At 68.8% G+C, this 51,782-nt stretch carries 49 protein-coding genes; 29 read left to right on the forward strand and 20 right to left on the reverse strand.

Annotated elements, in window-relative coordinates; genetic code table 11:
* The first annotated feature begins 257 nt into the window (after positions 1–257).
* Complete coding sequence (locus QZ294_RS08980) at positions 258–767, forward strand: nitroreductase family protein (protein WP_297049168.1); 510 nt, start codon at positions 258–260, stop codon at positions 765–767.
* 53 nt (positions 768–820) lie between these two features.
* Here QZ294_RS08980 and ybaK read toward each other — a convergent pair whose 3' ends face one another.
* The 5 genes from ybaK to rimI all read right to left on the reverse strand — a co-directional run bounded on the left by ybaK (position 821) and on the right by rimI (position 4,315).
* Complete coding sequence (ybaK, locus tag QZ294_RS08985; protein ID WP_297049171.1) at positions 821–1,309, reverse strand: Cys-tRNA(Pro) deacylase; 489 nt, start codon at positions 1,307–1,309, stop codon at positions 821–823.
* A 113-nt stretch (positions 1,310–1,422) separates the two neighbouring features.
* The gene (locus tag QZ294_RS08990; RefSeq protein WP_297049174.1) at positions 1,423–2,370 is read right to left on the reverse strand and encodes a Smr/MutS family protein; all 948 of its coding nucleotides are present in this window, start codon (positions 2,368–2,370) and stop codon (positions 1,423–1,425) included.
* A gap of 69 nt (positions 2,371–2,439) precedes the next feature.
* On the reverse strand, positions 2,440–2,874 hold the full coding sequence (gene secG, locus QZ294_RS08995) for a preprotein translocase subunit SecG (RefSeq protein WP_297049176.1): 435 nt from the start codon (positions 2,872–2,874) through the stop codon (positions 2,440–2,442).
* Positions 2,875–2,958: 84 nt separating this feature from the next.
* On the reverse strand, positions 2,959–3,723 hold the full coding sequence (gene tpiA / locus QZ294_RS09000; RefSeq protein ID WP_297049178.1) for a triose-phosphate isomerase: 765 nt from the start codon (positions 3,721–3,723) through the stop codon (positions 2,959–2,961).
* Between the two features lie 37 nt (positions 3,724–3,760).
* Positions 3,761–4,315, reverse strand: coding sequence for a ribosomal protein S18-alanine N-acetyltransferase (gene rimI, locus QZ294_RS09005; protein WP_297049180.1), 555 nt, complete (start codon positions 4,313–4,315; stop codon positions 3,761–3,763).
* Between rimI and QZ294_RS09010 the strand changes: the two genes are divergently transcribed.
* Positions 4,308–4,850, forward strand: a complete 543-nt coding sequence (locus QZ294_RS09010) for an NUDIX hydrolase (protein ID WP_297049182.1) — start codon at positions 4,308–4,310, stop codon at positions 4,848–4,850. The genes rimI and QZ294_RS09010 overlap by 8 nt on opposite strands.
* 366 nt (positions 4,851–5,216) lie before the next feature.
* Here QZ294_RS09010 and QZ294_RS09015 read toward each other — a convergent pair whose 3' ends face one another.
* From QZ294_RS09015 to QZ294_RS09025, 3 genes are read right to left on the reverse strand one after another with little or no spacing between them, the layout of a single operon-like run.
* The gene (locus QZ294_RS09015; RefSeq protein WP_297049184.1) at positions 5,217–6,041 is read right to left on the reverse strand and encodes an inositol monophosphatase family protein; all 825 of its coding nucleotides are present in this window, start codon (positions 6,039–6,041) and stop codon (positions 5,217–5,219) included.
* 31 nt (positions 6,042–6,072) lie between these two features.
* A complete protein-coding gene (locus tag QZ294_RS09020; protein WP_297049186.1) occupies positions 6,073–7,098 on the reverse strand; it encodes a rod shape-determining protein in 1,026 nt (341 codons plus the stop codon).
* A gap of 2 nt (positions 7,099–7,100) precedes the next feature.
* On the reverse strand, positions 7,101–8,138 hold the full coding sequence (locus QZ294_RS09025) for a GAF domain-containing protein (protein ID WP_297049188.1): 1,038 nt from the start codon (positions 8,136–8,138) through the stop codon (positions 7,101–7,103).
* A 204-nt stretch (positions 8,139–8,342) separates the two neighbouring features.
* Here QZ294_RS09025 and QZ294_RS09030 point away from each other — a divergent pair, with 204 nt between their 5' ends.
* The 7 genes from QZ294_RS09030 to QZ294_RS09060 are packed head-to-tail and all read left to right on the forward strand — an operon-like array spanning position 8,343 to position 15,730.
* Positions 8,343–10,076, forward strand: a complete 1,734-nt coding sequence (locus tag QZ294_RS09030) for a hypothetical protein (RefSeq protein ID WP_297049190.1) — start codon at positions 8,343–8,345, stop codon at positions 10,074–10,076.
* A complete protein-coding gene (locus tag QZ294_RS09035) occupies positions 10,073–10,936 on the forward strand; it encodes a 16S rRNA (uracil(1498)-N(3))-methyltransferase (protein WP_297049193.1) in 864 nt (287 codons plus the stop codon). The genes QZ294_RS09030 and QZ294_RS09035 overlap by 4 nt, the downstream gene beginning before the upstream one ends.
* Entirely contained in the window at positions 10,933–12,162 is a 1,230-nt protein-coding gene (locus QZ294_RS09040; protein WP_297049194.1) for a replication-associated recombination protein A, read from the forward strand. The genes QZ294_RS09035 and QZ294_RS09040 overlap by 4 nt, the downstream gene beginning before the upstream one ends.
* Positions 12,159–13,049 carry a lysophospholipid acyltransferase family protein gene (locus QZ294_RS09045; protein ID WP_297049195.1) on the forward strand — a complete coding sequence of 297 codons (891 nt, stop codon included), beginning with the start codon at positions 12,159–12,161 and terminating at the stop codon, positions 13,047–13,049. The genes QZ294_RS09040 and QZ294_RS09045 overlap by 4 nt, the downstream gene beginning before the upstream one ends.
* Positions 13,019–14,011, forward strand: a complete 993-nt coding sequence (locus tag QZ294_RS09050) for a metal ABC transporter substrate-binding protein (protein WP_297049196.1) — start codon at positions 13,019–13,021, stop codon at positions 14,009–14,011. Before QZ294_RS09045 ends, QZ294_RS09050 begins: the two co-directional genes overlap by 31 nt.
* Positions 14,001–14,867 (forward strand): metal ABC transporter ATP-binding protein, encoded by an 867-nt coding sequence (locus QZ294_RS09055; RefSeq protein WP_297049198.1) that lies wholly within the window; start codon positions 14,001–14,003, stop codon positions 14,865–14,867. Before QZ294_RS09050 ends, QZ294_RS09055 begins: the two co-directional genes overlap by 11 nt.
* Positions 14,864–15,730 carry a metal ABC transporter permease gene (locus QZ294_RS09060; protein ID WP_297049200.1) on the forward strand — a complete coding sequence of 289 codons (867 nt, stop codon included), beginning with the start codon at positions 14,864–14,866 and terminating at the stop codon, positions 15,728–15,730. Before QZ294_RS09055 ends, QZ294_RS09060 begins: the two co-directional genes overlap by 4 nt.
* A gap of 340 nt (positions 15,731–16,070) precedes the next feature.
* Here QZ294_RS09060 and QZ294_RS09065 read toward each other — a convergent pair whose 3' ends face one another.
* The 7 genes from QZ294_RS09065 to QZ294_RS09095 all read right to left on the reverse strand — a co-directional run bounded on the left by QZ294_RS09065 (position 16,071) and on the right by QZ294_RS09095 (position 24,789).
* On the reverse strand, positions 16,071–17,081 hold the full coding sequence (locus tag QZ294_RS09065) for a glucokinase (protein ID WP_297049202.1): 1,011 nt from the start codon (positions 17,079–17,081) through the stop codon (positions 16,071–16,073).
* Positions 17,074–18,555: a D-glycero-beta-D-manno-heptose 1-phosphate adenylyltransferase gene (rfaE2, locus tag QZ294_RS09070; RefSeq protein ID WP_297049204.1), complete on the reverse strand. Its 1,482-nt coding sequence runs from the start codon at positions 18,553–18,555 to the stop codon at positions 17,074–17,076. The genes QZ294_RS09065 and rfaE2 overlap by 8 nt, the downstream gene beginning before the upstream one ends.
* An 18-nt stretch (positions 18,556–18,573) precedes the next feature.
* Complete coding sequence (locus QZ294_RS09075) at positions 18,574–20,667, reverse strand: glycosyltransferase (RefSeq protein ID WP_297049206.1); 2,094 nt, start codon at positions 20,665–20,667, stop codon at positions 18,574–18,576.
* An 11-nt stretch (positions 20,668–20,678) separates the two neighbouring features.
* Positions 20,679–21,869 (reverse strand): ABC transporter permease, encoded by a 1,191-nt coding sequence (locus QZ294_RS09080; protein ID WP_297049208.1) that lies wholly within the window; start codon positions 21,867–21,869, stop codon positions 20,679–20,681.
* Positions 21,870–22,010: 141 nt separating this feature from the next.
* The gene (locus tag QZ294_RS09085) at positions 22,011–23,189 is read right to left on the reverse strand and encodes a glycosyltransferase family 2 protein (RefSeq protein ID WP_297049210.1); all 1,179 of its coding nucleotides are present in this window, start codon (positions 23,187–23,189) and stop codon (positions 22,011–22,013) included.
* A gap of 53 nt (positions 23,190–23,242) precedes the next feature.
* Positions 23,243–23,686, reverse strand: coding sequence for a hypothetical protein (locus tag QZ294_RS09090; RefSeq protein ID WP_297049212.1), 444 nt, complete (start codon positions 23,684–23,686; stop codon positions 23,243–23,245).
* Complete coding sequence (locus tag QZ294_RS09095; protein WP_297049214.1) at positions 23,683–24,789, reverse strand: glycosyltransferase; 1,107 nt, start codon at positions 24,787–24,789, stop codon at positions 23,683–23,685. Before QZ294_RS09095 ends, QZ294_RS09090 begins: the two co-directional genes overlap by 4 nt.
* Before the next feature lie 115 nt (positions 24,790–24,904).
* On the opposite strand from QZ294_RS09095, the gene QZ294_RS09100 reads away from it, so the two are divergent.
* Both QZ294_RS09100 and QZ294_RS09105 read left to right on the forward strand, forming a co-directional pair.
* Entirely contained in the window at positions 24,905–25,930 is a 1,026-nt protein-coding gene (locus QZ294_RS09100) for a hypothetical protein (protein ID WP_297049217.1), read from the forward strand.
* Positions 25,927–26,697, forward strand: a complete 771-nt coding sequence (locus QZ294_RS09105) for an alkaline phosphatase family protein (RefSeq protein WP_297049219.1) — start codon at positions 25,927–25,929, stop codon at positions 26,695–26,697. Before QZ294_RS09100 ends, QZ294_RS09105 begins: the two co-directional genes overlap by 4 nt.
* A gap of 26 nt (positions 26,698–26,723) precedes the next feature.
* On the opposite strand, the gene QZ294_RS09110 is transcribed toward QZ294_RS09105, so the two are convergent.
* On the reverse strand, positions 26,724–27,281 hold the full coding sequence (locus QZ294_RS09110) for a GNAT family N-acetyltransferase (RefSeq protein WP_297049222.1): 558 nt from the start codon (positions 27,279–27,281) through the stop codon (positions 26,724–26,726).
* Positions 27,282–27,455: 174 nt separating this feature from the next.
* Here QZ294_RS09110 and QZ294_RS09115 point away from each other — a divergent pair, with 174 nt between their 5' ends.
* From QZ294_RS09115 to QZ294_RS09165, 11 genes are all read left to right on the forward strand, one after another.
* Complete coding sequence (locus tag QZ294_RS09115) at positions 27,456–27,662, forward strand: hypothetical protein (protein ID WP_297049225.1); 207 nt, start codon at positions 27,456–27,458, stop codon at positions 27,660–27,662.
* 120 nt (positions 27,663–27,782) lie between these two features.
* On the forward strand, positions 27,783–29,405 hold the full coding sequence (locus tag QZ294_RS09120) for an MBL fold metallo-hydrolase (RefSeq protein WP_297049228.1): 1,623 nt from the start codon (positions 27,783–27,785) through the stop codon (positions 29,403–29,405).
* A gap of 3 nt (positions 29,406–29,408) precedes the next feature.
* Complete coding sequence (gene rsmD / locus QZ294_RS09125; protein ID WP_297049233.1) at positions 29,409–30,005, forward strand: 16S rRNA (guanine(966)-N(2))-methyltransferase RsmD; 597 nt, start codon at positions 29,409–29,411, stop codon at positions 30,003–30,005.
* Positions 30,002–30,559: a pantetheine-phosphate adenylyltransferase gene (gene coaD, locus QZ294_RS09130; RefSeq protein WP_297049237.1), complete on the forward strand. Its 558-nt coding sequence runs from the start codon at positions 30,002–30,004 to the stop codon at positions 30,557–30,559. The genes rsmD and coaD overlap by 4 nt, the downstream gene beginning before the upstream one ends.
* Positions 30,560–30,561: 2 nt before the next feature.
* Complete coding sequence (gene miaA, locus QZ294_RS09135) at positions 30,562–31,599, forward strand: tRNA (adenosine(37)-N6)-dimethylallyltransferase MiaA (RefSeq protein ID WP_297049292.1); 1,038 nt, start codon at positions 30,562–30,564, stop codon at positions 31,597–31,599.
* A gap of 111 nt (positions 31,600–31,710) precedes the next feature.
* A complete protein-coding gene (locus tag QZ294_RS09140; RefSeq protein ID WP_297049240.1) occupies positions 31,711–32,709 on the forward strand; it encodes a cytochrome c3 family protein in 999 nt (332 codons plus the stop codon).
* A gap of 8 nt (positions 32,710–32,717) precedes the next feature.
* Complete coding sequence (gene hmcB, locus QZ294_RS09145) at positions 32,718–33,827, forward strand: sulfate respiration complex iron-sulfur protein HmcB (protein WP_297049242.1); 1,110 nt, start codon at positions 32,718–32,720, stop codon at positions 33,825–33,827.
* Entirely contained in the window at positions 33,828–35,045 is a 1,218-nt protein-coding gene (hmcC, locus tag QZ294_RS09150) for a sulfate respiration complex protein HmcC (RefSeq protein ID WP_297049245.1), read from the forward strand. It begins immediately after the preceding gene.
* A 21-nt stretch (positions 35,046–35,066) separates the two neighbouring features.
* Positions 35,067–35,213, forward strand: a complete 147-nt coding sequence (locus QZ294_RS09155; RefSeq protein WP_297049248.1) for a hypothetical protein — start codon at positions 35,067–35,069, stop codon at positions 35,211–35,213.
* Positions 35,214–35,322: 109 nt separating this feature from the next.
* Positions 35,323–35,574 carry a HypC/HybG/HupF family hydrogenase formation chaperone gene (locus QZ294_RS09160; RefSeq protein WP_297049251.1) on the forward strand — a complete coding sequence of 84 codons (252 nt, stop codon included), beginning with the start codon at positions 35,323–35,325 and terminating at the stop codon, positions 35,572–35,574.
* 24 nt (positions 35,575–35,598) lie between these two features.
* On the forward strand, positions 35,599–36,267 hold the full coding sequence (locus QZ294_RS09165) for a nucleotidyltransferase domain-containing protein (RefSeq protein WP_297049254.1): 669 nt from the start codon (positions 35,599–35,601) through the stop codon (positions 36,265–36,267).
* Positions 36,268–36,588: 321 nt separating this feature from the next.
* Here the strand turns inward: QZ294_RS09165 and QZ294_RS09170 are convergent, their stop codons facing one another.
* The 4 genes from QZ294_RS09170 to QZ294_RS09185 are packed head-to-tail and all read right to left on the reverse strand — an operon-like array spanning position 36,589 to position 40,203.
* Positions 36,589–37,563: a glycosyltransferase gene (locus QZ294_RS09170; protein ID WP_297049257.1), complete on the reverse strand. Its 975-nt coding sequence runs from the start codon at positions 37,561–37,563 to the stop codon at positions 36,589–36,591.
* 25 nt (positions 37,564–37,588) lie between these two features.
* Positions 37,589–38,020: a GtrA family protein gene (locus QZ294_RS09175; protein ID WP_297049263.1), complete on the reverse strand. Its 432-nt coding sequence runs from the start codon at positions 38,018–38,020 to the stop codon at positions 37,589–37,591.
* A 45-nt stretch (positions 38,021–38,065) separates the two neighbouring features.
* A complete protein-coding gene (locus tag QZ294_RS09180; RefSeq protein WP_297049265.1) occupies positions 38,066–39,049 on the reverse strand; it encodes a glycosyltransferase family 2 protein in 984 nt (327 codons plus the stop codon).
* Positions 39,046–40,203, reverse strand: coding sequence for a DegT/DnrJ/EryC1/StrS aminotransferase family protein (locus QZ294_RS09185; protein WP_297049268.1), 1,158 nt, complete (start codon positions 40,201–40,203; stop codon positions 39,046–39,048). The genes QZ294_RS09180 and QZ294_RS09185 overlap by 4 nt, the downstream gene beginning before the upstream one ends.
* 232 nt (positions 40,204–40,435) lie before the next feature.
* Between QZ294_RS09185 and QZ294_RS09190 the strand changes: the two genes are divergently transcribed.
* The 7 genes from QZ294_RS09190 (at position 40,436) to QZ294_RS09220 (ending at position 51,680) form a co-directional block, all read left to right on the forward strand.
* A complete protein-coding gene (locus tag QZ294_RS09190) occupies positions 40,436–41,245 on the forward strand; it encodes a hypothetical protein (protein WP_297049272.1) in 810 nt (269 codons plus the stop codon).
* A gap of 63 nt (positions 41,246–41,308) precedes the next feature.
* Positions 41,309–42,316, forward strand: a complete 1,008-nt coding sequence (locus QZ294_RS09195; protein WP_297049274.1) for a serine protease — start codon at positions 41,309–41,311, stop codon at positions 42,314–42,316.
* The gene (locus QZ294_RS09200) at positions 42,313–43,497 is read left to right on the forward strand and encodes a hypothetical protein (protein ID WP_297049277.1); all 1,185 of its coding nucleotides are present in this window, start codon (positions 42,313–42,315) and stop codon (positions 43,495–43,497) included. The genes QZ294_RS09195 and QZ294_RS09200 overlap by 4 nt, the downstream gene beginning before the upstream one ends.
* A 47-nt stretch (positions 43,498–43,544) precedes the next feature.
* Positions 43,545–44,663, forward strand: a complete 1,119-nt coding sequence (locus QZ294_RS09205; RefSeq protein WP_297049280.1) for a hypothetical protein — start codon at positions 43,545–43,547, stop codon at positions 44,661–44,663.
* 12 nt (positions 44,664–44,675) lie between these two features.
* Positions 44,676–47,801 carry a virulence factor SrfB gene (locus tag QZ294_RS09210; RefSeq protein ID WP_297049282.1) on the forward strand — a complete coding sequence of 1,042 codons (3,126 nt, stop codon included), beginning with the start codon at positions 44,676–44,678 and terminating at the stop codon, positions 47,799–47,801.
* Positions 47,802–47,866: 65 nt separating this feature from the next.
* Positions 47,867–50,605, forward strand: coding sequence for a virulence factor SrfC family protein (locus QZ294_RS09215; RefSeq protein ID WP_297049286.1), 2,739 nt, complete (start codon positions 47,867–47,869; stop codon positions 50,603–50,605).
* Positions 50,606–50,612: 7 nt separating this feature from the next.
* The gene (locus QZ294_RS09220) at positions 50,613–51,680 is read left to right on the forward strand and encodes a hypothetical protein (RefSeq protein ID WP_297049289.1); all 1,068 of its coding nucleotides are present in this window, start codon (positions 50,613–50,615) and stop codon (positions 51,678–51,680) included.
* The last annotated feature ends 102 nt before the right edge of the window (positions 51,681–51,782 follow it).

Below are 51,782 nucleotides of genomic sequence, written 5' to 3' on the forward strand. Positions count from 1 at the left end.
GCCCAGTGACGCCGCCAGCGCAAAAAGGGCTGTTTTTGACGGATGATTGTGGCATTGCACAGGCTGCCACATCCCAAGCCAGCGGTCACATTAATAGGTCCAGACCCTAGCATCCCCGCTTCCGGCGCGCAAGCGCGGGCCGGACCGTCCCGCGCCGCTTTACAACCCCGGGCAAGCGCGCATACTCTGCAACGACGGGATGCGTGCGGGATGCGGCCGCTTTCCGGCGGCATCCGCGCCCCTGAAGGAGAACTGCCATGGATGTTTTCGAAGCCCTCTTTACGCGCCGCAGTATCCGCAAATACAGTGACGAAGACGTGAGCGACGCGGATGTGGAACTCCTGCTCAAGGCCGCCATGCTCGCCCCCAGCGCCATGAACGAACGCCCGTGGCACTTTGTGGTGGTGCGCGAGGCCGCCGTGCGCGCGGCTCTTTCCGAAGCCACGCCCTATGTCAAAATGGCCGCGCACGCCCCGGTGGTGTTCGTGGTCTGTGGCGACCTGGACGACGACAAGGCCGGTGGCCGCTGGGTCCAGGACTGTTCCGCCGCCATCGAGAACCTGCTCATCGCGGCGCGCGGCAGGAACATCGGCACGGTCTGGTGCGCGCTCCATCCCGATGCCGAACGCGTGGCAAATGTGCGCCGCATTCTGGGCATCCCCGAGCGGGTCGTGCCACTGGCGCTCGTCTGCGCCGGGCATCCCGCGCAGCCCTTTGCCGAGGCGGACAGATTCATGCCGGAGCGCATCCACCGCGAGCGCTGGTAGCCGGCAGCGCCGCGTCGTCCCAAACGGCGCAGGCCCAGGCTGAGCTGCTGGTCTCAGTCGCGCGCCAGCTTCGCGAAAACCGCGCCGCAGGCGGTAGCGGCATCCCGGGGGGACAGCTCCAGCTGGACGCCGCGCAGCCCCGCGCTGAGGAAAATGCGTTCCCGCATGAGGGCGCTCTCATCAATGAGGACGGGATAGGCCTTTTTGGCCGCCAGCGGTGAACAGCCGCCGCGCATATAGCCTGTCAGCGGCCGCACCTCCGCCAGAGGGACCAGCGCCGCGTGGCGGCTCCCGCAGGCGGCCGCCAGCGCCCGGGGGTCCAGCTCGGCGCAGGCCGGGATGCAGGCCATGATGACGCCCGCGCGGTCAGCGCGGGCCACCAGGGTCTTGAAGACCATGGCAGGGTCCACCCCCAGACGGGCCGCCACGGTCAGGGCAGAAAGGTCACTTTCGTCCACCGCGACCCGATGCAGGACATAGGGGATGCCCTGTCGGTCAAGCAGGCGGGCGGCATTGGTCTTGGCGATCTTTTCGTGCGGCATCGGCGATCCTGAAGGCTTTGGTATGCGTTTGGCTGATGACGCCTGTGCTGTGGAGGGAATGCCGGAATCCTCCGTCAAAGACAGCCCTGCGATGCCCGCGCCAGGGGCAGGCGTTACACGAGGTCCGCATCCATGGGCAGGCGTTCCCAGCAGATGCGTCCCTTTTTCCGGAACTTGCGGAGCAGGACATAGACGCTGCCCGGGCCGCCGTCATGCGGCCGGGCCGTGCAGAACGCCAGCACCACGCGCTTGAACGGCTCCTGCGTGAGCCAGAGCTGGAGTTTTTCGCGCAGGACGGCCTGCCCCTGCGGAGAATTGCGCCCGCGCCCCGGCACGATCAGCACCACGCGCAGGCTCCTGTACCAGGCGCCGCGCATGAAATCCCGCAGCGCCCCGAACGCCTGGACCGCATTCAGCCCGTGCAGGTCAAGATGGGCCTCGGGACTCAGGGCGCCGGAGCGCAGCCGCCCCATGATGAGCGGGTCCAGCCCGACCACATGGCCCTCCAGATACTCATCGGAAAAGGAGACCGCAAATTCCAGGGTCCCTTCCATGAGTTCCCGGAAGCTGAGTTCGCTCCCCGGCGGGGGCGTCGCCGTTTCCGCCACGGGCGCCACCTCGCGTCCCCTGCCCGCCAGGGGACGGGCATCGCCCATGGCCCGCAAAAAGGCCGCGCTTTCGGCATCCGGCTCAGGCTCCGGCACGGGCGGCTCCACCTCCGCCTTCGCGCCTGTTCCAGGGGTGGCGGCTTCCTCCGTCCCCGCGCCGCGTCCCGCGGCTCCCCGGCCGTGCCGCCGTTTCTTCCGGCTTGCGACGCTGTCCAGCGGGCAGGAGTCGGAAAGGGGAAAACCGCCTGTCTTCCGTGGACCCGCGGGAACGACGCGCCGCATGGCCGCCAGGAAGAGTTCGGCCTCCCCGGCGTCCGCCGCGTCGGCCGCGCGCGGGGGGACCGAAGGCCGCGCCGCGGGCACGTCTCCCTTCCCGGAGCGGCGTCCCGCGGGAAAGCGCTTCGCGTCCAGCTGCCGGAAGGGATTGTCGGAAAAGGCGTCGGGTTCGGACATCATGCCTCCATGCCGCCATGAAAAAAGCCGCGGCACTGCCACGGCTTGCAAAAGGCGGAAAGGTCGGGCCTAGGGATTTTGCGGGGCCTGGGGCGTCGGCGCGCCGCCGGCGGGCGCCGGAGCGGGCGTGGCCGTGGCACCGGACGCGGGCGCGTCCGCGGGAGCCGCTTTCTGGGCCGGGGCGTTTTCCGGGGCCGGAGCGGCACTCTGTGCCGGGGCTTTGGCCGGGACCTGCGGCTCTTCGATCTTCACATTGAGGATGGTGGACTCGCTGCTGGGGCGCGAACTCGTCACATAGGTATAGCTCAGGGACGTGATGACGAAGATGACGGCCATGAGCGTCGTGAGCTTGGCGAGGATGCCGCCCGCCCCGCTGCTGCCGAAGACCGAGGTGTTGCCGCCGCCGAAAATGACGCCCATGCCCTCCTTGCCCGACTGGAGCAGGATAAGGATGACAAGCAGGACGCAGACGATGATATGGAGTGTGAGAATGAGGCTCTGCACAAAATCCTCCCGGCCTCCGGCATGCCCGCGCTCCGCGGGGGCCATGCCGCGGGGCGTCGTTTTTCCCCGCGCGCTCCGCGCGGATCACGCGCCCAGGATCTGGAGAAAGCTCTTGGCTTCCAAAGAAGCGCCTCCTACCAGAAGACCATCCACGTTGTCAAGGTCCACAAGGGCGCCGGCATTGTCCGGCTTGACGCTGCCGCCGTAAAGGATGGGCAGTTCCCGGGCTGTGGCGCCCAGGATCTCCGCAAGGATGCCCCGGGTGACCGCGTGCGCGTCGAGCACTTCCGCGGGTCCGGCCACCCTGCCCGTGCCGATGGCCCACACAGGCTCATAGGCAATGGCGAAGTTCCCCGCAAGCTGCGCGCGCGCATCGGCGGCGAGCGGCTCAAGGGCGCTCCTGAGCTGGCGGCCGAGCACCTCGCCGAGGCGCCCCGCCTCACGCTCTTCCAGGGTCTCGCCCACGCAGAGCATGACCTTGAAGCCCTTTTCCAGGCCATAGGCCGTCTTGCGGGCCACCAGGGCGTCCGTCTCGCCAAAGACGTGCCGGCGCTCGGAATGCCCGGTGAGCAGCCATTGCGCCCCGGCGTCGCGCAGCATCGCCGGCGAGATCTCGCCGGTGAAGGCCCCCTGTTCCTCGGGGTAGAAATTCTGGCCGCCCACGGCCAGACCGTCCACGCCGGCCACCGCGTCGGCCACCACGGCAATATCGGTGAACGGGGCAAAAACCACGGCCAGCCGGCCCTTCGGCGTGCCCGTCCGCAGGGCGAGCGCCAGCTCGGCTGCGGTCTGCGCCGCTTGCGGGCGGGTCTTGAACATCTTCCAGTTGGCGGCGATGATCTTCTGCATGGGACTCTCCTTTGTGACCGGGTGCGGCACCCGCGCCTCAGCGGGGGGAGCGGGCCGGCAGCCCCGCAAGTGGACACTCGAGGACAAGGGCATCCTCGCCCGTATCGGCATAATACCGGCGGCGGCGTCCCACCTGGACGAAACCGCTGCCCGCATAGAGGGCAATGGCCGCGCCGTTGCCCTCGCGTACTTCGAGAATCGCTTTTTGCATACCCATTTTGCGCCCGGCTTGCAAGGCCAGTAGCAGCAGACGGCGCCCGCAGCCCTGGCGGCGCGCGGCCGGTTCCACCGCCAGGTTGAGTATTTCCAGTTCCCCGCAAGGAGCGTAGGATGCCCCCGCCGGCGCCCCCGCATGGTAGAGGGAGATATAGGCCACCAGCCGCGCGGCGCCGTACAGCCCGAAGGCCGCGAAGGCCGGCTGCGCGAAGGCCGCGCGGCACTGTTCCTCGTTCCAGGGCATGGAGAAGCAGCGGCGCTCCAAGGCCCACACGTCATGGGCGCATTCCGCGTCCAGGCGCCGCGCCGCAAGCCCGGCGGCCGAAGCCGGGGCGCGCGCGTCCTTTTCATCCGGTGCAGGAGGCACGATGCCCATACCTTCCCCTAACCTCCATGCCGCGCCCCCCGGGGAGATCTCCGGGACGCTCAGAGAAGTGGTGGACGAATCCGACAGGCCCTTCTGCCTCATGCCCGAGGCGCTTGTCCTGCGTCAGGGGCTGCGCCACCGCGCCGTGGCCCTGCTCCTGCGCGACCCGGCGGGGCACGCGCTCCTGCGGACGCATCCCCGGAACGGCTGGGGCTTTTCCTCCCTGGCGCTGCCCCGCGCCAGGGAGTCCGCCGAGGACTGCTGCCGCAGACTCCTCGTGACGGACTGGGACCTCGGCACGGCGACGCCGCGCCTCCTGCGCCGCGCGGATGCCTGCGCGGAGACCGGCATGGCCTTCCTGACGCTCTTCGAGGCGCGCGTTTCCGCCGCCACCGCGCGGATGCTCGCCGCCCCCGGCGCCATCATGCCCGAGGGCCTGCCGCTGCCGGACGCCATCGAACTGGCGGGACTGGCGCGTCAGGAGGAGCCTCTCCTCTCGCCGCTGCTGCGTCACGCCGTGCGTTCCGGCTGGCTGGAACGATGAACCCCGGGGCCTCCCGCCCCCCCGCGCCGGTCGCGCGCCCGGGAGGATACGCCGCAACGGACCGGCCAGACCCAGACCTCATGAGAAAATACGGTTTTTGTTTTTGACGGTAAAAAGGGAGATTTTTCCGCTCGCCGCCCTTGGCTCCGCTTCGGGCGGGGCTGTCGCCACAAGAATCCTAAAAAATAAGATTTTTTTGCGCCAGCAAGGAAATGGGCGATTTTGGGAGGGAGTGTACTCATGTACATGACCGACAAAAATCGCACAGTGACACAGCTGGCGCAAAAAAGGCTGTTTTTGACGGATAATTGTGGCAGAACACAACCAGCAATCCCCCTAACCAACGGCGCATAATAGGGCCTTACTTTAGGCTCCGCCGGCGGTCGGACCCAGCAGCTCCGTCATGGCCGGATGGAGCCTGCCGTTGGTGGCGAGCAGGGCATCGCCGAAGCGGAACGGCGCGCCGTCAAGCCCGCTGACCCTGCCGCCCGCCTCTTCCACCAGGAGCCAGCCGGCGGCAAGATCCCAGGGCTTGAGCCACTCCTCGTAAAAGACATCCAGCCTGCCGCAGGCCACAAAGGCAAGGTCCAGAGCGGCCGAACCCAGGCGCCGCATGCCCTGCGTGGCGGGCAGCACACGCCGCAGCCGTTCCAGGATCACGGGCAGCCTCCCCTCCAGTTCATAGGGAAACCCCGTACACGCCAGCGCATCCTGGAGCGCGGCCGCGCCGGACACGGTCACGCGCCGCCCGTTGAGAAAGGCGCCGCTCCCCCGCGCCGCCCAGAAACATTCGCCGTCCGAGCCGAGCATGGGCGCGTTGACCACGCCCAGCCGGACCTCTCCGGCGGCCCACAGGGCCACCGAGGTGCTCACCTGCGGAATGCGGTGGACAAAGTTGGTGGTGCCATCTACGGGGTCAATGATCCAGCACGGGCCGTCCCCCGCGCCGGGCATGGCCGCGCCGCCGCTTTCCTCGGCAAGAAAGGCGGCGCCGGGCAGAAGCGGCGCGAGACGTTCCTTGAGGAACGCCTCCACCGCAAGGTCCGTTTCCGTGACCAGATCCACGGCGCCCTTGTGCCGCACATGGCTCGGGGCGTCCCAGTGCCGCCGCACGATGGCGCCGCTCTCGCGCACCACCCGCACGCAGGACTCAAGCAGCGCGGCCGCGTCCCGGCCGTCAGGTCCTTCCATGCCGTCTCCCGTCGGTTTCACGTCGATCACGTCAGTTGATAAAGATGGAATGGCAGGCCCTGCGGTCATTCATGGCCCTGGCGGTGCCGCGCAGGACGGTGGTGAGAGGGTCGGCATCCACAAAGACGCGCAGCCGCGTCTCGCGGGCGAGATACTGGTCCAGCCCCTTGAGGAGCGCCCCGCCCCCGGCCAGGAGCATGCCGTTACGGCCCACATCGGCGGCGAGTTCCGGCGGCGTGGTTTCCAGCGCGCGCAGCACCGCGTCGCGGATGGCCTGGAGCGGCTCGGCCAGCGCCTCGCGGATATGGCCCTCGCTCACGGTGACGGTCCTGGGCCGGCCGAGCACAAGGTCCTTGCCCGAGACTTCCAGAGCCGGAGCGTCCGGCTGCGGCCACGCCGAACCGAGGAGCATCTTGACGTTCTCGGCGGTGTTCTCGCCGACCTCCAGACGGAAAACCTCGCGCAGGTAGCGCTGCACCGCGTGGGTCATGGCATCGCCGGCCACGCGCACGGACTGCGCCGCCGCCACGCCGCCCAGGGAAATGACCGCCACCTCGCTGGTGCCGCCGCCGATATCGAGCACCATGTTGCCCACAGGCTCCCGGATGGGCAGGTCCGCGCCCAGGGCCGCCGCCATGGGTTCCTCCACCAGGGCGATGTCCTCCGCGCCCGCCATCTGCGCCGCGTCGATGACGGCGCGCTTCTCCACCTGGGTGACGCCCGAGGGCACGCAGATGACCATGGAGGGCCTGAGCAGCCGCCGGCCCTCAATGGCCTTGCGGACAAAATGGGAAATCATGGCGCGGGTCACGTCGAAATCCGCAATGACGCCGTTCTTCATGGGCCGCACGACGCGGATGGCCGCGGGCGCGCGCCCCAGGTAGCCGCGCGCCTGCGTCCCCACGGCAAGGGGGGCGCCGCTGCGCGCATCCACGGCCACCACCGAAGGCTCGTTGACGACGATGCCGTGTTTCCTGGTCTGGAGCAGGGTATTGGCCGTGCCCAGGTCCATGGCGATGTCCGTGGCGAACAGCCGCAAAAGACGGCGCGGGAGCATGGTCAGCGTTCTTCGCGGGGCGCCGTGGGCGCAAGATCGGGATCGAAGACGCGCGCGCCGTCGCTTTCCACCGTGGCCTTGGGCAGGATGGCCCGCAGCCGGGTGCGGAGATAGAGATTTTCCAGAAAGAGCGCCAGATGGTCCACCGCCTGGCGCACGAAGCTTCGCAGGCCCTCGTCGATGCGCGCGGCGCGCGTGCGCGCGAGGCAGAGCACGCCGCGCGCGCTCTTGTTGACCATGACGGGCAGGCAGATGGACGTCTGGAACTCCGGCATGCCCTCCACCTTGCCGAACAGCGCGGACGCGGGCGTGGCCGCGTCGTTCTCGGCAAAGACGGGCTGCTCGTTGCGGAGGACCCAGCCCACGATGCCGCTGCCCAGGGGGCGCCAGCCGGAGGACCCTTCCGCAAGGAGCAGGGGCGAGGATTCGGCCTCCACGCAATACCGCTCCCCGGCGGGATCGATGGAGGCAAAGGCGCAGTACTCGAAGCCCGTGGCGTCACGCATGGTGAGCAGGTAGTTTTCGAGGAACAGCGGCCAGCGCCGGTAGCGGAAGCGAAGATCCTGGATGACGCCCAGCTCGGCGAAATAGCGGGGGATGTCCCCGGCCATGTCCTGCCCCCCCAGGCTCGTCTGCAGGCGCGAGATCAGCTCGGCAAACAGCTGGAGCAGCTTGTAGTCCTTGTCGGAGAAGGAATACTGGCGCTTGCTGTCCACGCAGAGCACGCCGCCCGTGGGCACCGGGCAGCCCATGAAGGCCTTGATGCCGGTCTCCGCGCCGTCGGCGTAATAGCCGAGGTTGCTCTGGTGCTGGTCGAAATTGGGCACCAGGAGCGGCTCGCGGTTGCGGATGATCCAGCCGACCAGCCCCGCGCCGGGCCGGATGACGGCCTCGGGAGAGATCGTTTCCCCCAGGCTGAAGGCCGCCGCGAGGTGGCAGGCGTCGTCATCCTCTTCCGGCAGGAAGAGCACGGCGGAATGCGCGTCAAAAACGCTGCAGATGATGCTGAGGACATGCTGTTCAAGAGATGTGGCGTTCATGGCGCGGCAGGGTTGAGGTGCGGACGGCGCGCCGCCGGAACGCCGGCCGCGCTGCGTCTTTTTGTACCAAAGCGGCCGCCGCGCCGCAACAGCTTTCCCCGGTGCCGGGTCCGCTTGCGCCGGGCGGCCGCCGGCGGCCGCTCCGCACTGGAAGTTTTTTTAAAAAAGTGTTAGAAATGCTAAAAAAACAACGGATACCGCGTCATGATTCGCTGGCAAGATGTTTTCAGCAAGGACGGCCACCCCTGGCGCGACGCCTGCGCCCTCTCCGACCCTCTGGCCGTGCGCGATCTTGCCGCGCTCAAGCGCTTCCTCGACGCCGTCCACATCCGCCACTGCCTGGTGCGCCCCTACCAGGAGGTGAAGGGCTACCCCCTGGTGGAAGGCCGGGAGCTGCTCCCCTCGTTCGACAACGACATGTTCGAATACAAGGATCTGCCCGGTTTCGCCCTGGTGGCCTTCGCGCGCCAGCTCGACTATTTCTCCGAGATCTTCCAGTTCGACAAGCTCCATCCCGTCGTCATGGGCGAAGGGGGGGCTTCCTGCCCGCTGGAAAATCAGGTCATGGAGCAGAATATCCAGACGCTCTCCACCCGCCTGCCCCGGGCCTGCCAGGATGCCTTCCGGCAGGAGTTCCGCTCCATGGACACGACCCTGCTCGACTGCTACCCCTCCCTGCTCCCCTATCTGCTCCTCATGGACAGGGCGCAGGTCTTCGCCTGGGACGCGGACAGGCTCTTCCATCTGGCCGGGGTCTTCGCCTCCTTTCCCTCGGACATCGACAGCGAACTCAAGCGGTTCGGCATCCGCATCGGCAAGTTCGTCTATGGCGACAGCCAGATGTACGAGCGCAACCGGATGTTCGTCTACCAGTTCCTCATGGAGCTGTACGGGTTCCCCATCGTTTCCGAGCGGCGCACTTCAAGCGCCCTCTTCGCCCGCAAGCTGCACAAGATGGGCGAACGGTTCCTCCTGCGGGTCATGGGCCAGAGCGACCGCACCCTCACCACCTATCTCTCCGACGGCGAGAACCGGCGCTACCCCCAGGTGGAAAAGATCGCCCTGGTCAGCGTCGACGAGGACCAGGAAGAAGCCCTCGGCATCATCGGCCGCGACGGCTTTTTCCTTGACGCGGCGCGGCGCGTGGTCATCCTGCGGGTCATCTACCGCCAGCACCGCTTCGACTCCAGCAACGTGCGCCAGGACAGGGCGCTCTCCGTGGCGGCCCAGGAAGTGCTCCACCCCCTCACGGGCGAGGCGCTGCGCGGGCTGAACATCATCAAGGACACGAGCAACATGTTCCTCAGGCTCAACGACATCGTGCGCGGCGAATACACGGGCCGCATCATCTACAAGCGCACGGAGGTCGTGGAAAATACCGATACCCATGAGAAGCGCCTCAAGTTCCTCTACAGCTGGCTGAGCAAGCACCAGCGCAGGATGATCAGCTACAGCGACGACTTTTTCGCCAATGTGGGCAAGGTGCTCGCAGGCTACCTCTACGATCCGAAGAATGTGGAAATCTTCGACAACATGCGCGAACTCCATCAGGAGGTCTGCACACGCTTCAGCTACATCCAGCAGGCGCGGCGCGTGCGCATCCTGGAAGACATCAGCCACAGGAGCTACAAGGGCGAGCGCCTCTCCTACCGCCAGATGACCCGCGAGGCGCTGGCCCTGCTGAACGAACTCCAGTTCGAGATCGTCAACTTCTTCCCGGCCCTGGTGGACGACATCATCACCTGCATGGAGACGATCCTTCATGACAGGTACCTCCAGCGCAACTATATCGAGGCGCCCGAAGGCTCCCTCACGCGCGCGGGGCAGGAGATCCGCAAGAATTACGGCAGGATCGTCTCCCTGCTTGACGGCTTCCGGGCCGTACGCAAGTCGCGCCTCGCCGGAGAGGCGCGCCAGATGAAGGAGGCCGTGGCATGAGCGGCCGCGGCGCCCCGCGCGCCTGTGCCGTCGCCGGCGGCGCCATGGCCGGCCTGCCGCGGTTCTACCTGGCGCCCGACTGCTGGCCGGACCCCGCCCCGGAAGGCGATGCGGGTCCCCATGCGGAAGTGCGCCTTGAGGGGCAGGAGGCCGCCCATTGCCGCGTGTTGCGCCTGGACCCCGGTGACGGCGCCCTCCTTCTGGACGGCCGGGGCAGGATCGGACGCTGCCGCGTTCGTGCCGTGGGCCGCAAGGACGCGCGCCTGGAACTCCTCGGCTGGAGCTTCCGGCCGCAGCCCTCCGCGCGGGCGGTCATGGCGCTTGCCCTGAGCAAGGCCGTGCGCCGGGGCTTTTTCATGGAAAAGGCCGTGGAACTCGGCGCTGCGGGGATCTGGCTCTGGCAGGGCGACCACAGTCAGGGAAAGCTCCCGGGCGACGCGGCCCAAAGCTGCCGGGGACAGATGATCGCGGGCGCCAAGCAGTGCGGCAATCCGTGGCTTCCCGAAGTGCGCGCCTGCTCGGGCATCGACGGGGTCATCGCCCTGGCCGCCGGCGCGGACCGGCGCATCCTGCCGTGGGAGATGCAGGAGGGCGTGCCCATGCTGGAGCCGTCCATGGCCGGGCGCCCGGGCCTCACCGTCTACGTCATCGGGCCTGAAGGGGGCTTTTCGGAACGGGAACTGGCCGCGCTCCGGGCGGCGGCGTTCACGCCCGTGAGCCTGGGCGGCCGCATCCTGCGCTGCGAGACCGCGGCCACGCTCTGCCTGGGGCTGCACTGGTGGGCCTCGCAGTTGCCGGGCGGCCCGGATTTCCGGGGTCCCGACGAAAACGGCGCAACCCAGGCAGGCCCGCTGCCATGAGTGTGGAACAGCCGCTTCCCGAGCGCCTGCGCCCTGAGGACATGGCGCAGTTCCTCGGCCAGAGCCACCTTGCCGGGCGCCTGCGCTCGCTCATGCAGGCGCGGCGCCTGCCCAGCCTGCTGTTTTTCGGGCCACCCGGCTGCGGCAAGTCCACCCTTGCCCTCCTGCTCGCCAGGTCAACGGGCAAAAAATACCTGCGCCTCTCCGCGCCCGAGGCCGGACTCCAGCACCTGCGCCGCTCCCTTGCCGGGGTGGAGATCCTCATTCTTGACGAACTGCACCGCTTTTCCAAGGCCCAGCAGGATTTTTTCCTGCCACTGGTGGAATCCGGCGAGCTTACCCTGCTGGCTACCACCACGGAAAATCCCTCGTTCAGCGTCACGCGCCAGCTGCTTTCCCGGCTGCATGTGCTGCGCCTGCGGCCCCTGGGCCGCAACGAACTGCGGGATCTTGCGCGGCGCGGCGCGCTCTCGCTCTCGCTCACCCTGGGCGAGGATGTCCTCGACCTTCTGGCAGGCTCGGCCAACGGCGATGCCCGCACCCTGCTCAATCTGGTGGAATATGTGGCCGCCCTGCCGGAGGAACAGCGCGACGCGGAATCCGTGCGCGCGGCCCTGCCGGAAATGCTGGTCCGCCATGACAAGGACGGCGACAGCCACTACGAATTCGCCTCGGCGCTCATCAAGTCCATCCGCGGCAGCGATGTGGACGCGGCCCTCTACTACCTCGCCTGCCTGCTCGAAGGCGGGGAGGACCCGCGCTTCATCTGCCGCCGCCTCATCCTGTCCGCATCCGAGGATGTGGGCCTTGCCGACCCGGCGGCCCTGCCCCTGGCCGTGGCCTGCCAGCAGGCCGTGGAATTCACCGGCATGCCCGAAGGCTTCATCCCCCTGGCCGAGACGACCGTGTACCTGGCGCTGGCGCGCAAGAGCAATTCCTCCTATGCCGCCTATCTCAATGCCGCGCGCGAGGTGCGCCAAAGCGGGCCGCTGCCGGTGCCGCTCCATCTGCGCAACGCCACCACGCCGCTGCAGAAGGAATGGGGCTACGGCAAGGAATACAGATATCCGCACAACTATGCCGACTCCTGGGTACGGCAGGACTACCTGCCCCCGGAACTGGCGGACCGGCGCTTCTACCAGCCGCGCGACAATGGCGCGGAACCGCGCCTGGCCCAGTGGTGGCGCCAGATCCACAATCGCAAAAAACCGGACGGTCCCGCATGACACCCTCCCCAGATCCCGCGCAGCCCGCGGGCGCTGCCGCCTTTCCCGTGGCGCCCGCGCCCTTTCCGCCCTTTGCCGAGGGCATCATCGCCGACAAGTACGGCCGGGGAAACAGCTACCGCGGCCCGCGCGTCCCGGCCGGCGCCCTGACGCGCCTTGCCCCCTCCCCCTGTTTTTATGCGCGCCTCTTCCTCGGGCCGGTGCGCTGGCTCTGCCGCCGGGCGGCCCGGGGGCGCTGCGACGACGCGGCCTGGGTCCATGCCAGCGACTGGTGCGCCGACCTCGTGGAGCGCATGGGCTGCCCCGTGGATGTGGACGGCATGGACGCCATCAGCGCCACGGAGGAACCCTGCATCTTCGTTGCCAACCACATGAGCACCCTGGAGACCTTCATGCTGCCCGGCATCATCCGCCCGCGGCGGCCGGTGACCTTCGTGGTCAAGGAAAGCCTCGTGCGGATGCCCTTTTTCGGGGCGGTCATGCGTTCCCGCGATCCCATCGTCGTGGGCAGGACCAACCCTCGCGAGGATCTCGCGGCGGTCCTCGAGGGCGGCGCGGAACGCCTGGGCAGGGGCATCTCGCTCATCATTTTTCCGCAGAGCACCCGCTCCCTCGTGTTCGACGAACACCGGTTCAACAGCATCGCGGTCAAGCTCGCGCGCAAGTCCGGGGCGCCCCTGGTGCCCCTGGCCCTCAAGACCGACGCCTGGGGCCAGGGCAGAAAGATCAAGGAGCTTGGGCCGGTCAGGCCCGGCATGCCCGTGCGCTACAGGTTCGGCGCGCCTCTGCGCGTGAACGGCAATGGCAGGGAGGAGCACGCCGCCATCTGCGCCTTCATCGCGGGGACGCTCGGGGAATGGCAGGCAAAGGACGGCATGAACGCATGACCGCGCGCCGCTGTTCCGCCCTGGCGGCGCTTGCCTGCCTGCTGATATGCGCCCTGGCCTGCCCGCCCCGCGCCGCCCGCGCGGCGTCCACGCCTTCGTCTTCCGCGGGAGCGGACGGCCGCTTCACCGTGCTGGCGACCACCTTTCCGGTCTGGCTCTTCACGCGCAATGTCTGCCGCGACGTGCCCGGCGTGCGCGTGGAGCTTTTCGTGCCCGCGCAGACGGGCTGCCCGCACGAATTCGCGCCAAGCCCGGCGGATCTCCGCAAGCTGGCCGGGGCGGATGCCCTCGTCGTCAACGGACTCGGGCTGGAGGCGTTCCTCGCCCGGCCCGTGCGCGCCCTCGACCGCGAGCACATGGTCATCGACGCCAGCCGCGGCGCCACGCCCCTGCCCGCGCCGGTGGGAGCCGCCGGCGACGACGGGCACGGCGCGCCGGGCGTCAACCCCCACATTTTTGCCGCTCCCGCCCAGGCCGCCCGCATGGCGCGCGCCATCGGCGAGGGTCTGGCGCGGCGCGACCCGGCGCACGCTCCGGCCTACCGCGCCAACGCCTCGGCCTATGCGGAACGTCTGGAAACGCTGGCGGCCGACCTTGCCGCCATCGGCAAAAACGCCCCGCGCACGGGCATCGTCCTCCAGCATGACGACCTCGCCTACCTGGCCCATGACGCCGGCCTGAAAACGCTGGCCGTGCTGCGGACAGGCGATGAGGCAGGCACGCTTTCCGCCGCGCGCCTCAACTCCCTGGCGCGCCGTCTCGCAACGGAGCGCCCGGTCCTCATCGCCGGGGAGCCTCCCGCTCCCGGCCACGGCGTGGAACTGCTCGCGCGTGAGAGCGGCATCCCCTGGGCGCTCCTCGATCCCGTGGCCTCGGGTCCGGAAAACGCGCCTCTGGACTATTACGAACGCGCCATGCGCGCCAATGCCCAGACCCTGCGCCGGTATTTCGATGTTCCCTGAACGCGGGCGACACAGCGCTTCTCCCGGTGCGCCTTGCGTCCGCTTCGAGCATGTGCGCGTGGAGGCGGCGGGGCGCGCCATCCTGGAGGATGTGAACGCCATGGCCCCGGCGGGGGGCGCCACGGTGCTCATGGGTCCCAACGGCGCGGGCAAGACCACCCTTCTCCATTGTCTTCTGGGCGAAACGGCCCATGGCGGACGCATCGTCCTTGAGGGGGGCGGCCGCCGGATCGCCCATGTGCCGCAGCAACTGGTGGTGGAGCGCGGGCTGCCCCTGAGCGTGCGGGAATTTCTTGCCCTGGGCGCGCAGCGCCGGCCGCTCTGGCTCGGCGTTTCCGCCGCCGCCCGCCGGACCGGACGCCGCCTGCTGGAGGCGGTGGACGCCGCGGAACTGGAGCAGCGGCGCCTGGGGGAACTTTCCGGCGGCGAACTGCGCCGGGTGCTCCTGGCCGAAGCCCTCGGCCATGATCCCGACCTGCTCGTTCTCGACGAGGCCGAGGCGGGCGTCGACGTCCACGGCGAACGCCTGTTCTGGGAGGTGCTCGACGCCGCGCGCCGCGAGCGCGGCTTCACCCTCATCATGGTCAGCCACAACCTGCCGCTGGCCGCCCATTACGCCACCCACGTCATCTGCCTGGACAGGCGCGTGCTGGCCGAGGGCGCGCCGCGCGAAACGCTCACCGCGCCGCTCCTGCTCACGCTCTTCGGGGTGCCCATCCACCTCTATCCCGACCAGTGCGGCCTGGCGGGTCCGTCCTGCCCGCAGTGCGGGGCGCTCTCCACACCGGACCATATCGCCGCCGGGGCGCCGGGCGCCCCGGGATGCTGCCCCCTGCGCGACCGGAGGCATCCATGACCTCCCTGCTCGCTGCCGCGTGCGACGTCCTGGGCCTGCTCCCCCTGGACTGCCTCGAGCCGCGCTTCATGCGCCAGGCGCTCCTGGCCCTGCTCCTGCTCACGCCCATGACCTCCATGCTCGGCGTCCAGGTGACGCTCTACCGCATGGCTTTTTTTTCGGATGCGGTGGGCCATTCGGCCTTTGCGGGCGTGGCGCTGGGGCTGCTCCTCGGCGCGCCGCCGGATGCGGCCATGCTCGTTTTTGGCGTTCTCGTGGGCCTTGCCGTCATGGCTGTCCAGCGCACGAGCGGACTCTCGGCGGACACGGCCATCGGCATCATCTTTTCGGCCGTCGTGGCCTTCGGCCTTGCCGTGGTCAGCCGCGCCAGCGGACTCGGCCGGCAGATGGGGCAATTCCTTTACGGCGACATCCTCACCGTGGGCGACGGCGAAATCGCGGCCCTCGCCTGCCTGCTGCTGCTTTTGCTGCTCTTCGAAATCGCGGGCTGGAACCGCCTGCTCGCCATGGCCCTCAGCCCGGTGACGGCGCGTGTCCAGGGCATCCATACGGCGTTCTGGCACTACCTCTTCGCCGGGCTGCTCGCTCTGGTGGTCATGTTTTCCGTGCGGGCCGTGGGCGTGCTGCTCATGACGGCCCTGCTTGTGGTGCCGGCCGCCACGGCGCGCAATCTCGCCCGCAGCGCGGGCGGCATGTTCTGGTGGTCGCTCGCCGTGGGCGTCAGTTCCGGCGCGGCCGGGCTGCTGCTCTCCGCCCAGGACTGGCTGGCAACGGCCAGCGGCGCGACGGTCGTCCTCGTGGCGTGCGCGTGGTTTGCCGTGAGCTGTTGCGTGCGGGCGCGGCGGGGCGCCCGGCGAGGGTAGGGGCAGAGTTCCTTAAAAATCCGCTATGATTTTTGTTTACCGTGAAAAAGGGAAATTTTTCCGCTCGCCGCCCGGAGCGGAACGAAGGGCGGGGGCTGTCGCCGCAAGAATCCTAAAAAATAAGAATTTTTTGCGCCGGCAAGGAAGTGGGCGATTTTGGGAGGGAGTGTACTTAAGTACATGACCGACCAAAATCGTCCAGTAACGCAGCCGGCGCGAAAAAGGCTGTTTTTGACGGATAATTGTGGCAATACACAAACCCGCCACATCCCAAACCAGAGCGCATTATCAACAGGGTCGACTAGGTTTACCGAAACGAGAAGCCCCGGCGTCCGGCCGCTCAGGCGACTCCGCCCCGCTGTTCCAGCAGCATGCGGCCATACCGGGCCGCGCCCCAGAGTCCGCTCTCCGCGTCTTCCAGCAGACGCACAGGGACGGTCCGGAGCCACTCGGCAAAGGCCGGGGCGGCGTGGAGTTCGGCAAAAAACTCCTCGCAGTCCACGCAGCGCGGATTGCGCGCGGCGATGCCCCCGGCGATCCAGAGGCCGCCGGAGCAAAGGGTGGCAAGCATGACGTCGCGGCAGGCGCGCCCGTAGAACCGGGCGTACCAGCGCAGGGTGGGCGTGGGGCCGCCGAGCGCGCGGCGCCCCACCTCGCCGGGAGCAAGCCGCTCCCCGGCAAGAAATTCGTGCAAAAGCGCCAGTCCCCGGCCGGAAAGCACATCGTCCCCCCGCGCATAGGGAAGCCGCAGCGCCTGGCGCAGGAACGCATGGAAGGCATTCTCCTCCTCCCCCACAAAGGGGAAGGCCGCGTGGCCGCCTTCGGAGGGCGCCACCAGCCAGCCCCCGGCGCCCGGGGCGGCCATGTCCAGCGGAAAAAGCGCCGCCACGCCGAGACCGGTCCCGGCGCCAAGCACAGCGCGCGGCGCGCGCACGGGAACAGCCGGTCGCGCCGGAGAAGTCCCGGGGGGGCAGAGCGGGCGGGCCTGTTCCCCCATGTCCGTCAGGCAGGCGCAGGCCTGGGCCACAAAATCATTGATGACGCGGACAGGCGGCCCGGCGGCCAGCGGCCGGACGTCAAGCTCCAGACAGCCATTGGTCAGGCGCCCGCAAACGCCGCCGCTCACCGGTCCGGCCACGGCAAGCACCGTGGCGTCCGCCTGGGAAGGAGGGAGCGCCAGTTCCCGTTCCAGCGCGGCCAGCAGGTGCTCCGTCGTTCGCAGCAGGGCGCTCTCGAGCCAGACCGAGCCTTCCCGGGCGAGCCGCCCTTCCCGCGAGAGGGAAAAGCGCGCCAGCCGGCAGTTGGTGCCGCCGATGTCGGCGGCAAGGATATGGCGCGGGCGCTCACTCATGGGGCGGAGCGGCTGGCTCCTTCCGTTGCGGCGCGGGCTGCATCCGGCGGACCAGGCCCGTGGTGCTGCACCCGTCCACCAGGTCCACCAGATGGACCTCGCCGCCGCGGCCAAGCACAAAATCCGCGCCCACCACATTCTCCACGCGGTAGTCGCTGCCCTTCACCAGCACATCCGGGCAGACCGCATGGACGAGGCGCTCCGGCGTGTCCTCGCCGAAAAGCACCACGGCGTCCACATCCTGGAGCGCGGCCAGAAGGAGGGCGCGGCTCATCTCGTTCTGGATGGGGCGGGTCGGACCCTTGAGCCGGCGCACCGACGCGTCCGCATTAAGCCCGACCACCAGCCTGTCCCCCAGGGCCGCCGCCTGGCGCAGCAGGGAAACATGCCCCGGGTGGAGCAGGTCGAAGCAGCCGTTGGTGAAAACGATGCGCTCGCCGCCGCGCCGCCATTCCTCCAGCTTGTCCCGCAGGGCCGGCAGGGAGTAGAGCTTGGGATTGTCCATGCCCTGGCGCAGGGCCTCGTTCAGTTCAGCCATGGAGACCGGCGCCGTGCCCGCCTTGCCCACGGCCACCCCGGCGGCGGCATTGGCTACCACCGCGCTTTCGGACCATGCAAGGCCGCCGGCGACGCAGGCCGCCAGCGCGGCAATGACCGTATCCCCGGCGCCGGAGACATCCGCCACTTCGCGCACGGCCGCGCGGATGCGCTGCGGCTCCTCGCCCGGAACGTAGAGGATCATGCCCCTGGGACCGCGCGTCAGGAGCAGCCGCGCAAAGCCGAATTTCCGGCACAGCCCCTCGGCAAGGGCGCGCCGGCTCCCGGCATCGGGCCGCGCCCCCGAAGGCAGCCCGCACGCCTGGCGGAACTCCGCCATATTGGGCGTCACGCAGGCGGCGCCCCTGTACCGCGACCAGTCCTCCCCCTTGGGGTCCACAAGGACGGGGATGCCGGCCTCCCGCGCCATGGCGATCACCTCGGCGCACAGGTCGGTCCCGTCTTCGCCGCGCCGGAAAACGCCCTTGTCGTAATCCGAAATGATGACCGCGCCGCAGCCGGGCAGAAGACGCGCGATATTCTCCCGCAGGGGGGGAAGCTCCTCCCCCGAGAGCGGCGCCACATGCTCCTCGTCCAGACGCAGCAGCTGCTGGCCCTGGCCCAGCACGCGCGTCTTGCTGGTGGTGGCGCGGTCGCGCGAGAGCGTCAGGCCGTCACGAATGCCCTCGCCGCTGACCGCCTCGCGCAGGGCGCGGCCTTCGGCATCGTCGCCCACCAGGCCCGCAAGCCGCGCGTCAACGCCCAGCCGCGAGAGATTGCGGGCCACATTGCCCGCGCCGCCGGGCACGCTCCAGCGCCGGGCAAGGCGCACCACGGGCACGGGAGCTTCCGGCGAGATCCGCGCCACCTCCCCGGCAAGATAGCGGTCAAGCATGACATCGCCGATCACCAGAATGGCCGTTCCGGAAAAATCCATCGTCCACCAGCTTTGGTTTCAGGCGCCAGCGTTGGTTTCAGGGCTGCCCTTCCCGGCATCCCGGCCACCGGCCTCCGCCCGGGGCGTTGCAGACGCCGGGCCAGGGTCCGCCGGCGCCCCCGCGTCCCCTGTTCTTCCCCGCGCGGCCGAACGCGCGGCCGCGATGAAGAGTTCCTTGAGCTTCTCCTCGTTGGCCTGTTCGTCCAGCAGCGCGTGGATCCGCTGCCGCGCCGCCGCGCCCAGGCGCCGGCGCTCCTGCGGGTCCCCGGCAAGGCGTTCCAAGGCCCCGGCCAGGGCCGCCACGTCGTTCTGGGGCACCACAAGGCCGCTCACGCCGTTTTCCACCGCCTCCACAAGGCCGGGCAGGTCGCTCACCACGACCGCGAGGCCAAAGGCCATGGCCTCGGCCAGGGCCGAGGGGAGTCCGTCCATGTCGCCCTTGCGCGTCCTGCGGCCGGGCGCCACGAAGATATCCGCGCTCCTGAACGTTTCCGCCATGTTCTCATGGGCGACCTGCCCGGCAAAACGCACCAGCCGCCGCAGGCCGAGCCGCCAGGCGAGCCAGCGCAGGCGCGGGCGCTCCGGTCCCTGCCCCACCACGGTCAGGCGAAACTCCACGCCGGCCTGCCGCAGCCGGGCGCAGGCGCGCAGGAGCAGGTCATAGCCCTTGCGCGGCGCGATGGTGCCCACGGCCAGCAGCTCCAGCGGCTTCACGGGTTCGCCGGGTTTTCCGGCCGGGACGGGGATGGCGTCCGCCTCTTCCTCGGGCGGGGTGAGGGTCAGCGGATCGCGGAGCAGCACGATTTTGTCCGGCGCCAGATCCGGCAGCCGTTCGCGCAGGGCGCGGACCACGGCTTCCGTGTCGCAGCGCACAAAGACCGCCTCCCTGGCCTTGACCGCCCAGTCCGCGCCGTTCAGCGCAAGGTCCTGGGCGCGGACGGAAAAGGCGAAGGGCAGGCGCAGCAGCCGGGCCGCCACCAGGGCGGCCGTGGCCTGGGTGCCCGCGCCCGAGGCATAGAGAAATTCGATGCGCTCCTGAAGTCCCCAGCGGGCAAGCAGCGTGCCGCAGGCAAAGGCCCATATCCGGGCCAGCAGCCCCCTGCCCCAGCGCGAATGCGGCATGAGGCGCCACAAGGACCAGAGCGACTGGGAGGCCCGCGCGCGGCGCGCCAGCGCCCCAAGGGCAGACAGGGCATGCCAGCAGCCGATGCGGCGCACGGCCAGCGGCAGGGCATAGCCGGAAGGATTGCCGAGCACGCCGCTGCCCCGGATGGCATAGATGCGCGAAAGCAGGCCCGCCGCATGCAGGCGGTGCGCGATCATCATCAGGCACTGGCCCGATGGCTCGGGAAAGCGTTCGGCCACCAGCGCGCCGCGGACCACAGGCTCGGGCAGGGCAAGCAGGCTGCGCGCGGCCACGCCCGAAAGCGCGGCGAGTTCGCGCTTGCGGCAGTGGAGGATGCCGTCCTCCAGGGTATAGATGCTGTCGCAGAATTCGGCCATCTTGGGGTCATGCGTGACCATGACCATGGAAACGCCGCCGGAATGGCACAGGGCGCGGAAGTTGTCCATGATCAGCCGGCTGGTGCGGGCATCAAGCGCGCCCGTCGGCTCGTCGGCAAGGAGGATGCGCGGGTTGTTGACCATGGCCCGCGCGATAGCCACGCGCTGCTGTTCGCCGCCGGAAAGCCGGTTGCTGCGGTAATGCACCCGGGCGGAAAGGCGCACCAGCTCCAGCGCCCTGATGACGCGTTCCCAGCGTTCCTGGGGCGGCACGTTTTCATAGATGAGCGGAAACTCCACGTTCTCGAAGACCGTGGAATGCTCAAACAGATTGCTCGACTGCATGACAAAGCCCATGTTCCCGCGGCGGAAGGCGGCCGTCTGCTCGCGGTTGAGCCTGAGCACGTCAGTGCCGAGAATCTCCAGCGTGCCCGCGTCCGGCGCGTGCAGCATGCCAAGGATATGGAGCATGGTGGATTTGCCGCAGCCGGAAGGACCCATGATAGCCACCAGCTCCCCGGCCTCCACCTCGATGCTCACGCCGCGGAGCACGGGCGCGAAGCCCGCGTAACACTTGTACAGATCCTTGGCGACGATGACTGGTGCCATGCTTCACCTTTTCATTCAAAGCGCAGGGCCGAGACCACATCCATGCGGCTGGCCTGGATGGCGGGGTAAAGACCGCCGGCGACGCCGATCAGGGCGGAGAACGCGATACTCCCCACGCTGCTCGCCAGAAGCAGGGAATAGGAGACCCCCGTGCCCAGGGACCAGGAGCCAAGCTCCACCAGCAGCACGCCCATGACGATGCCCAGCACGCCGCCCGCCAGCGATTTGCACAGGGCCTCGGCAAGGAACTGGGCCAGGATGTCGGCGTCCGAACCGCCCATGGCCTTTTTCAGGCCCACTTCGCGGGTGCGCGCGCGCACTGCGGCGAAGGTGCCGTACCAGATGCCGAAGCCGCCCAGCATGAGCGAAGCGACGATGCCGAGCCAGAGCAGCACCTCCACCCACATGAAGGTGGTCTGGATGCGCGCCAGTTGCTCGTCCTGCGTGCGGATCACCAGGTAGGGCGCCGCCTGGTGCTCGCGCACCACCTCGGGGATGCGCCGGACGATGGGCGCCACGTCCTCCCAGCCGATGGCCCGCACAAAGAGCCTGTCAACCCTGCCGCTGCTCCAGTTGCGGTCGATCATGGTGGTATAGGGCAAAAAGCCGCCGCGGCCCCAGCCGCCGAGCATGACGCCGCTGACCACGCCCACCACCTCGAAAACGTCCTGGCCGAGGATGAGCAGCTTGCCCACGGCGTCGTCGGGCTTGTCGTACAGCATCTGCGCGGCTTCGCGGCCGAGCATGGCTACGCGGCGCCTGCGCTCAATGTCCGAGGCGTCGAAGAGCCGCCCCGCCAGGAGCGTCAGGGAATAGACCTCGGCGAAATACTGGTCGATGCCGATAAAATCCATGTTGATGGTGCGTTCGCCGCTGGTCCGCAGCCCGAACACCTTGCCGCCATGCAGATTGAGGCTCACCATGCCCACGCCCGGCAGCGCCCGCAGGGCCTTGATCGTCTCGGGATAAAACTCGCGCTGGGGCTGGCCCGGATATGCCCCGTCGTCCATGAAGACCTGGATGACGTTGACGCCGCCCATGAGCACCATGTCCTGCCCGACCTTGTAGCGGATCTCGCGCCCCAGCACGGCCAGCACGATAAAGGCCGTGATGCCCAGAGCGATGGAGAGGATGACCCCGAAACCGCGCTGGCGCACAACCTGCCTGAGGCTGACGCGAAACAGGTCTGACATGGCGATCATACGAAAACTCCCGATCCTCCGTTCGGCCGGCGGCTGCAGGGCAGGCGCGCATCCTCTCCGGGCGGCCGCAGGCGCCGCCACCGGAGCATTCAATGTACGGTCTTGAAAGACCGCTGTCAAAGCCGCCGGCAGGCGAAGGCGTCAGCCCCGGCGCCGCATGCCGAGGAGCACCCCGCCCCTGCCCACGCGATAGACCATGTGCCGCCAGGCGATGGTTTTCGCGGGAATGGTCGCCGCATAGACCCAGGCGAACAGCCCGGACGCGCAGAAAAACGCGCCCAGCCAGCGCCCCAGGGGAACGCCCGTCGGCAGCAGGCGCCGCCAGCCCGACAGCGTGGCCGCCAGAAGCACGAGCCAGCACAGGGCGAGAAACGGCGCCATGCCCCCGCCCAGCCCCAGGAGGCCGCCCCCAAGGGCGACGCAGGCCCACACCGGCGGCGCCGCCATGAGCACGGCCAGCACGCCGAGCAGGAGCCACTGCCCCGGCATGCAGAATTTGAGGAAAAGCACCTGCCGCTCCATCCACGCGCGCCACACCCCGAAGGCATGCCCCGCGGCCGTGGTGCGGAGCAGGGCCGCCGCGCACAGCCGCACATGGACGCCCCGGGCCTGGAGCATGGCGCCGAGCGAGCAGTCGTCCACCACGTTGGAGGCCCAGAGCCGGGCCACGCCGTAGCGCTCGAAGGCGGCGCGGGTCATGCCCATGGCGCCGCCCCAGGGCTGGGTGAAGGCGGCCACGCCCTGCAAAAGCCGCATGAGCAGGACGCTCAGAGCATAGGCCAGGGTCACGGGTCCATGGTCGCGCGGCTCCACTTCATGATAGCCGGTGCTGAACTCGGCCTCATGACGCGCCAGCGGACCCGCGAGGCAACGCGCGAACTCCGGCCCGGCCATATGGGTGCTGTCGCAAAAAAGGTAGATGTCCGCCGCGTCGCCCACGGCGGCCACGCCCGCCAGGCTGTTCCGGTTTTTCTGGCCGCAGTCGCGCGCTTCGCCGGCGATCACATGCCGCAGTGCGGGAAAGTCCTCCCGCAGACGCCGGATGACGCCCACCGCCGGGTCATCCTCGCCCGAGGTGACGATGACGGGCAAAAAATCGGGATAATCCTGCTGCAACAGGCTGCGGAGGGCCGCCTCCATGCGCGGGTCGTTGCCGGCGGCGGGGATGATCATGGCCGCGCGGGGCCAGCCGCCATGCGGCGCATAGCGGGCCTCCTCCCGCTCCCGCCGCGCCGCGCGCGCCAGCCGCGCGCCGCAGCGCATCAGGACGAACAGCAGGGCGCACTGGACAAGCCCCAGGACAAAGAAAACAACGGTCATGCATCCTCCCGGACAGGGCCGGCGCCGCGTTGCTGCGCCGGCGGGCCAAGTGGTCAGCGGGGCAGGGGCGCGCAGTCCTCCGCCAGAAGCGGCACATCGGGGGTGCGCTCGCCCTCGAGGCTGAGGCGCAGGCCGTTTTTCAGCCTGACGCGGCCCTCCATGCTGCGCGGGCCGGTGAGGCGCCCCGTGAAGGAATGCCCGGACGAATGCGAGAGGTCAAAGGCATTGGCCCGGATGCTCCCGGAAAGGTGATAGGTGTCCTCCTGCCCGTTGGCATGCCTGAGCAGCAGGACGCCCCGGGCCTTGCCGTCCGCGCTGAAGCACATGCCCGCGCGAAAGGTGGCCGTGAGCACCCTGCCCGTCCAGAGTTCCGTCACTTCACCGGGACCGCTGGTGATGGTCCGCGGGGCGGACGGCTCCCCGGCAAAAACGGGCGCGGCCAGAGCGGCGAACAGCGCGCTGAGCGCCGCCCTGCGGAGGATGCGCGCGGGACTCATGCGGGATCTTCCTCCCGCTGGCCGCGCCGCCGCGCATGCAGCCGCGCAAACAGCTCCTCATGGGCCGTCACCATGGCGGCAAACGAAAAGTCCCGTTCCACGCGGGCGCGCCCGGCCTGCCCGAAGGCGTCGCCCATGGCCGGGTCCGCCAGCAGGCGCAGCAGGGAGGCCGCCAGGGCCTCGGCAAATCCGGCGGGCGAAAGCAGCCCGGAAACGCCGTTTTCCACCAGGTTGGGGATGCCGCCCACCGCCGTGGCGCAGACCGGAAGCCCGCAGCTCATGGCTTCGAGGATGACATTGGGCTGCCCCTCGCGCACCGAGGCCAGGGCAAAGACCCGCGCCGCCGCATAGTGCTCGCGCACATCGGGTTCGCCGGGGACGAATTCCACGCGGTCCTCCAGCCCGAAGGTGGCGACCAGCATGCGCAGCTGCGCCTCCTGCGGACCGTCGCCCACGATACGCAGGCGCGCCTCGGGCACATGGCGCGCCACGATGGCGAAGGCGCGCAGCAGGGTCAGGTGCCCCTTGTCCTGCGCGAGCCGCGCCACGCAGAGGATGAGCGGCGCCCGTTCGGAAGGGGGGAGTTCCGCCGGCCGGAAGCGCTCCGTATCCACCCCGTTGGGGATATAGCTGATGCGCCTGGAGGGTTCGCCGAGACGGCGCAGGCCTTCCGCCAGGGCTTCGGAATTGCAGACATGATGATCCGCCAGCCGCCAGAGCAGCCATTCATGCTGGCGCTTGAGCGCGCCGCCGCCCCGGCAGGTGCCCACGATGGCCGGCACCCCGAGCAGACGCCCCCAGATGCGCCCCCAGATATTGGGCAATGCCGTGCAGGGCACGAGGATATCCGGCGCATGACGCCGCAGGGCCGGTCCCAGCGAGAGAAAAAAAAGCCCCGGCACGGCGCGGCCGGTGCCGAGGTACGAGAGCGGGACGTCCGCCCCGACGGCGACCGCGTCCAGATCGGTAGGCCCGGTGAGCACGAGCATGGACGGCGCGAAACGGTCGCGGTCAAGGCGCCGCGCCAGTTCCAGGGTCTGGCGCTGCGTCCCGCCGAAGCAAAGGTCTTCCATGAGGAACAGGATCGAACAGGGTCGTGACATGCGTTCTCCGGCTGCCGGTCGTCCGCGGCAGTGCCTGCCCATAGTACGCTATCCGGCCCCGCTTGCAAAGCGGGAGGGCATTGCCTTGACGGACGCGGCGGGCTAGTCTCCGGGCATGGAACTCTCCGGCCTGTCCGTTTCCCGCGCGTCCGGCGCCCGTCCCCCCCTGCGTGTGGTCATCAGCCTCGATGTGGAAGAAGAGGGGCTGTTCTCCGGCAGGTATGCGGCCACGGGCTGCGGCGTACGCAATGTGGAGCTGCTCCCCCGGCTCGCGCCGCTCTGCCGCGACCTGGGCTTTCCGCTCACGCTTTTCTGCGCCTACACGGTCTTTGCCTCGGCACCCGGCCGCGCCGTGCTGGCGCGGATGCGCGATGACTACGGCGCGGAGATCGGCGCCCATCTCCACCACTGGAGCACCCCCCCCCTGGAGGCCGCGCAGGCGCCCGGCGAACCCACGCGCACCCATCTGCTACCGCGCGACCTGCTGCGCCGCCGCCTGCGTACCCTGCTCGACGCCGGGCGGGACTTCCAGTCCGCGCCGCTGACGAGCTTCCGCATGGGGCGCTGGGATCTCAAGGCGGAAGTTCGCCCCCTGCTGGCGGAGGAAGGCATCCTGGTGGACAGCTCCGTCTGCCCCCTGCGCGCCTTCGGAAACGGGCCTGACCATTTTCTCGCGCCGCCCGATCCGTACTGGGTGGACGGCGCGCCGGGCAGGTCCCTGCTCGAAGCGCCCATTACCCAGATCCCCCTTGTGCCCGGCATGGAACGGATGTGGTACAGACTCACGCGCTCCTCCGCGCCGTTGCTCGACCGTTTCCACTTTTTCGGCGCGCTGAGCGCCAATCCCTTCTGGCACGGGGCGCGGGCCATGCGCCTCGCCACCCGCCTCCATGTGCGCCGGGGCGGCAGGGTGCTCAGCCTGTTCTGGCATTCCTCGGAAATGCTCCCCGGCGGCTCCCCCCATGTGCCGGACGAGGCGGCCGCCGATGCGGCCCTGAACAAGATCCTCACCTTCTGCGTCTGGCTGCGCGAGCACTTCGCGGTGGAAGGCGTCACGGCCACACGACTGCGCGCGCTCGCGCCCGGGCTGGGCTTTGCCCGGCGGGACACGGCGCCAGCCGCCGGGGGGGGCGACTGGTGAACCGCTGCATCCTCGTCCTGCTGGACGGCCTTGGCGCCGCCACGGCGCGCAGGCACATGGGCTTCCTCGCCGCGCTCACGCACGGGGGCATGACGCGCCATACGGAACTCACGGCCGAACTGCCCCCGCTCTCGCGGCCCATCTATGCCACGCTCGTCACCGGGCTTCCGCCCCTTGAGACCGGCATCCTCCGCAACGAGGACGCCCGCACCTGCCCGGGTCCGACCCTCTTTTCCCGCGCCCGCGCCGCCGGGCTGACCACCGCCGCGGCGGCCTATCACTGGATGAGCGAACTCTGCAACCGCGCGCCCTTTGTGCCGGAACGCGACCGGCTCTGCGACGATGCGCGCCTTCCCATCAGCCACGGACTCTTCTACAGCCAGGACGCCTATCCCGACGACGAGCTTTTCCGCGATGCCGAAGCCCTGCGCCTGCGGCACGCGCCGCACCTGCTCCTTGTCCACAGCATGGGAATCGACCACGCGGGGCACCGCGCGGGCGCGGACTCGCGCGCCTACCGCGACGCGGCGCGCGCCACCGACGCCCTGCTGGCGGCCTATCTGCCGCGCTGGCTGGAGGCCGGGTACCCCGTGCTCATCACCAGCGATCACGGCATGGACGCGGACGGCAGCCACACTGATCCCACTCCGGCCGCGCGGCGCGTGCCCCTCTGGCTGGCCGGCGCGCCCGGCGATACGAAGCTGCCCACGCGCCAGACCGGCATAGCGCCCCTGGCCGCCCGGCTGCTCGGCCTGACATGGCCGTGATCCGCCGGGTCCCTCTCAGGCTCGGATCATTGCAGCATATCAGGAGGTCCGTCCTCCTTCACCGGCTCCACCGCATGCCAGTAGAGGCAAATATCCACATAGCCGCCGTCCGGCCGCCGGAAGCCCCCGGGGATGACGCCCAGCGGCGTGAAGCCCAGCTTTTCGTACAGATGCCGCGCGGCGGCGTTGTCCACGGCCACGGCATTGAACTGGAGGATACGGAAACCGAGAAGCCCGGCCTCGCGCAGGCTGCGCCGCACCAGCGCGGCGCCGACGCCCCGGCCGCGCGCCGCGCCCGAGACCGCGTAGCTCGCATTGGCGATATGTCCGCAACGGCCCACATTGTTGGGATGCAGCACAAAAAGGCCGAGCACGCGGCCCGCCGCGTCCTGCGCCACGCAAGAGCGGCTTTGCCCGGCGAAAAAGGCGGCCGCCTCCCCGGCCGACAGCGGTTCCTCCTGCGGGAACGCCTGCCCCGCCGCCACCACCTCATTCCAGATCTCGCGCATGGCGGGAAGATCGGCCGTCACATACGGCCGCACCTCCACAGTGCCGCCGACAGTTGCGTTCCGGGCGTTCCCCATGCCGTCCTCCTTTCCTTCCGGCGCGAAATGCGGTACAGATTCTCACGAGGTCCATCGTTCAAGGCCCGGCCGCCGCGGCCGGCACGTCGCCCCGGGAAGGGACGGCCGCATCCGCGCCGGAAAACGTTGCCGTTCCCCCTGCCGCCGACGCGCGGCAGGCTCCCGGAGGCCGCGATGGTTACGCCCATAGAGGTGGTCTGTCTACAGATGGCGAGCGCCGCGCGCGGTCCGGACGAGGCGCATTATCACCTCGCCGATCCGCAGCGCGCCAGGCCCCGCCCCATGACCGAGGCCGCCAACTTCCATATCGTGGACCGGACCATCACCCTCGCCCAGATCGGCTTCGACTATTACGACAATATCGTGACCTACCGCGTCTGATCTTTCGCCTCCCTCCCGTCCGGCTTCATCCTTTCCTGCCGCGGCCCTTGATTTCGGCCGTTTCCGCGGGTAGATTTCCACGCGGCGCACTCGTGGCGCACTCAGTCAGCGGGAGGCATGATGAAGATCCAGTTTCTCGGCGCCGCGCGCACCGTCACCGGCTCCTGCCACATGATCGAGACCGGCGCCGCGCGCTTCTGCATCGACTGCGGCATGCATCAGGGCAACAGGGCCATCGAGGAGCGCAACCGCGACCTCACGCCCTACCGGCCAAAGGCCGTGGATTTCGTCATCCTCACCCATGCCCACATGGACCATGCGGGCCTGCTCCCGGCGCTCGCGGCCAACGGTTTCTCCGGGCCTGTCTATTGCACGTCGGCCACGGCGGACCTCCTCGGCGTCATGCTGGAGGACAGCGCCCACATCCAGGAGGTCGAGTCCGAGCGCCAGGCGAAAAAATTCAAACGCCGGGGCCTCAGGCATCCGCCCGCCCCGCTCTACACCATGGAGGACGCGCGCGCCGCGGTCGCCCTGCTCCGCCCCGTGGACTACCATGTGCCCTTCGAGCCCGCGCCGGGCGTGCGCGCCGTCATGCACGACGCCGGGCATATCCTCGGTTCGGGCAGCCTGCGCCTGGAGATCGACGAGGGCGGCGCCACCACGAGCCTCATCTTTTCCGGCGACATCGGCCGCCCGGACTCGCTCATCGTGCGCAACCCGGAAACGCCGCCGCCCGCCGACTATGTGTTCATGGAATCCACCTACGGCGACCGCGACCACAAAAACGAGGGCGAAAGCGAGGCGGAGCTGGCCTCGGCCATCGCCTGGAGCCACTCGCACGGCGAAAAGGTCATCATCCCCGCCTTTGCCGTGGAACGCTCGCAGGAGGTGCTCTACTGCCTGCTCAATGTCTGGCGCCAGGGTGGGCTGCCGGACGACATGCCCATCTTTCTGGACAGCCCCCTCGCCATCCGCGCCACCGAGATCTTCAGCCGCCACGGCGAGCTTTTCGACGAAGCCGCCAGCGCGCTCTTCGACGACGCGGACGCGGCGGCCTTCATGGAGCGGGTCAACTATACCCTCAGCGCCGCCGAATCCATGCGTATCAACGACCTTGGCGGGCCGGCCATCGTCATCTCCGCCAGCGGCATGTGCAATGCGGGCCGCATCCGCCATCACCTGCGCCACAACCTCTGGCGCAGCGGAGCCAGCGTGGTGTTCGTGGGCTATCAGGCCCTGGGCACGCCGGGCCGCCGGCTGGTGGAAAAGGCCGCGAGCCTGCGCCTTTTCGGCGAGGACGTGAACGTCGCCGCCCGCATCTTCACCATCAACGGGTTTTCCGGCCATGCGGGACAGAGCCAGCTGCTCCACTGGCTGGCGCCGCTGGCCGCGGACGGGGGCGGCAAGCGCCCGCAGGTGGTCCTCGTCCACGGCGAGCCACAGGCCCAGGAGGCGCTGGGCGCCCTCATCCGCGAGCGCTTCGGACTCACCCCCCTTGTGCCGGATTATCTTGAGGAAATGACGCTTGAGGGCAGCCATGTGGCCGGCGTGGAACTGCACGAGGAAGCGGCGCGCCCGCGCGTGGACTGGAACTTCCTCACCGGCGAGCTGGAACGCAAGTGGGGCATGCTCAAGGAAAGGATCGCCGCCACGGAGGACCGCCCCTGGGCCGAGCAGACCGAACTGCGCGACGCGCTCGCCCGCATGGAATACGACATGACGCGCCTGCTCTCGCGGATGTAGCCCATGCGCGTCATTGCCGGGACTTTTGGCGGCCGCCGCCTCGTCACGCCCGCTGGCGAGGGTTGCCGCCCGGCCATGGGCCGCACGCGCGAGGCGCTGTTTTCCATGCTCGAAGCGCGCGGCGCGGACATGGCCGCCGCCCGCGTCCTCGACATTTTCGCGGGCAGCGGCAGCCTTGCCTTCGAGGCCCTGAGCCGGGGCGCGCCCGAGGCGTGGCTCGTGGAAAACGCCCAGCCTTCCCTGCGCTGCATCGAGGCCAATGTGGCGGCGCTGGGGGTGGAGGCGCGCACGCGCGTCATCCGCGAGGACGCGCTCCGCTTTCTGCGGCGCCGCCCCGACGCGCCCTTTGATCTCGTCTTTCTGGACCCTCCCTATCGCAAGGCGCTGGCGCTCCCGGCGCTGACAGCCCTGGCCTCGGGGGCATGGCTGGCCGGCGGGGCGCTGGTCGCGGCGGAAGTGGAGGAAGGACTCGCCCCGGCCCCTGTGCCGGGCCTTTCGCCGCTGGCCGAACGCCGTTTCGGCCAGACCGTTATCCACATCTGGCGGGCGGACGGCGCCTTTGACGCCGCTCCCCGGGCCGCCCCGGAGTCCCGGACATGAAGACCGCGCTCTATCCAGGCACGTTCGACCCGCTCACCAACGGCCATCTGAGCCTCATCCGCCGGGGCCTTGAGGTGTTTGACAGGATCGTCGTGGCCGTGGCGGAGACCACGCCCAAGCATCCGCTCTTTTCCCTGGAGGAGCGCGTGGACCTCGCGCGCGAGGCCGTGCGCCACCTGAAAGGAGCGGAAGTGGCCCCGTTCACCGGCCTGACCGTGGAATACGCGCGCTCGCTCGGCGTCTGCGCCATCCTCCGGGGCCTGCGCGCGGTGTCGGATTTCGAGTACGAATTCCAGCTCGCGCTCATGAACCGGCGCCTGCGGCCGCATATCCAGACCGTGTTCATGATGACCGACTATCAATGGCTCTACATCAGCTCCACCATCATCAAGTCCGCCGCGAGCCAGGGCGCGGACGTCAAGGGGCTGGTGCCGGAAAACGTCCGCCTGGCGCTGGAAGGCAAGTACGACGCCGGCATGGTCCGGCCGGGCACGCCCTGCCTGGGCGCGCCGCACGGCGGCTTCAACGGCATGGCGCCCGGCGCGGGCGCGTGAGCATGCCCGCCGCCACGGCCGCTCCCGGCCCGGATGCCGCGCCCTGCGCCGTCATCTGCCTGGCCGGTCCCACAGGTTCCGGCAAGACCGCCCTGGCGCTCCATCTCGCGCGCGAGCTGGGCTGCGAGATCATCAACGCGGACTCGCGCCAGGTCTATGCGGATTTTCCCCTCATCACGGCCCAGCCCTCGCCGGAGGAACGCGCGGCCTGCCCGCACCACCTCTATGGCTTTCTCCCCACCGGGCAGAAGATCAGCGCCGGGCGCTGGGCCGCCATGGCGGCCGCCGTCGCGCGCGAGGTCACGGCCCGCGGCCGCGTGCCGCTGCTGGTGGGGGGCACAGGTCTCTATTTTCAGGCCCTGCTGCGGGGCATGGCCGAGATCCCTCCCGTGGCGCCGGAGGTGACGCGCCGCCTCACGGCCCGGCTCCACAGCCTCGGGCCTGAGGCCCTGCATGCGGAACTGGCCCGCGCCGACCCGGCCTACGCGGCGCGCATCCACCCGCGCGACCGCCAGCGCATCCTGCGCGCCCTGGAGGTGCTGGAAGACACGGGCAGGCCCTTCAGCTGGTGGCATGCCCATGCCATGGCCGCGCCGCCCTGCACCGGGCCGCTGCTGGTGCTTGACGCCGGCCTTGACTGGCTTGCCCCGCGCCTTGCCCGCCGCCTGGACGCCATGCTGGCCGCCGGGGCGCTGGACGAAGCCCGCGCCGCGCGCGCCCGCTGCCCCGGCAGCGTGGCGGGCGTCCGTCAGCCGGGCTGGTCAGGCATCGGCTGCGCGGAGCTTCTGGCCCATCTGGAGGGCGAGATCAGCCTGGAGGAATGCCGCGCCCGCTGGCTCGCCAACACGCGCGCCTACGCCAAGCGCCAGCTCACCTGGTTCCGCGCGCGACGCGGGTCCGTCTTCCTGCCGCCGGAGGGCGGAACGAGCGACTTCCTCGCCGCCGCCGCGCGCGGCCTTGCGGCGGCCCGGGCGGCGGAACAGCCCAAACGGCGCGGCCCGGCAGAAAGCGGGCCGGTTTCCGTTTCCTCCTTGACGTAATCCGTCCCGTGGGCTACCGTCGTCCTGATACGAAATTCCTTCCGGGGTGCGTCCGCGGCGTGGCGTCGCGGGCGGTGCATATCGTGGTCTCTGTTGCAAAAGGAAAAGCGCATGAGAAACGGCACAACTCTTTTTCTGCTGGCGGTCACGCTCCTGGCGTTCGCGGCATGTCCCCCGGCTCCCGGCGCGGCTCCCGCCGCCCTGGAGCCTACGGACAGCGGCGCGCCCTCGGCCATCGTCATCTTCCCCGTGGGCGCCAAGCCCAATCCCAAGGCCGCGGCCATGGCGCCCGTCGCCTTCAATCACGTCGTCCATGAAAAATGGATGACCAAAAACGGGAAAGACTGCACGGTCTGTCATCACACGGGTGACGCCGTGGCCTGCACCACCTGCCATACGCAGGAAGGCAAGGCCGAAGGCGGCTTCGTCACTCTCGAAAAGGCCATGCATGCCACCAAGATCGCGCCCCGCAAGGAAAATACGCCCGCAAGCTGCGTAAGCTGCCACGAGGCGCAGCTTGCCCGGCGCGAGTGCGCGGGCTGCCACACCACCCTGGTCAGGAATGTCCGCAACGAGGCGTGGTGCGCCGTGTGCCACACCATGACCAAGTCCATGACCGCCGCCGACATGCAGCAGGGCATCGCGGGCACGCTCCCCGAGCGGCGCAACGAAGCCCTCGCCACGGAGACGGAGCTTGCGCGCGCGCACGCCGACTACTGGCCGGCCACGCTGGCGCCCTACAAGGTGGTCATCGACTCCCTGGTGGGCAAGTACGAGCCTTGCGTCTTCAACCACAAGAGCCATGTGCTCTCGCTCATGGGCCGCATCAAGGACAACAAGCTTGCCGGGGCCTTCCACACCGAGCCGGCCACGCTCTGCGTCACCTGCCACCATAACAGCCCCCCGTCGGCCACGCCGCCCAAGTGCGCGAGCTGCCACAGCAAGACCATCGATCCCGCCGCCCCCCAGCGTCCGGCGCTCAAGGCGGCCTTCCACCTCCAGTGCATGAGCTGCCACAAGGACATGAAGGTGGCGCGGCCGCGCAATACCGACTGCACAACCTGCCACAAGCTCCGCGCCCCTGAGCGCGCCGCCAACCAGGCCAACTAGGGGGAACCATGAACCGCAGAAAATTCCTCACCATTCTCGGCAGCGCCGGCGTGGTCTCGGCCCTGGGTTCGGCAAAGGTCGCCGAGGCTTCCCCCGCCAGCTTCCCCTATTTTCCGGACAGCTACGGCGTCCTGCACGACACCACCCGCTGCATCGGCTGCCGCCGGTGCGAGGCCGCGTGCAACGCCGTCAACAACCTGCCCAAGCCGGAAAAGCCCTTCACCGACCTCTCGGTCACGGAAACGAAGCGCCACACCACGGCCTATGAATGGACCGTGGTCAACAAGTACGAAGTCAACGGCAAGCCGTACTTCCGCAAGCTCCAGTGCTTCCACTGCAACGACCCGGCCTGCGCCTCGGCCTGCTTCGCCAAATGCTTCCAGAAGCAGCCGGACGGCTCCGTGACCTACGACGGCTCGCAGTGTGTGGGCTGCCGCTACTGCATGGTGGCCTGTCCCTTCTATGTGCCCGGCTTCCAGTACGACCTCGCCTGGGACCCGCTGGTGCAGAAATGCACCTTCTGCGAGCCAAGGCTCAAGGAAGGCAAGCTCCCCGGCTGTGTGGAAGCCTGCCCCGTGGATGCCCTGACCTTCGGCCGCCGCAGCGACCTCATCAAGATCGCCCGCGCGCGCATGGCCGAAAATCCGGGCCGCTATGTGGACTATCTCTATGGCGAGTATGACGCGGGCGGCACGGCCTGGATGGTGCTTGCCCCGGCCGCCGGCGGCGCGCCGGTGCCCGTGGATGACCCGCAGGGCGCGGGCACCGAGTTCAAGCAGCTCGGCCTCGACACCCACCTCGGCAGCCAGCCCATGGGTTCCCTCACCTACGGGGCGCTGGGCGCCGTGCCCATGATCGTTGCCTTCTGGCCCGTCCTGTTCGGCGGCGCCTGGGCCATGACCAAACGCCGCGAGGCCATGGCAAAACTTGAGCAGGAAAAGATCATCAAGGATGCCAAGGACGATCTGGTCGCCGCCGTGGACGCCGCCGTACGCAAGATCGGCGAGACCGAGGGCGAAGGCGCCGCGGAACGCGCGCGCCAGGCCATGACCGAGGCGCTCAAGGCGCGCGAGGCCCAGAACTCCGGCGGCCTGAACGGGCATGGGGAGGAGAAGTAGATGGAAACCCACGGCATCATCATTCCCACCAAGGACAAGCTCTTCAATCTGGAGCCTCTGCTCTCGAAAACGCCGGGCAATATCCTTACCTGGATCATCCTGACCGTGGGCTTCATCATCACGGTCATCCGCTTCACCGTGGGCATCGGCTCGGTGACCAACCTCAGCGAGGCCCAGCCCTGGGGCCTCTGGATCGGCTTTGACCTGCTTTGCGGCGTGTGCCTCGCGGCGGGCGGCTATTTCACCACCGTGGCCTGCTACGTCATGGGCATGAAGCACTTCCATTCGGCGGTGCGCCCGGCGGTGACCACGGCCTTCCTCGGCTATGCGTTCGTGGTCGTGGCCCTGCTCTATGATCTGGGCCATCCGCTGCGCCTGCCCTACATGTTCTTCTTCCCCGGCACGACCTCGGTGCTCTTTGAAGTGGGCCTGTGCGTCGCCACCTATCTCACGGTGCTCTTCATCGAGTTCTCCGTGGCGCCCATGGAATGGCTGGCCCAGAAGTTCCCGTGGCTGCTCCCGATCCGCAAGATCGTCATCCGCGTGACCATTCTGCTCACCATCTTCGGCGTGACGCTCTCCACCCTGCACCAGTCCTCGCTGGGTTCGCTCTACCTCATCGCGCCGGGCAAGCTGCATCCGCTCTGGTACTCGCCCTTCATGCCCATGTTCTTCTTCGTCAGCTCCATGGCCGCGGGCGCCAGCATGGTCATCTTTGAAGGCCTTTTCGCGCACAAGGGCGTGCACCAGTACATGGACGCCACCCACCTGCGCGAGGCGGACGGCGTGGTGCTGAGCTTCGCGCGGGCGGCCTCGTTCATCCTCTTCGCCTACTTCATGCTCAAGTTCATCGACATGCTCGTCCAGGCCAACCTGCACTGGGTCTTCACCGGCTGGGGCGCCTGGTGGCTCGTGGAGATGCTCGGCTTCGTCCTCCTGCCGGCCCTGCTCTACGCCAAGGGCGCGCGCGACGGCAATGTGGGCCTTTGCCGCATCACCTCGGTCCTTGCCGTGGCGGGCATCGTGCTCAACCGCTTCAACGTCTCCATGATCGCCTTCAACTGGCAACTGCCCTCGGCGGAGCGCTACTTCCCCAGCATCTGGGAGATCTGCATCTCCGTCTTCGTGGTGACCATGATCGTCACCGCCTATCGCTTCATCGTCTACAACATGCCCGTGCTGTACGAACACCCCGACTTCAAGGGCGAAGAGCACTAGGCCTGGGACAAGGAGAAGCCCATGGAATTCCCCACCTTCTACAGCTACTTCCTGTACACCAAGAACTGGGCGTACATCATGATGTTCATCGTGCTGCCGCTCTACGTCCTGTACTGGAATTTTATCCTCTTCCCCGACAAGAAAAAGGGCAAGAACGGCCGACATTGAGCCAAAACCAAGGGCGGGGCTTCGGCCCCGCCCTTTTGCGTCCGCCCCTTGTGTCCGGCACGGCGCATGCTTAACGTATCACGGCAGCCAGGCGTCCAGGAGGTGTCTCATGTGCCTTGCCATCCCCGCCCAGATCGTCGAGCTGGAGCCTTCCGACATGGCCCGCGTGCGCGTGGGCGAAAGCTCCACCTTTCTTTCCGCGTCCACCATGCTCCTGCCCGAACCACCCCGGGTGGGGGACTATGTCATCGTCCACGCGGGTTTTGCCCTGCATTCCCTCACGCCCGAAGAGGCGGAATCCAGCCTTGCCGCCCTGCGCGAGCTGGCCGAGGCGGTGGAGGGACAGCCCGCCAATTTCTGACGTCGCGGACATAAGGGAAGGAGCATGATCGACATCACCGACTGGATGCCCGCCGCCGTGCGGACGCTGGACGACGCCTTCGGCGTCCGGCTGCGTTTTGTGGGCCTTCAGGGCAGCTATCGCCGCGGCGAGGCCACGGAAGCCAGCGATATCGACATCTGCGTCATCCTTGACCGGCTGGAGCCGGAAGACCTGACGACCTTGCGCGCGGCTCTGGACACGCTCCCGGAAGGGACAAAGGCCGCGGGCTTTGTCTGCGGCGCGGCGGAGCTGCGCGCGTGGCCGAAGTTCGAGCTTTTCGCCTTCGCGCAGGACATGGACGCCTGGCATGGCGAGCTTGCGCCGCTCCTGCCCGAAATCACCAACGCGGACATCCGCCTGGGCTGCCGCGCGGCCCTTGCCGCGCTCTATCACGAGAGCGCGCAGACGCTCCTGCTCGCGCCCGCATGGCCTGAAGCGGCAGTGCGGGACGCCATGCACAGTCTGTCCAAGGCCTGCCTGCGCGCGCTTCAGGGCAGGATCTTTTTGCGGACCGGCGCCTTCCCGCGTGACCGCGCCGAGGCTTTGCGCCGTGCGCGGCCGGAAGAGACGGACCTGCTCCGCGCGGCGAACGACACGCGGCGCCCCCTCGCGGACATCGCCGCCGCCTGCCTGCGCTGGAGCGCCGCCGGACTCGCGGAACTGCCGGACTAGGTCCAGACCGCATTAATGAAAATAACGTATGCTATGGTTTTTGTTTACCGGTGAAAAAGGGAGGGTTTTCTGCTCGCCGCCCTTGGCTCCGCTTCGGGCGGGGGCTGTCGCCGCAAGAATCCTAAAAAATAAGAATTTTTTGCGCCGGCAAGGAAATGAGCGATTTTGGGAGGGAGGGTACTCAGGTACATGACCGACAAAAATCGCACAGTGACGCAGACGGCGTGAAAAAGGCTGGTTTTGACGGATAATTGTGGCAGGACACAATCCGCCACAGCCCAAACCAGCATCTGACACTAGCCCGAACTGCCGGACTAGCTCTCAGCGGCGCAGGAAAGCCGGCAACGCAAAGTAGAGCCTGGCCGCAAGGTCGAAGCAGGCGCCGGGCAGATGGCTGGCGGCCCAGAAGAGCCGGTACTTGGGGGAACTCGCGCGCCAGGGCCGGACCGTCTCGCGGGCCTCGGCATTGCGTCCTTCGCGCCAGAGGGCCACAGCCTTCTGAAAGGCGGCCCGCCGCGTGAGCAGGGCCACCAGATCCGCATGCTCCGCCTCATAGCCGGGATAGAGCCGCCGGTGCTTTTCCAGGATACGCAGGGTCTCGTCCGCGAACTGGCCGAACCTGCGGAAGGTCGTATTGCCGCCATGCACGCGCCAGAGCGTGAGCGGCGCATCGACATAGTCCAGCTCCCAGTCATGGGCGATGCGGTAGAAAAGATCCGCCTCCTCGCAGACGTTGAGGCTTTCGTCGAACCAGCGCCCCGCGCCGTTCCCCGGGGCATCCGGGCCGGCGGCGTCCGCCAGGCCGTCCAGCGCCTCGCGGCGGATCATGGCGGACGACATGGAAATCCACTGCCGCGTCATGAGTTCGCCAAAGACCATGCCGCGCCCCGGCGCGCTCCGGGCGAACACGCGCGAAAGCACGCGCCCGCCGTCAATGATCTCCGTATCCGTACACACAAGGCCCACGCGGGCATTGGACCCGAAAAGCGCGACCTGCGCCTCGAGCTTGCCGGGGCGCCACAGGTCGTCGCAATCCAGAAAGGCCACATAGCGGCCCCGCGCCTCGGCCAGGGCCAGATTGCGCGCCGCCCCGAGCGGCACGGTGCGCTCCCCGCGGAAATAGCGCAGTTGCGGGCCGTAGGCCCGGGCGATGGCCGCGCTTTCGTCGGTGGAGCCATTGTCCCAGAAGATGATCTCCAGGTCCTGGAAAGTCTGGCCGCGCACGCTCTCCAGAGCTTCGGGAAGCTCCCGCGCGCAATTCAGGCAATTCATGATGACGGAAACGGCGGGAGTCATTGACCTTCCTCCGCGCGGGCGCGGCTCACGAGCGGAACACCCAGCGCTTGCAGATGAAATACACGGCCACCGGCACCGCCACGATGGCTGCCCACATGGCGACCTCATAGATCACGCCCACGCGGGTGAGCAGCCAGATGATGCCGGAATTGAGCGCCAGGCCCACCGCCTGCGTGACCGCGAAACGCGGCAGCATGGTCCGGTGCGCGCCGCCGGCCCGGAATGTCCAGAGGCATTGCCCGAGGTAGGAGACCACAAAGCCCGCCAGATAGGCGAGCGCGTTCCCCAGAAGGACGGGCAGGCCAAGCAGCGTGACGAACGCGATGCCGCAGAAAAAATAGACCAGGGTCGCCGCGCCGCCCACAATGCCGAAACGTATCCACCGCCGCGCCAACAGGCCGCGCACGAAACAGCGCAGATCCTCGCAGGTGGGGGGACGCAGGGGCGGCAGGGGCATAGGCCGGGTCCGGAACAGGCGCGCCGGCAGGGCGCGCCGTGTGGTTCAGAGGGTTTTCTCCACGATATAGCGGGGCCTGTGCCGGACTTCCGTGAAGATCTTGGCAATGTATTCGCCCATGACGGCAAGGCAGAACAACTGCACGGAGCCGAGCAGAAGGGTGACGATGATGAGCGATGTCCACCCCTGGAGCGTTTCGCCCATGGCGTATTTCCAGAGGGTGACCGCGCAGATGAGGAGCGCCACCACCATGCACACAAAGCTCATGAGTCCCGCCAGGCGCAACGGCGCCGCGCTGCATGAGGTGATGCCCTTCCAGGCGAAGGAGAGCATCTTGCGGAGGGGATACTTGCTCTCTCCTGCCTGGCGCGCGAGCCGCGCGTAACTGACCATGGCCGTCCTGAAGCCCATGGTGGGAAAAAGCCCGCGCAAAAAGAGCGACTGCTCGCCATAGCCCTCCAGCGCCTCCAGCACCGGACGGCCCACAAGGCGGTAATCGGCGTGGTCCGGGATCATGGACACGTTGAGCCGGCGCATGAGGGCGTAAAAAAACCGGGCCGTGGTGCGCTTGAAGGGGGTGTCCGTGCTGCGGCTGGCGCGCACGCCGTAAACGATGTCGCAGCCTTCCGCATAGCGGGCGAGCATTTCCGGGATGACCGAAATATCGTCCTGCAGATCGGCATCCAGGCTGATGATGCAGTCCGCGCCCCATTGCCGCGCGGTCTCCATGCCCGCCCAGACCGCGTTCTGGTGGCCGGCGTTGCCCGCGAACTTGACCCCCCGGCAGGAGGGGTCCTCCGCATGGCGGCGTTCGATGAGGGTCCATGTGGCGTCGCGGCTGCCGTCATCCACATAGAGGGCGTAGCTTTCCGGCCTGATGAGTCCCCTGGCCCGGCAGTCGTCGAGCAGGCGCGCCAGCGCCTCCATGGTGCGCGGCAGGGTCTCTTCCTCGTTATAGCAGGGGACCACAAAGGCCAGCAGGGGAGCGGGCCTGGCGGCGGTGACGGCGGTTTCGGTCCTGGCGGTCATGACAGTTCCAGAGCGCGGGCAAGCGCGTCGCATACGGTTTCCACATCCCCGGCGCTCAGGCCCGGATGCAGGGGCAGGGTCACCAGCTCGGCATAGAGCGCCTCCGTGGCGGGAAGCCGCTCACGGCCGCCGCCGAAGAGCGTCAGCAGATGGTTGGGCTTGTAATGGACGCCGGTGGGGATATCTTCCGCCTGCAGCGCCCGCGCCACCGCGTCCTTGCGCCCGCCGAGGATGCGGACGGGCATGATGTGGGGCACGATGAAGTCCCCGGGGTCGGTACGCAGCAGGGCCACGCCGGAAAGCGGCGCCAGGCGTTCGGCATAGCGCCGCGCCAGTTCGCGCCGCGCGGGGATGAATTCGCTTTCCAGGCGCGCGAGCTGGGCGCGTCCGATGGCCGCCATGATATTGCTCATGTGGAAACGCCAGCCCGGCAGCCTGACGTCCGGGTCCCACGAACGGGCGCCGGAAAAGCGCTTGGCCGTGTCGCCTTCCACCGAGAGCAGGCGCGCATCCGCGGCGATGCGCGCGGACTCCTCATCAAAGGCTACCAGGCAGCCGCCCTCGCCGCAGGTGATGTTCTTGATGCCGTCAAAACTGAAGCAGACCAGATCCCCGAAAGACCCGATCTTGCGGCCGTGGTGGCGGCAGCCGAAGGCATGGGCCGCATCCTCCACCACGCGCAGGCCATGGCGGCGGGCAAAGGCGTAGGTCTCGTCCAGATGCCAGGGATTGCTCGCATAATCGACGGGCATGACGGCAATGGTGCGCGGGGTCACGCGCCGTTCCGCATCGGCAAGGTCAAGGGTGCCGGTCTCGCGCAGAACATCGCAGGCCACGGGAACGCAGCCCGCGGCCAGAACGGCCTGGAAGGAGGCCACAAATGTCAGGGAAGGGACGAGCACCTCCGGGGCGCCCTCCCCGGCATGCCCGGCGCCCGCGCCCTGAAGCGCGGCAAAAACGCCGAGATGCAGCGCCGCTGTCCCGGAATTGACGCTCACCACCTGCCAGGGCCGGACGCCCAGAAACGCGGCCACTTCCTCCTCGAAACGCCGCGTTTCCGCGCCCATGCCGAGGTAGCCGTCCTCCATGATGATCCGGCCCACGGCCCGGGCCTCGGCCTCGCCCACGATGGAGCGAGAAAGACGCATCTTCATGCGCTCCTCCCCACGGCGGCACCCGCGGCACACCCGCGCCGCTCCTGCCGGAAATTCTTTTTCTACATATCCTCATATCCTCTAACTCTCCGGCAGGCAAGTACGGCTCCGTCCGCAAAAATGTGTTTGACAGGGCCTTGTCAGCCTCATAAATTTTTCAAGCGCGGGGACAGGCTGCGGCCGTTCCCCCCGGGCGCCCTGCCGCCCCACCCCACTCTCTCCAGGAGGTCGCATGCGTCGTCTGCTTGCCCTGCTACTGGCGGTTCCCCTGCTTTTGTCCGGCCTGTGCGGCTGCGCCAGCCGCTACGGCGAACAGAAAACCACCGTGAACTACTACCCCGGCTGTTACCGGCCCATCCAGGACCTGCGCGAGCGTGAAAACGACGTCGCCAAGGGGACAGCCGGCGGCGCGGCCGTGGGCGCGCTCGGCGGGGCGCTCCTCGGGCTGCTCGCCAGCGGCGGCAAATGGGAAGGCGCGGCCGTGGGCGCGGTCGGCGGCGCGGCGGCGGGCGGCGTCATGGGCAATATCTATGCCCAGAAACAGCGCCAGCGGGACGACAACCAGCGCCTTGCCAGCTATTTGCAGGACATCGACGGCGATATTTCCGATCTGGACATCACGGGTGCCGCCGCCCGCACCTCGCTCCAGTGCTATGACCAGCAGTTCGCCCTGCTCCTTAAGGACATCAGGGCCAAAGCCATCGACCGCGAGACCGCCGCCAAGCGCTTCGCGGAGATCTCCTCCGGCCGGGAAGAGGCCATCGCCCTGCTGGGCACTGCCGTGGCCCACGCCCGCGATCTCGACCAGCAGTATGAAGAGGCCTTCGCCAACGAGGAGCGCGCCGTGACAAGCCCCCGCGCGGCCGCGCAAGGGCAGGACCGGCAGCGGCAGAACGTCAGGGCCATCAATGCCGCCCGCCAGAAAAAGCAGAACCTGACGCAAAAAACGGCCGCGCTTGACCGGGAAAAGACGGAAGCCGCCCAGGTCACCACCAGGCAGACGCAGGAGATCAATGAAGCCCTGGCGGATATCCGGGCCTGACCGCCCCGATGCCATGCGGGATGCCTGGCGGAGAAGCGCGGGCGCCCCGCCGGAGCATGAGCCATGAACACGAACACCACCGGACGGCGCCGTTGGGGCGCCTGGCTTCCGCTGGCGCTGAGCGTCCTGCTCCTCGTGGGTCTGGGCTGGGCCTGCCAGCGCATCTGGGCCGCCCAGGCCGCGCGCCTTGAGGCGGATGCGGCGGCGCGCGCGCGTCTTGCCGAGCTGAACGACGAACGCGACAGGCTCGCCGCGCTCCTCACGCTGGCGCCGTGCGCGGCCAGGGAAAAGCTGGACGCGGACTCCGCGGGCGCCGCCCCCGCGCCCACAACGGCAACATCCCCCGGCACCACCGGCGCGTCCGCGCCGGCGCAGACGCCCGCCCCGGCCGCCGTTCCCGCGGCGGCGTCTCCGGCGGCGGTCGAAAATGCGTGCGTCTTTCTGGTCAGCGTGGACGAAAACGGGCACATTTCCACGGGTTCGGGCTTTTTCGTGGCCCCGGGCCGCGTGGCGACCAACCGCCATGTGGTGGAAAAGTCGCGGGGCGGACTCCTGGTGACGAGCAAGGCGCTGGGCCGCCCGGTGGCCGGGCGCGTGCTGGCCCGGAGCGACGAGCGGCACGGCGATTACGCCCTGGTGGCGGTGGAGCCTCCGGCCGGCGCGCGCCCCGCCGTGCTCGGCTTTGCCGATGTGGCCCGGCGCACGGACAAGGTGGGCGCCTGGGGCTTTCCCGACGTGGTGGGCAAGAACGATCCGGGCTATGCCCGCCTGCTCACGGGCGCGGACATCACGGCCATGCCGGAACTTTCCTACAGCGAGGGCGTGGTCAGCGCCGTGCTTGACCGCACGCCGCCGCTCATCGTCCACACGGCGCCCATTTCCCCCGGCAACAGCGGCGGCCCGCTGGTCAATGCGCGGGGCGAGGTGGTGGGCATCAATACCATGATCTCTCTCGACGAAGGCAGCTACCGCCAGGCCTCCATCGCCCTGGCCGGCGCGGACCTGCTCCGCTTTCTCACCGCGCAGGGCGTCCCGGTGCAGACGCGGCGCGCCGCCACGGAGGCCCCATGAGCGGCACCCGTATCGCCTCCACTTCCCGCGCGGGCATGCATGCGCTCGCGTTCCAGGGCATCGCCCCCAGCGCCAGCTTTCCCCAGATCCGGGACATGCTCCTGCACAAATTCGGCGACGAATACGTCCTCCTCTTCGCCCGGCCGGCGGAAAACACGGCGGACGGCAGCATCGACTGGTACTCTCCGGTTCAGGGCGAACCGCGCAGGCTCGGCGACCTTTCCCCCGAGCGGGAGCGCGCCGCGCGCGAGCGCCTGGCGCACATGGGCGGCGAGATCCTCCGCTACGCGGAGGAACTCATCCATTCGCACGATCCGCTCAAGGTCACGCGGGGCAACATCCTCAAGCTCGCCCTGTGCTATCCCGACGACAGCGCCCTGTATGTGGTGGGCGACCAGCCCGTCTTTACCTGCTGGGGCTTCGGACCGGGCACGCCCGGCGTGGAGGCCGCCAGCCTGAGCCGCCTGGCCGTCCCCGTGGCGGCGCCGCACGAAACGGCCGCCGCTCCCGCGCCCCCGCCGCCCGCGGCGGAAAAGCGCGGCGCCCCCGGCTGCCTCTGGTGGCTTCTGCCCCTGCTGCTCGCCTGCGCCCTGTGCTTCCTGCTCTTCACGAGCTTTGCCGGGCTTCCGGCGCCCGGGGGCACGGCGTTGCTGTATCTGCCCGGGCCGGACTTCCTGGCCGCGCCGCCGGCGCGCCAGAAGGAGCTTGAGCAGCGCGCGGCGGAGATCGCCGGGCTGCGCCGCAAGGCGGAGGAACACGCGGCCCTGTGCCGGAAAGACCCGGCCGGCGGGGCGACCGCGCCCGCCGCGCCGAAAAACCAGCTCGTCATCCCGGAAGGCGCCCGTGACCCCGGCTTCATGGCGGGGCGCTGGCGCTGCGACACGGGCCTTGCCAACACCCGCACCGGCGAGGCCGTGGTTTTTGAATTTGCCTTCGATGCCAAGGGCAGGGGGCAGGGCATCATCCACGAGCAGCACGACCGCTGCGCGGGCGACGCCACGGCCCGGTTCGAAAATGGCCTGCTCCATATCGACCTCGGGCCGCAACAGTGCGAAAAGTCCTCCACCGGCTACGCGCGGGTCAGCATCGACTGTCGCGCCTCCGCCGGCGGGGCAAGCCAGTGCGTGGGCATCAATGACGACGGCACCCGCTGGGATGCCGATTTCCGCCGGGTGCGCTGACCGCCCGGAAAGCCAGTTGCGGACGCTTTCGTCCGCCGGAGCCGACCATGAGCATCCTGCTTCGCCTCACGGTTCTTCTTGTCCTGTGCCTCGCGCAGGCGGGGGAAGGCCTGTGCGCCGACACCCTGACCAATATCCCGCGGCCCGCCGCCCCCGCCGTCCAGGGGCTGCGCGAACATCTCGTGCCCGGGGCGCTCGTGCGCCTGCCCGACGGTCGCCAGACCCGCATCATCGAGGTCCTGCCCGGGAGCATCCGCACCGAGCTTGGCGTGACGCTCACGCCCGAAGGCGTGGTGGAAGGCGCGGCGGAAACGGCGCCGGTCACCGTGCTGGAGCCTGCGGTCCCGACCCCCGAGACAACGCCCGAAACAGCGCAGGCAACGACGCCGCAAACACCAACTCCCCCAAAAGAGAGTCCGCAGGCGGTCCCGCCCGCAACGGCGCAGGCTCCGGACCAGAAAACGCCCGCGCCGGAACGCGCCGAACTTCCCGTGCCCACGGTCCCGCAGGGCGCCGGGACACAGCAGACCGTGCCCGCTGTCCCCGAAGAGACGCCCCGCCAGCTGACCATCGTCGAGCTGCTGCCCATGACGCCGGCCCCGGAACAGCGCACGGCGGAAACAACGCCTGCCAAAGAAAAGCCGAAGCCGGACCCCGCCCCCGCGCCGGAGAAGAAGAAGGCCGCTCCCGCGAAGGAAGCCAGGCCCAAGGAAAAGCCGGCCAAGGCGCCGAAGCCCAAGGCCGCCACGAAAAAACCGGCCATCGGCGAGGAGCTGCGTATCCCGCCCGAAGCCGTGCGCACGGGCAATCTTGATTTTCTTGAGGGCTGCTGGCAGGGCACGCGCCCGGAATACTATTCCAAGCGGATCATCAAGGAGTGCTTCTGCTTCGGCGCCAATGGCGGCGCGGGCAAGCGCCGCGTCATCGATTCCCTGGGCGGCCGGATGTGCATCGGCTCCTCCAGGGCCAAACTGTCCAAGGACGGCGTGCTCTCGGTGACGTCCTCCGGCGCGGCCTGCACGGACGGCGAGCGCTGGGGCCAGGCGGAAATGGTCTGCCGGGGCACGGGCCAGCGCGCGCCCTGTACCTGGGTCTTCAAGGACGCCCAGGGCGGCAGGCAATCCTATGAGATCCCCTTTGTCCGTGTGGAAAGCTGCGGGAGGTAGCGGATGTTCCCCATGCCCCAGTACCGGAATCCCGTCAGCCTCATCCCCGGCGGCTGCCCGCAGCTGCTGGACTTTGCCGCCGAGCTTTCCCTGCTCGACAGCGTGCGCTACAGCTTTGAGGAGCTTCGCGAGACCGAGTCCGGCGGCGGCACGCGCGTCCATCTGCATGCCTTCCGGAAAAATGCCGAAGGCGAGATCGTGGACGAGCTTGACCCGGCGCGCAGGGCGGGCGGCTACGCCTATGAGCTGAACGCCCGCAAGGCCATCCAGCCCTGGCTCGGCCAGTGGATCCCCGTGCCGTTCCTGCGTACCCGCGAACAGACCTGGCCGGACAGCGGCGAGTGCCGCTTTGAATACGGACCCACCAACTGGGCGCGCGTCCGCCTTGCGCTCAACGACGAGGCGCCGGACACCCTGCGCGTGGTGCTGGCCTTCGACATGGGCGTGGAGGACAAGACAGGCGACGTCTATGCCGCGCTCACCCCCGGGGATGTGGACGCCAACGCCCATTTCCGGCTGGCCTGGCGCTTCAGGGACAATGCGTGGTTCATGGATCTCGCCTGGGTGGAGGAATGGCTGCGCGAACTCTGGCAGGCCTGGCGCAAGCGGCAGGGACGGACTCCGCTGGACGAGGAGCAGCAGTTCGCCCACCTCGCCGCCTATCTCACCACACTGGAGGCGCTGGAGCGCGCCATCCGCGGCACCGAGGTCTATGTCATCCGGCCGGACGCCAAGAACTGCGTGGATGTGGACCTGGTGCTGGATATCGGCAATTCGCGCACCACGGGCATCCTGGTGGAGACCCACACCCAGAGCGCCACCAACCTCAATGACAGCTACCTGCTCCAGTTGCGGGACATGGACGAGCCTGACAAGGTCTACACCGACCCCTTCGAGACCCGCGTGGAATTTTCCGAAATCAGCTTCGGCAACGATGCCCTGAGCCTGCGCTCGGGCCGCCGCACCCCGGCCTTCGCCTGGCCTTCGCCGGTGCGTATCGGCCCGGAGGCGGCGCGCCTTGCCACGCTCTCGCGCTGCGAGCAGGGTTCCACGGGCATGTCCAGCCCCAAGCGCTATCTCTGGGACGAACGCAACTGGAAGCGCACCTGGCGTTTCAATACCAGGAGCGAAAAGGCGCCCTATGTCACGCGCGGGCCGCTGGCCCAGCGCATCAATTCCAGCGGCACGCCCCTCTGCTGCATGGACGACCCGCTCTTCACCCGCAACCGCGCCTTCCGCGACCAGGAGCGCGAAAGCGCCTTCGAGTCGCTCTTCACCCGCTCCTCGCTCATGATGTTTCTCTTGGTGGAAATCATCCAGCAGGCGCTTCTGACCATCAATTCGCCGGGGCAGCGCTGCCGCCGCGAGGCCTCCGCCGAGCCGCGCCGCCTGCGCCAGGTCATCTTCACCGTGCCGGGCGGCATGCCCCTCGCGGAGCAGAAGATCTACCGCCGCTGGGCCAAATGGGCCGTCCATGTGCTGTGGGAAGCGCTCGGCTGGGGCCAGTATTATGTGGACGCCCCGGCCCGGCGCCGTCACGGCGAGGCGGCGGACTACCGCACCAATCCGGTCATCCGCTGCGACTGGGACGAAGCCACCTGCACCCAGCTCGTTTTCATCTACAACGAGATCACCCGCAAATTCCAGGGCGACGCGCAGCTCTTCTGCGAACTCATGGGCCGCCCCCGCGCCTTTCCCGGCAGGGAAGGGCTGGCGCCCAGCGTGCGCGTCGCCACCATCGACATCGGCGGCGGCACCACGGACCTTTCGATCACGACCTTTGAACTCGCCAGCGCTGAAGGCGCCACGCCGCGCATGGCCCCGCACCCGGACTTCCACGACGGCTTCAACCTCGCCGGGGACGATATCCTCCGCGCCGTGGTGGCCGAGCATGTGCTCGAAGCCGTGGGCGCGGCCATGGCCGAGGCGGGCGTGAAGAACACGCGCGCCGCCCTGGCCGCGCTTTTCGGGCGTGACACCATGGACAGCAGCAAGGACCGCCTCAACCAGCGCATCCAGTTCATCCGCCAGGTGGCCGTCCCGGCGGCGCTGCGCGTCCTCGCCCTGTATGAGGAGGCGGACGTGCGCGGCGGCGGCGGGGGCACGGTCTTTCGCCTGGGCGACTGTTTCGTGCGGCCCGCGGAAGGACCGGACGCCGACCGGCGCGGGCGCACATCCGCCCGGACCGGAGGCGAAAGCGCGCCCGAAGAACGCGCCGCGCCCGTCTTTTCCGGCGCTCTCGCGCCCATGCCCGGCGCGGCCGCCCTGCGCTATGTGACGGACTATGTGCGCGACCACGGCGGCTCCGAAGACTTTGACCCCCTCGCCATCCCCATCCGCGTGGACCCGCGCCGCGTGGACGACACGGTACGCACGGCCCTGCGCGACGTGCTCGCCAACCTGTGCGAGGTCATCCACCTCTATGACTGCGACGTGCTCCTGCTCACGGGCAGGCCCAGCCGCTGGCCGGGCATCGCGGAGAGCGTCTGCTCCCTGCTGCCCGTGCCGCCGAGCCGCATCTTCCCCATGGGCGACTACCGCGTCGGCGGCTGGTACCCCTTCTCGGACGCACTCGGCAACATGACCGACCCCAAGACCACGGTGGTGGTGGGGGCCATCCTCTGCGCCCTGGCCGAAGGACAGCTGGAGGGCTTTTCCTTTGATCCGCACGGGCTGAGGCTCACCTCCACGGCCCGCTATATCGGCGAGATGGAGCTGAACGGCCAGATCCGCGCCAACAAGGTCTGGTTCACGGTGGACCCGGAGCGCCGCAGCGTGGAACCGCCCGTGGCCGAGGTCACCTTCAGCGGTCCCATGGCCGTGGGTTTCCGCCAGCTGGCCGCCGAACGCTGGACGACCACGCGCTATTATTTCCTGGAATTCGTCAATGACGACGCGCGGCGGGAAAACGCCCACCTCCTGCCCTTCACCGTCCGGCTGCGCCTCACCCTGCCTGACGAGGACGAAACCACGGCCCCCGGCGCGGACGCCGGCGCGGGCGAAGGCGAGTTTTCCATCGAGGAAGTGACGGGCCGGGGCGGCGAAAGCCCGTCGGGCAAGGTGCTGGACATGCGGCTCCAGACACTGCCGCGCGACGAAGGCTTCTGGATGGACACGGGCATCGTCTATGGCGATTGAGACGGCAGTGGCGCCCGGTCCCCGGCGCACGGACGGCGCATACCCCGCCCGATGAAGGAGCACTCATGGAACTTGCGACATATTGCGCCGATCTTGCCCAGGCCTGCGTGGACGCCGGCGCCTGGGCGGCGCGCAACGGCGAGCTGGTGCGCGGCGAGCAGGAGGGCCTGCTCAAGGAACTGCGCCGCGCCGCCAGGGTCTTCCGGCGCTGCTCGCGCGCGGCCGGGCGAAAAATGTGCGCCGGCGTCTTCGGGCCGAGCCAGGCGGGCAAGTCCTACCTCATCTCGGCGCTGGCCCGCGATGCAGGCCGCTCGCTCCTGGCCGATTTCGGCGGGACCACCCGGGATTTCATCAGCGAGATCAACCCCGAGGGCGGCAAGGAATCCACAGGACTCGTCACCCGCTTCACCATGACGCGGCCCGCGGACCTTCCCGCCGGGCATCCTGTCCAGATCCGGCTGCTTTCGGAAACGGACCTCGTCAAGATCATCGCCAACGCCTATTACGCCGACTGCGAACACAAGGAAGCCCCGCAAAGCGACATGGCGGCCACGCTCAAGCGCCTGCGGGAACGGGCGCACGCGGCCGCGCCCGGCGCAGGCGCGCCCTCGGCCGACCTCGACGCCCTGGAGGACCTGCGCGAATACCTGGTCAAGGACTTCCGCGCCAAGGCGCGCGTCCAGGAGCTGGAGCGCTCCTACTGGGACCAGGCCCTCGCCCTTGGCCCCACCCTCGACCTTGAGGGACGCGTCCAGCTCTACGCGCTCATCTGGGACGAGGTGGAGGAATTCACCGGCCTTTTGCGCGTCCTCCTGCGCGCGCTGGATTCCCTCGGCCATGCGGAGCGCGCCTTCTGCGGGCTGGACGCCCTGGTCCCGCGCGAGACGAGCATCATCGACGTTGCCACCCTGGCGGGACTGGGCGGCGCCCCCCAGACCGAAGGCACGCTCGATGTGGTCACGCCCGACGGCGTCCATGCCGCGCTGCCCCGCGCCGTTGCGGCCGCGCTCACGGCGGAGCTGACCATCGTCATGCGCGAAAAACCGGCGCCCTATTTCGACCATACCGACCTGCTCGACTTTCCCGGCTACCGCTCGCGCTACAAGCTCGACGATGTGCGCCGTGAACTCAAAAAGGAGGGCATGCTCAAGGAGCTTTTCCTGCGCGGCAAGGTGGCCTATCTCTTCCAGCGCTATTGCGCCGAGCGCGAGCTTACCAGCATGCTGCTCTGCATCGGGCCAAGCAACCAGGAAGTGCAGGACCTGCCGGGCGTCATCGACGAATGGGTACGCACCACCCACGGCGAACGGCCGGAAGACCGCGCGGGCAGGGAGCCGTCCCTGTTCTTCATCCTCACCAAGTTCGACATGGAGTTCGAGGACAAGAAGGGCGCGCCCTCGCTGGAAAGCCGCTGGGACAACCGCCTCCATGCCTCCCTGCTCGACTTTTTCGGCAAGCAGCACGACTGGCCCCGGCAATGGACGCCCGAGCGCGGTTTCGACAACATCTTTCTGCTGCGCAATCCCAATTTCCGCTTTGACGCGGTCATGGACTACGACGGCGACCTTGAAAAAGGCATCCGCCCCGAACGGCGCGACTATGTGGCGCGGCTCCAGGCGGCATTTCTGCAAAGTCCGCTGGTGGCCGCCCATTTCCGCGACCCGGCCCGCGCCTGGGACGAGGCCATGAAACTCAACGACGGCGGCATCACCTACATCCGCGAGAGCCTGAGTCCCCTCTGCAACCCGGACATCAAGCGCGAGCAGCTCCTCCAGAATGTGCGCGCCACACGCGACGCCGTGGCGCGCAGGCTCGCGGCCTTCCATCGCGCCGACGACCGCGAGGAGATCCGCAAACAGAAGCTCCTGCTCATCCGCACCCTCTTCTTCCGGCTCGGCCAGATGGAGGAACAGCAGGGGCGCCTGGGCCAGCTCCTCCACAGCCTCACCATCAGCGATGCCGACATCGCCGACCTGCACCCCGAAGCCACGCGCCGTTTCCTCGAGCTTGCCGACGAACGGCCGGAAGCCGCTCCGGCACCGGAGCCTGCCCCGCTGCCGGAGCTGGATATGGACAGCGTCGATGTCGGCGCCTGGAACCCCTTTGCCGGGCAGGAAAAGAGCGCGCCAGCGCCGGACCCGCATGCGGATGCCGCCGCCACGGCGCCCGCGGCGCCCAGGGACGAGGCCGCCTTTTTCGCGGCCTATGTGGAAAGCCGCTGGATCGAGCGCCTGCACCACCTTGCGGACGATCCGGCGAGCCAGCGCTATTTTCTCCTGCCGGGGCAGGAATTTTCGGCCCTGGTGAGCGAACTTTCCACCGGCGCCGCGCGCCTTGCCCTGCGCGAGGCCATGGCCGAGGCGTTCCGCCGGGCCTCGGCCTATGCCAATACGAGCCGGGAAAGCATCGCCCGCAAGGAGGCGAGCATCGCCGCAAGCATCCTCAACGGCTATGTGGACTGGCTCGGCTTCGACCCGCGCACCCATGACGAAAAGGCGCGCACCCTCTCCCTGCCCGGCGCCAAAAGCACGGAGGTGTTCGCCCCCGCGCCCCCGGTCCCGGACCCGCCGGTGCTGGCGGAAAGCCGCACCCCCTGGGCGCGGCGCTGGCTGGGGGACTGGCTCAATGCCCTTGCGGCCCTGATCATGGGCAATGTGGACTTTGACGGCGAGCAAACGCTCAATGTGGAAGAGAACATGGCGCTGGGCGCCATCCTCCGCCGGCTCGCCCCGGAGGGGAGCGACGGCGGCGGGGCCGCCGCGGCGGTCCCGTCACCCTCAACCGCGGGCGCGACGCGCCCATGACGACATCATGAAGATCAGCTACAGCGACGATACGCGCCGGGGCGCCGGCCACGGCATTCTCACCTGCCGCGATGCGGACTTTCCCGCAGGCGCCTGGTCCATGGCGCTGCTCCGCGCCTCGGACCAGGCTTCCCTGGCAACGGACGGAAACGGCGGCAGCCTCTGGACCGGCGAAACGCGCTTTCTGCCGGTGGAGACGGAGCCGGCGCCCGGAGGCGGTCTGGCGGTCCTGCTGGGACCGGAGGTGGTCGATGCCCTCGATCCGCAGGAACAATATCTGGTGACACTCAGGCAGGAACAGGGCGAGCCGCTCAAGGCGCGGCTCCAGGTCCGGGGCGTCACCTACAGCCCGGACGGCGCCCTGGACAATACCGGGGCGCGCGCCGCCGCGCCCGCGCCGGAGGCAGCGCCGCAGCCGCACGCTCCGGCACCCCCCGTCCCGGAGCCGGCTGCGCCGGAAACGGTCGAGATGCCGCTGGCGCCGGACCCCGAAACGCCCCGGGCCGCGCGACGCCCCAGCCCCGTCCTTGTGGCGGTCCTGACGGCGGTCCTGCTGGCCGGCGGCCTGGGTGCCTGGAAATTTTTCGATGCCAGGGCCAGGGAAGAAGCGGCGGTTCTCTCCGGCGGAGAGGCCGCGCCCGCGCCCAGCGGTGGCAACGGCGCCGCCGGCAGCAGCCTGCCCGCCACGCCCAAAACGGCGGAAGAACAGGTGCGCGCCTTCTTCAGCGGGCCGGACATCACGGCGGCCGCGGCCCTGAAACTTGCCGCCGAACTGCCCAAGGGCACCCCGGCGGAGCAGGATGCGGTCTACCGCCTCTACTATTTCGCGGCGGAAAACGAAGCCCCCGGCGCCTTCCTGCCCTATGCGGCCTGCCTTGACCCGGCCGCGCCGCAATGGGGCAGCATCGACAAGGACGCGGCGGCCGCCTATGCCGCCTATGCCAAGGCGGCGGCCAGCGATGCCAAGGCCGCCAAGGCGGCCCTGGAGGCCCAGACGCGCCTGCGCGCCTGGCTTGACCGCGAGGCCGCGGCGGGCAATGCCAGGGCGCGGGCCTGGCTTCAGGAACTGCCATAGGCTCAGGCCTCATTAAAGTACGTTATGGTTTTCAGCGAGGAAAAGAAATTTTTCCGCTGGCCGCCCGAAGCGGAGCGAAGGGCGGGGGCTGTCGCCGCAAGG

This window comes from uncultured Desulfovibrio sp., from assembly GCF_910584445.1.
In the GTDB taxonomy this organism is placed as follows: domain Bacteria; phylum Desulfobacterota; class Desulfovibrionia; order Desulfovibrionales; family Desulfovibrionaceae; genus Desulfovibrio.

Excerpts from the sequence above, each read along its gene's own strand:
- QZ294_RS09055 (WP_297049198.1), top strand. The coding sequence starts at position 14,001 with ATGTTCCCTGAACGCGGGCGACACAGCGCTTCTCCCGGTGCGCCTTGC.
- QZ294_RS09160 (WP_297049251.1), top strand. The coding sequence starts at position 35,323 with ATGTGCCTTGCCATCCCCGCCCAGATCGTCGAGCTGGAGCCTTCCGAC.
- QZ294_RS09170 (WP_297049257.1), bottom strand. The coding sequence starts at position 37,563 with ATGACTCCCGCCGTTTCCGTCATCATGAATTGCCTGAATTGCGCGCGG.
- QZ294_RS08990 (WP_297049174.1), bottom strand. The coding sequence starts at position 2,370 with ATGTCCGAACCCGACGCCTTTTCCGACAATCCCTTCCGGCAGCTGGAC.
- QZ294_RS09020 (WP_297049186.1), bottom strand. The coding sequence starts at position 7,098 with ATGCTCCCGCGCCGTCTTTTGCGGCTGTTCGCCACGGACATCGCCATG.
- QZ294_RS09115 (WP_297049225.1), top strand. The coding sequence starts at position 27,456 with ATGGTTACGCCCATAGAGGTGGTCTGTCTACAGATGGCGAGCGCCGCG.
- QZ294_RS09220 (WP_297049289.1), top strand. The coding sequence starts at position 50,613 with ATGAAGATCAGCTACAGCGACGATACGCGCCGGGGCGCCGGCCACGGC.
- QZ294_RS09075 (WP_297049206.1), bottom strand. The coding sequence starts at position 20,667 with ATGGCACCAGTCATCGTCGCCAAGGATCTGTACAAGTGTTACGCGGGC.
- hmcC (WP_297049245.1), top strand. The coding sequence starts at position 33,828 with ATGGAAACCCACGGCATCATCATTCCCACCAAGGACAAGCTCTTCAAT.
- QZ294_RS09110 (WP_297049222.1), bottom strand. The coding sequence starts at position 27,281 with ATGGGGAACGCCCGGAACGCAACTGTCGGCGGCACTGTGGAGGTGCGG.
- hmcB (WP_297049242.1), top strand. The coding sequence starts at position 32,718 with ATGAACCGCAGAAAATTCCTCACCATTCTCGGCAGCGCCGGCGTGGTC.
- QZ294_RS09210 (WP_297049282.1), top strand. The coding sequence starts at position 44,676 with ATGCCCCAGTACCGGAATCCCGTCAGCCTCATCCCCGGCGGCTGCCCG.
- QZ294_RS09155 (WP_297049248.1), top strand. The coding sequence starts at position 35,067 with ATGGAATTCCCCACCTTCTACAGCTACTTCCTGTACACCAAGAACTGG.
- QZ294_RS09085 (WP_297049210.1), bottom strand. The coding sequence starts at position 23,189 with ATGACCGTTGTTTTCTTTGTCCTGGGGCTTGTCCAGTGCGCCCTGCTG.
- QZ294_RS09100 (WP_297049217.1), top strand. The coding sequence starts at position 24,905 with ATGGAACTCTCCGGCCTGTCCGTTTCCCGCGCGTCCGGCGCCCGTCCC.
- QZ294_RS09140 (WP_297049240.1), top strand. The coding sequence starts at position 31,711 with ATGAGAAACGGCACAACTCTTTTTCTGCTGGCGGTCACGCTCCTGGCG.
- QZ294_RS09165 (WP_297049254.1), top strand. The coding sequence starts at position 35,599 with ATGATCGACATCACCGACTGGATGCCCGCCGCCGTGCGGACGCTGGAC.
- ybaK (WP_297049171.1), bottom strand. The coding sequence starts at position 1,309 with ATGCCGCACGAAAAGATCGCCAAGACCAATGCCGCCCGCCTGCTTGAC.
- QZ294_RS09030 (WP_297049190.1), top strand. The coding sequence starts at position 8,343 with ATGATTCGCTGGCAAGATGTTTTCAGCAAGGACGGCCACCCCTGGCGC.
- QZ294_RS09185 (WP_297049268.1), bottom strand. The coding sequence starts at position 40,203 with ATGAAGATGCGTCTTTCTCGCTCCATCGTGGGCGAGGCCGAGGCCCGG.
- rfaE2 (WP_297049204.1), bottom strand. The coding sequence starts at position 18,555 with ATGGATTTTTCCGGAACGGCCATTCTGGTGATCGGCGATGTCATGCTT.
- rsmD (WP_297049233.1), top strand. The coding sequence starts at position 29,409 with ATGCGCGTCATTGCCGGGACTTTTGGCGGCCGCCGCCTCGTCACGCCC.
- QZ294_RS09040 (WP_297049194.1), top strand. The coding sequence starts at position 10,933 with ATGAGTGTGGAACAGCCGCTTCCCGAGCGCCTGCGCCCTGAGGACATG.
- coaD (WP_297049237.1), top strand. The coding sequence starts at position 30,002 with ATGAAGACCGCGCTCTATCCAGGCACGTTCGACCCGCTCACCAACGGC.
- QZ294_RS09025 (WP_297049188.1), bottom strand. The coding sequence starts at position 8,138 with ATGAACGCCACATCTCTTGAACAGCATGTCCTCAGCATCATCTGCAGC.
- QZ294_RS09010 (WP_297049182.1), top strand. The coding sequence starts at position 4,308 with ATGCCCATACCTTCCCCTAACCTCCATGCCGCGCCCCCCGGGGAGATC.
- QZ294_RS09180 (WP_297049265.1), bottom strand. The coding sequence starts at position 39,049 with ATGACCGCCAGGACCGAAACCGCCGTCACCGCCGCCAGGCCCGCTCCC.
- QZ294_RS09215 (WP_297049286.1), top strand. The coding sequence starts at position 47,867 with ATGGAACTTGCGACATATTGCGCCGATCTTGCCCAGGCCTGCGTGGAC.
- QZ294_RS09200 (WP_297049277.1), top strand. The coding sequence starts at position 42,313 with ATGAGCGGCACCCGTATCGCCTCCACTTCCCGCGCGGGCATGCATGCG.
- QZ294_RS09195 (WP_297049274.1), top strand. The coding sequence starts at position 41,309 with ATGAACACGAACACCACCGGACGGCGCCGTTGGGGCGCCTGGCTTCCG.
- QZ294_RS09095 (WP_297049214.1), bottom strand. The coding sequence starts at position 24,789 with ATGTCACGACCCTGTTCGATCCTGTTCCTCATGGAAGACCTTTGCTTC.
- QZ294_RS09045 (WP_297049195.1), top strand. The coding sequence starts at position 12,159 with ATGACACCCTCCCCAGATCCCGCGCAGCCCGCGGGCGCTGCCGCCTTT.
- QZ294_RS09065 (WP_297049202.1), bottom strand. The coding sequence starts at position 17,081 with ATGAGTGAGCGCCCGCGCCATATCCTTGCCGCCGACATCGGCGGCACC.
- QZ294_RS09090 (WP_297049212.1), bottom strand. The coding sequence starts at position 23,686 with ATGAGTCCCGCGCGCATCCTCCGCAGGGCGGCGCTCAGCGCGCTGTTC.
- rimI (WP_297049180.1), bottom strand. The coding sequence starts at position 4,315 with ATGGGCATCGTGCCTCCTGCACCGGATGAAAAGGACGCGCGCGCCCCG.
- QZ294_RS08980 (WP_297049168.1), top strand. The coding sequence starts at position 258 with ATGGATGTTTTCGAAGCCCTCTTTACGCGCCGCAGTATCCGCAAATAC.
- QZ294_RS09050 (WP_297049196.1), top strand. The coding sequence starts at position 13,019 with ATGGCAGGCAAAGGACGGCATGAACGCATGACCGCGCGCCGCTGTTCC.
- QZ294_RS09080 (WP_297049208.1), bottom strand. The coding sequence starts at position 21,869 with ATGATCGCCATGTCAGACCTGTTTCGCGTCAGCCTCAGGCAGGTTGTG.
- QZ294_RS09175 (WP_297049263.1), bottom strand. The coding sequence starts at position 38,020 with ATGCCCCTGCCGCCCCTGCGTCCCCCCACCTGCGAGGATCTGCGCTGT.
- QZ294_RS09035 (WP_297049193.1), top strand. The coding sequence starts at position 10,073 with ATGAGCGGCCGCGGCGCCCCGCGCGCCTGTGCCGTCGCCGGCGGCGCC.
- miaA (WP_297049292.1), top strand. The coding sequence starts at position 30,562 with ATGCCCGCCGCCACGGCCGCTCCCGGCCCGGATGCCGCGCCCTGCGCC.
- QZ294_RS09060 (WP_297049200.1), top strand. The coding sequence starts at position 14,864 with ATGACCTCCCTGCTCGCTGCCGCGTGCGACGTCCTGGGCCTGCTCCCC.
- QZ294_RS09190 (WP_297049272.1), top strand. The coding sequence starts at position 40,436 with ATGCGTCGTCTGCTTGCCCTGCTACTGGCGGTTCCCCTGCTTTTGTCC.
- QZ294_RS09120 (WP_297049228.1), top strand. The coding sequence starts at position 27,783 with ATGAAGATCCAGTTTCTCGGCGCCGCGCGCACCGTCACCGGCTCCTGC.
- QZ294_RS09205 (WP_297049280.1), top strand. The coding sequence starts at position 43,545 with ATGAGCATCCTGCTTCGCCTCACGGTTCTTCTTGTCCTGTGCCTCGCG.
- QZ294_RS09015 (WP_297049184.1), bottom strand. The coding sequence starts at position 6,041 with ATGGAAGGACCTGACGGCCGGGACGCGGCCGCGCTGCTTGAGTCCTGC.
- tpiA (WP_297049178.1), bottom strand. The coding sequence starts at position 3,723 with ATGCAGAAGATCATCGCCGCCAACTGGAAGATGTTCAAGACCCGCCCG.